The organism is Arthrobacter sp. CAN_A2 (assembly GCF_015752045.1).
Lineage (GTDB): Bacteria > Actinomycetota > Actinomycetes > Actinomycetales > Micrococcaceae > Arthrobacter_D.
On the sequence record NZ_JADOUS010000006.1, the window covers coordinates 166,146 to 222,480 of the forward strand.

Here is a 56,335-nt window from a genome sequence, read left to right on the forward strand (position 1 = left end):
TCCACCTGCTCGCCTGCAGGCGGTGGTTGCCGGCCAGCGCCTGGCCGGTGCCGATGATGAGCCCGGCGATCGCGCCGCCGATGAGCGCCGAGGCGGTGTCGTCGACGCGGCCGACGATGAAGCTGCCGATGAGGCCGGCGACGGGGAATGCGATGAATCCAGCGATCCACCTGAGCCAGTTATGCAGGAAAGGGGAGCGGGACGAGGAGGAGTGTGCCATGAGGATCAGTTCCTTGGTCCGGCCGGACTGGGCCGGTTGTCCGTCGGGGAATGGAGGAAGAACGCGGAATCCTCTGGGTTGGTAGAGCGTGGATGGACAGGAGCAGAGCGGATCAGGAGGGCGATGCCGAGGGCGGCTACCCAGAGTCCCCAGGCGGTGCTGCCGAGGAGTCCGGCCAGGTCCCAGACGGGGAAACCGGGCACGGCTGTGGAGAGGATGTCCCCCTGGTTGAGGAGGTAGATCGCGCTGGCAGCGATGCCTGCGACGCCGAGCCGGCGCGGGAGGACCCTGGTGCGCAGGATGACCACGCTCAGGGTGACAGACCAGCCGATGACGAGCAGCTGGCCCAGGTGTTCTCCCAGCAGCGCTCCCCCGAACTGGTGCTGTGCGGTCCAGGCGGCTGCCACTGCGGCTTGAGTCTGCGCGTCACCGGTGACGTAGGAGTCGGCGAGTGGTGGCACGACGAACACCCAGCGGAGGAACCCGATGAGGGAGACCAGGACCGAAGCGGCTCCCACCGAGGTCGCTACCCGCAGTGCAGGGCTCGACCGTAGCCCGAGGGCCGCGGGGAGGAGGAGAACGGGTACTGCAAGGAGGCCGTAGGTCCAGGCCGTCGCAAACCATAGCCAGACCAGGCCGGGTCCGCCGTCGGCGAAGGCGGGCAAGACCACGCCGGGTGGTTCCCGCAGGATGTCCGGCCAGTCGAAGGTGGCGGAAAGGAGCGTCGCCGCAGCGGCGAAGGTGATGGCGCTGGTGAGGAAGAGGATGCTGGTGACGCGCCGCAGGGTCCTGGTGCTGTCGTTGGTTGTCATGATCGAGCCGTGCTTTCTCGGAATTTGATCTGTACGGTGTACAAATGGTGTACTCTGTACAGGAAAGTGTCAAGGGTAGGAGTCCATAGGTGACAGAGCAGGGCAAAAGCTTCCGCCGCGGTCCCCGGAGGGCCTCGACCGAGGAGGAGGTCGTCGAGGCCGCTCTCGGCCTGCTGGACGAGGGCGGTGTCAGCGCCGCCTCCATCCGGGGGATCGCCGCCCGGATCGGCGTAGCTCCGAATGCGGTCTACACGTATTTCCCCGATAAGGCTGCCGTCATCAAGGCGATCGTCGAGCATCTGCTCGGCCAGGTCGACCATGCGGTGTTCGCGGATCCCGACGTGCCCTGGCGTCGGCGGATCGAACTCCTCGCCCTTGAATTGAGGGAATCACTCACGGCCCACCCGGGCGCGGTCGGACTGATGATCGGCGGCCCCATGGACGGACCCCGGGCCCTCGCCCTGAATGAACGACTGATGGAAGTCCTCTCCGGTGCAGGGTTCTCTCCCACGGATGCGGCACAAGCCTCCTACCTGCTGATCGTCTATGTCTTCGGGTCGATCGCCCTGGACGTGGCGGAACTCGGCGACGTTCGCCGGGCGCCGCCCGAGGCTGAACGCATCGCGGCACGGTACGCGGGGTTTTCCTCGATACCGGCCGAGACCTACCCGCTCTCAGCGGCTGCTGCTCACGTCATGGCCCGCTATGTGTCCACCGACCAGTACCTCTGGGGGCTCCGCCGGGTACTCGACGGCCTCGGCCATTCGCCCACCCGAGCGGTTGCCTCGGCGATGCCCGCCCCCGTCGGCTGACCGGGACCTCCGGGGTGACCCGGTGACCAGTCTGCTGACCTACGCTCCGCTCCCGGGCGGGAGTAAAGGGGGACGGTCATTCGGCTATTGACTATAGCTAAGCAGGGATACACACTAGCCGCATGACAATTCCCGCTCCCGCTCCTCCGACCCGGTACATCGCCCGTCCCGAGGGGCGCGTCGCGTACGACCTTCGGGGCTCCGGCCCGCTCCTCGTCCTCGTGCCCGGGATGGGGGAGCTACGCTCCTCCTACCGCTTCCTCGTGCCGGCGCTCGTCGCGGCCGGCTATTCGGTCGCCAGCACCGACCTCCGGGGCCACGGCGACAGCGACACCACCTTCTCCTCCTACGGCGATGTGGAGACGGCCGGCGATGTCCATGCGCTGATCGCGCAGCTCGGCGGGTCGGCGGTCATCGTCGGCAACTCCTTGGCCGCCGGCTCCGCTGTCATCGTCGCGGCCGAACATCCCGGTCAGGTCGACGGTCTGGTGCTGATCGGTCCGTTCGTGCGCAACCCTCCGTCGAATGCGTTCACGCGGGCCATGTTCCGCACCATGATGGCCCCGCCCTGGGTCGCCACAGTGTGGAAGGGCTACCTGCCCACCCTTTACGCCGGCCGCAAACCGGAGGATTTCGAGGAGTACCGCGCGGCGGTCGTGGCGAGCCTCAAGCGCAAGCCCTACGGCAAGGCCTTCTCGCTCACCACCCGGCAGACCGACCATGATCCTGCCGAGGCGAAGCTCGGTTCGGTGACTGCCCCGACGATGGTGATCATGGGCGAGAAGGACCCCGACTTCAAGGACCCCGCCTCCGAAGCCCGCTTCATCGGCGATGCGCTCCAAGCGGAGGTCGTCATGGTCGCCGAGGCCGGTCACTACCCCCAGGCCCAGCAGCCCGCGGTGACCTCCGACGCCGTCCTCCGTTTCCTCACGACGGTGCAGCATGCCTAGGGTCGGTCTGTCCCGCGATCGTGTGGTGGAGGAGGCGGCACTGATGATCGACGACGTCGGTCTCCATCGGCTGACGCTCGCCGCCCTGGCCGGACGGCTCGGGATCCGTCAGCCGTCGCTGTACAAGCACATCGACTCGATGGCGGGACTGCATCGCGACATCTCGGTCCGCGCGAAGCGCGAACTCGGCGAGGTGCTTGCCCGCGCCGCCGTCGGCCGGTCGGGCGCCGCCGCCATCCACGCCATGTCCCATGCCTACCGCGACTGGGCGCGCGAGCACCCCGCCCGCTACGAATCCTCGCAGCGGATGCCCTCTCCCGGCGACACCGAGGACGAGGCCGTGTCATTGGCGGGCATCCAGGTCATCGCCGATGTGCTCGCCGCCTATGACCTGGCGGGCGACGACGCCGTCGACGCGATCCGTGCCCTCCGATCCGCCCTGCACGGCTTCGTCTCGTTCGAGACCACGGGGTCCTTCGCCATGAGTGCGAACGTCGACCGCAGTTTCGAGCGCCTCGTCCACGGCTTCACCGTCGCTCTCACGCAGTGGACCGATCCGACCATCCTGGCGACCACCCCGTCCCTCGATGACCGGCGGACTGAAGCATCATGAGCATCGTGCTGCCGGCCTCCACCGACGCCACCGTCACCCCGGGCGGAACCGGTGGGTCAGGACATCCCTGATCCGCCGACCCTTCTCATCTTGGTCTCACAAAGCGGCGGGATACTGGAGCCATGCGATCAGCGGCGCTTCAGATGTGGCTCTTGGGTGTGGTCCTGGCTGCGCTCATAGCGACAGGCGTGCTCACACTCATCAATATCGTGCGTGATCCTCCCGATCAGCAGCTCGGACCCGCGGTCATCATGATCGACGACGCGTCCGCGCCGGGACCGTCGTCGCTCCCGCCGGTGAACCCCGCGCCGGAGTCTCCGCGCCCGGCGCCTCCCGTGAGCGATTCCCCGACGCCGCCGGCACCTGCTCCCGCTCCCGTCCCCGCTCCCATTCCTGCTCCCGCTCCCGTCCCTGTGCCTGCTCCTGACCCGCGGCCGGAGGTCGTCCCGGCGCCGCCGCCGATCATCGACGACGACGACGACGATGTCGGTGACGTCGAAGAGGGCGCCGGGGATGACGACGATGACGACTGAGAAGACGCGGCCTCTCCGCCCGGTGCCTGTCCTCAGCCGCACGGTGCGCCGCCCGCCTCCGCCCCGGCACACCCCGACGGCGGAGGCCGCCGGCAGGCTGGACCGGGTCAGCCGTGTCTTCAGCCGTGCGACCCGTCGGTGGTCGGTCCGTTCGCGTGTACTGAGCGCACTTCTCGCCCTATCCGCCCTGGGCCTGCTGTTCGCGGGGACCACGGCGTACGGACTGCAACGGGCAACGCTCAACGCCGACATCGACAATTCACTGGAACGAAGTTTCGGGGAGTTCGAGACCCTCCTGGCGACCGGCATCGATCCCGCCACCCGATCGCGGTTCGTCACCGCCGAGACCCTCGTCTACCTCGTCATGCAGCGCACACTCCCCTCCCCGAACGAAGGCATGATGGGCGTTCGCGACAGCAGCGCGGTTCTCATCGCCAACGGCGCCGTGTCCCTGCGCCTCGAGGACGACCCCGAGCTGGTGGCGGCCGCTGCGGGACGCTCGGTGGCCGACGATGTCGCGATCACGACGATCGAAACCGCCAGAGCCACCTACCGCACCATCGTGGTGCCGGTCATGCTGAGCGCGGATACGGAGCCGACCACATTCGTCCTCGCGTACGACATCGATGCGGAACGGGCGGAACTGAATCGGACGTTCACGACGTTCGCCCTGATCAGCCTCGGCGCACTGCTGCTCATCGGCGCCGTCGGCTGGCTTCTCATCGGCAACCTGTTGCACCCGGTGCGGCGCCTGCGGGAGACCGCACAGACCATCAATGACAGTGACCTCTCGCAACGCATCCTCGTCACCGGGAACGACGATCTGTCCGATCTGACGCGGACCTTCAACGCAATGCTCGATCGCCTCGAGAAGTCCTTCACCTCGCAGCGACAACTGCTCGACGACGTCGGTCATGAGCTCCGCACACCGATCACCATCATCCAGGGGCACCTCGAGTTGCAGGACGCCACTGATCGGCAGGATGTCGACGCAGTACGGACCGTCGCCCTCGACGAACTGGAACGCATGCGTTTCCTCGTCGATGACCTGGTCACCCTGGCCGGGAGCGCCCGCCCCGACTTCGTGCGACCCAAACCGACCAGTGTCGATCGCCTGACGGACGACATCCTCGACAAGGCGCGCGGACTGGGTGACCGGCGATGGCTCGTCGACTCCCGCGCCGAGGGGACTGTTCCACTTGATGCCCGGCGGGTCACGCAGGCGCTCCTGCAGCTCGCCGCGAATGCCGTGAAGTTCTCCGCCGACGGTTCGACGATCGCCGTCGGCTCCCGGCTGGACCATGGTCACCTCAGCATCTGGGTGCGTGATGAAGGCATCGGCATCAGTGCCGCCGACCAGCAGCGCATCTTCGGCCGCTTCGAACGCGGCTCCGAAGGCAAACGAGCGGAGGGCGCGGGCCTCGGGTTGTCCATCGTCGAAGCGATCGCCAAGGCCCACGGTGGTGGAGTCGGTGTCCTGTCGGCACCGGGTCGCGGCTCCACCTTCACCCTCGAACTTCCGGTGGCGACCCGCCATGACCCGTCCGACTCCATCTCCCGCGAGTACTCCGCCCCAGCCCCGAAAGAGGAACCGTGACGCAGATCCTGATCGTCGAGGACGAGGAACGTATCAGCGCCTTCATCGCGAAGGGGCTCCGATCGGCGGGGTATGTGCCGACCAGCGCGGTCAACGGACGGGACGGCTACCATCTGGCCCAGAGCGGGGACTTCGAACTCGTCATCCTCGACCTCGGCCTGCCGGACCAGGACGGTTTCACCGTGCTTCGGAGACTCCGGGAGGCCCGCAACGACACCCCCGTCATCATTCTCTCCGCGCGTAACACCACCGACGACACCGTGGCCGGGCTCGAGGGCGGCGCTGACGACTATATGACCAAGCCGTTCCGCTTCGAAGAGCTGCTGGCCCGCGTCCGTCTACGCCTGCGCCCGGACCCGTCCCGGACGGAGAGTTCCGTCCTCTCGCACGACGGCCTCCAGCTGGATCTGCGCACGCGCCGCGCCCTGATCGACGGTAGGGAGGTGGATCTGTCTGCCCGGGAATTCGCTTTGACCGAGGCGTTCCTGCGCAATCCCGGCCAGGTCCTCAGCCGCGAGCAGTTGCTCTCCCGCGTCTGGGGGTACGATTTCGACCCGGGTTCCAACGTGGTCGACGTCTATGTCAGGTATCTCCGCAACAAGCTCGGACCCGAGCGGTTCGCGACGGTCCGCGGCATGGGGTACCGGTTGGTCTCCGATCGTGCCCAGCCCTAGCTGTACTGCCGACCGGCCACTCCGGCCCCGCGGTGGGTTCGTCGGCCGGCATCAGACGGCCTCGTGGAACCAGTCCTTCGTGAGGGTCCGCCAGCGCGGGCGGAAGGCGTAGATGCATGCGAGTCGCAGCTTCGTCGACAGCGCGTAGGCGCTGAGTCGGTCGCCGGATACTGATAGCTCCTCCGCCAGCGCGAGAATCGCACGTTCCCCGGCGGCACGCCGTCGAGCGCTGAGGAGGCCCTGCGCCTCACGGAACGATAGATGCACCAGGAGATTCGCCAGATCGAGTGCGGGCTCAGCGAGGGCCAGCGTGTCGCAGTCGATCAGGCCGAGAGTCCCGTTGCCGGTATCTCCACCGGAGATGAGCACCTGCTTGTCATGGAGGTCGCGGTGGGAGAGGACGGGAGTCTGCGGCGTACCGTCGAGCAGCCGGCCGGCAGCCTCCCGTACTGCTGACCGCAGGGTGTCGTCCGGAACCGGCAGGGCACCGAAATCGAGGCAGCGGACCATCCACGTGGTGAGGGTCTCGACTTCGTCCTCCGGCCGGTAGGAGGGCAGGGCGGCAGCGTCGCCACGCGGGGCGGTGATGAAGCTCGGCCACTGATCCGCCCAGCCGGACCACGCGCGTTCGAGTGTCGTCAGGGTGCCGCTGTCAGCCCCGCCACGTGAGAGGCCGAGATCGTACAGACTGGCCCCCGGCACCGTGGACAGGGTGAGCGTCCCCCCGTCGACGGAGGTGACGCGGGGCGTGGCGATACCTGCGGCTGCGATGAGTTCGGCAGCCGTGGCGTGAGCGGTGACGACCCGGGTGACCTTTCGGGGTGGAAGCAGTTTGAGGTACGCGCTGTCCGTCCTCACGACGGCCCTCCTGTCGAAGCGGTGGACCAGGAGCTCGCCGGCGTCGACGGCCGCGGGGAGGCCCGCCAAGGCTGGATCCTCCCCGAAGGGCGTCACCGTCACCGTGCCCCCCGCATCGAGGTGTCCCGCCCGTAGGCGCCCTGTGTCCTCCTCGACGGCTTCGATGATGAGCCGACCGTTGTCCTGCGGCCATGCGCGTCGGATGGTGAGCCGGGTGCCCTCGCCATCCAGGACGTCGTCGGGGATGAGCATCACGCGACCAGGGCTGCAAGCATCTCGAGCCGCTCCTCGGTTTCGTCACGCCAGGATGGTGAACAGGATCGGAACGGCTCGTTGAGGCGATCCAGGAGATGCACGGCGGTCCAGGCGAGCACGGTCCCGTTGTCGATACGTCCACCTCCTGCCGCGTAACCCTCGAGGAAGTGCCCCCGGAGCTTCCGACCGGACGCGCGTTCCTGCAACAGGTCGACGGCGATGAACGAGCCGATGTCCGTGCCGGCTGGAGCCGTGGTCGACCGGTCGAAATCGGCGAGCAGCACGTGGGAGGCGTCCACGAGCACCTGATCAGCGGAGAGGTCACCATGGACGATGACGGTGCGGTCGTCGTCGCCCAGGCGCCGGACGAGCCCGGCGTGGATGCTGCTCAATCGTGCCTGGCTTCCCGGCATCAGGTGCAGGTTCCGCTGGTCGAGGGAGCGCAGTTTGTCGAGCGGGTCCTTTCCTGGTCCTGGGGCGAGGTGGGTGGGTTGTGCATGCAGCAGGGCGAGGGCGGCGCCGGCCGCGTGCGCGGAGCGGGCGACGTCGGGATCATCCCTCCGGGCCGCTTCCTGGAGATCTCCCTGTCCGAACCAGGGGTAGTAGCGCAGGGCGCCGGCCTGTGGCGCGTCAGGGGGGATGATCCGCTGCAGGACCGGGACACCTCGTGCGGCGAGGTCGGCGAGGAACGCTGCTTCTGCGGGATCGGTCCGGCCTGCCTTGCAGACGATGGCCCCGGCGGACGTCTCGATCCGGAAGACCACGCGGCGGTGCGGGTTGTAGTTGAGCACCCCGCCAGGTTCGAGGATCAGGCGGTCGTGCCCGTCGAAGGCCCGGAGGGTGTCATGCAGCTTCATGTCCAGGCCGATGGGACCGGCGACGAGCGTCCGGTGTCCCGGTAATGCGATCACTTCGATGTCATGTCCGTGTTGCGCGGCCCGCGCGAGTGTCTTGCCCAGCTTGGGGGCGTGGTGCGGGGCGTAGGTGGCCACCCATCGTGGGGCAGCACCTGCTCCGGGGCGCGCCGTGGTGTCGGCCGCTGGATCCCGGCGTGTGTCGAGGGGCAGGAGGCGCGCGACGGCGGAAACGCCCTGTTTGTGGCGCAGCCGGTCGGCGTGCACCGGACGTGAGAACGCGGCGGACAATTCGACCGGATCGAAGATGGTCGGCAGTGCCGGCAGCGCCGGGTCGATGACGGCGGCGGTCATGCCTGCCTCCGCCCGTTGGCTGACAGGTCCTTGATGTCGTCCGCTTCCTCAGCCCATTCACCATAGACAGGGTGCTCCCTGATCTCTGCGGGCGACCCTTCGAAGCGGACGGTCCCGTCCTCGAGCCAGATGATCCAGTCGTGCGTCAGCGCCAGAGCAGGTTCGTGGGTGATGGTGATCGTCGTGCGATGCCGTGAGAGCAGGTCCAGTCCTTTCAGCACCTCCAGGCGCGCGTCCTTGTCCAGGCCCGTGGTGACCTCGTCGAGAATCACGAGTGGTGCATCGCGCAGCAGTGCCCGCGCAATCGCTATCCGCTGGCGTTGACCGCCGGAGAGCGTCCCACCCCGTTCGCCCACCGTCGTGTCATATCCTTCGGGAAACTGCGTGACGAAGCCGTGCACGTCGGCGAGCTTCGCCGCGTACTCCACGTCCTCGTCCGAGGCGTCGATGCGGCCGTAACGGATGTTCTCCCTGATGGTGCCGGTGAAGAGGACGGCGTCCTGCAACACCAGGCTGACCCGGGAGCGGAGGGACTCGAGGGTCACGTGCCGGAGGTCCTTGCCGTCCAGGTGGACGCTGCCGGCCAGCGGGTCCATCATCCGTACCGCGAGCGAGGCGAGTGTCGACTTCCCCGACCCCGACGGGCCGACGACGGCGGTGCGGCGCCGACCCATGAATGTCAGGTCGATGTCCCGGAGCACCGGTTTGCCGGGCGTGTACCCGGCCGTGACGCCTCGCAGCTCGAGGTCGCCCCACACCGTGGACAGGGGGACTGCGCCGGGGGTGTCCTTGATGTCGACGGACTCATCGAGCAGATCTGCGACGCGCTCACCCGAGGCGGTCGCGCGGGCGATGCGGCCGGTGTATTTCGCCAGGTCGCGCAGGGGCTTCATCGCCGTCTTGAGGTACATCAGGAACAGCACGAGGTCACCGGGTGTCATGGCGCCCTGCACCACGCGCCAGCCGCCTCCTGCGAGCACGAGTGCGGTCGCGATGCCCACGATGACATCGGTGCGACGTTCCAGCGCAGCGGCGAGACGTCGGGCCAGGACACCTTCCCGCAGCGTCTTCTCGTTGTTGTTCCCGAACTGGCGTGCCAGCGTCCGTTCGAGACCGTACGTCTGGACCACGCGGATGGCGCCCAGGCTCTCCTGTGCGGTGTTCGCCAGGGCACCCTCGCCTTTCCGGGTACGGCGCGCGGCGACGGTGATCTTCCCCGTGCTCACCCTCGACAGCAGGAGGAACGCCGCGGAGGCGACGACGACGACGAGGGCGAGAAGGGGGTCCAGCCAGAACATCACGCCGGCCATGGCCACGAGGGTGATGCAGTTCGCGATCAGTGGCAGGCCGGCGCTGACGGCGACCTCCTGGAGCTTGCCCACATCACCGATGAGGCGCTGCACCATGTCTCCCGTGCGGGACGAGGCGTGGTAGGAGAGCGACAGGGACTGGACGTGGGCGAACACACGGGCTCGCAGGTCGGTGGCCACACGTGAACCGGTGAGCGCGAACGCGATGGTGGCGAGGAAGTTGAACAGGGCGCGGAACCCGATGATCGCAATGAGCGCAGCCCCGCAGAGGATCAGCAGGGCGGGGGAGGCCGCGGGCCCGCCGCCGGAGAAATCGGCGCCGAGGCTCCGGGTCACGGCGTCGATCACGAATTTCACGGGCCAGGGTTCCAGGACGCGGAACGCGACCTCGAGCAGGAGGGCCGTGACGCCACCGGCCATGAGCTTCCTGTGCCGGCCGAGGTGAGGACGCACCATGCGCAGCGTCCTTCGTAGAGGCTTCGCCGGTGGTACGGAGGGCGCCGGGCCCGGGGTGGTCGACCTGGTCTGCCTGGTCACAGAGTGCTCCCTTCCAGGATGGCATCGAGGACAGCGTCCCAGCTGTGGTCCTCCGCGAAGCGGCGGGCCGCTACCGACATGCTGCGGCGTGCGAGCGGCGTTCCCGCCAGCTCGTCCAGGGCGGCTGCCAGGGCCGCGGGATGGGAGGGTTCGACGAGCAGACCCGTCACCCCGTGGTCGATGATGTCCGGCACCTGCCCGACGGCCGATGCCACGACCGGCAATCCGGCGGCGCAGTACTCATAGATCTTCAACGGGGAGAAGTACTGTTCCTCCTCCCGTTCGGTCCGGGGGTAGGGTGCCACGGCGATCGCGCAGCCGGTGAGCATCGCGGGCACCTCCGCGGGGGTCAGCGCTCCCGTGAAGTCGACGTCCACACCCTTCGCACCGGCCAGTGCGCGTAGGCTCGCGGCCTCGGGGCCGTCTCCGACGATCCGCAGCTTCCAGGAACCGTCGGACAGCGCTTTGGCCTCGATGAGGTCGCTGACCCCGTGCCATGGTTTGAGGGTGCCGACGAAGACGACGGTCGGGGCACCGTCGGCTTCCGCGGAGGGCACGATGCGCTCCACGTTGACCCCATTCGGTGCCGTGATGATCCTGGGCCGGGAGCCGGGCGATGCGTGTCCGGCGATCCAGGCAGCAACGGGATCGGACACGCAGGCGATCACCGTCGCCGCGGAGAGCTGGATCCTGAGTGCACGCAGTGCTGTTCCCTCGTCGTGCAGTGCACGGTGGGTCCGCTGTTCATCGATGAGTGGCGCGTTCACCTCGAGGATGCCCGGAACCGACAGGGCGGTCGTGATCCGCGCAAGTGCATCGCTGAAGAGCGAATACCGTTCGTAGACCGCAGTGACGCCGTCCTTCACGGCCTGTGCAGCCAGTGCAGCCGCGGCGTCCCGTTGGGACCGTTCACGCTCCGGCCCGCTGCCGCGGGGGACGGGATGGGTCACCACCCGTACCCCGGCAAGGTCGCCGGGAACGGAATCGCCGATCCTGGTGCAGTACACGGTGACGTCGGCGCCGCGTGCCAGCCAGCTCCGGATGATCTCCTGCACGTGGACAGAAGCCCCCTTCGAGCCGAACACAGGGATGCCTGGGTCGATACACACGTAGGCGACACGCGTCATGATGCCCTGGAGGAGCTGAGGGCGCACCGGGTGCTCTCTTCGTCCTGGAGTTCGCGCAGCCGACGCGCCTGCTCCACCGAGTCGAAGGAGGACTCGATCAGCTGACGCGCCGCGCGTGCCATCCAGGTCAGGTCGGCGGAGGCACAGTAGGCGAGGGCCCGCACGAGATCGGCGGTGGACCCGGCCCGGGTCAGGATGCCGGTGGCGACGCCGTCACCGGAGTCGAAGACCTCCGAGATCCCTGTGACGTCGCTCGCGATGCACGGGACGCCGGTGGCCATGGCTTCGAGCAGGACGGTCGGCAGGCCGTCCATGTTGCCGTCCTCGGCCACGACGCACGGGGCCACGAAGACGTCGGCCCACCGCAGGAGGGCGACGACCTCCTCCTGCGTCTTCGGGCCGAGCAGCGTGACATCGTCCGCGAGATCGAGCGCACCTACCCGCTCGAGGAGGTCCCCGTACTGCGGCCCTCCCCCCGCGATGCGGACTTCCAGGGCGAAGCCGTCGGCTTTCAGTCGGGCGACTGCTTCGAGCAGGTAGGGGAACCCCTTCTTCTCGACCAGCCTGCCCACGGCGCAGACACGCAACACCGTTCCTCGTGGTGCCGGGTCCCGGTAGGGGAACCGCCTGAGTTCCAGGCCGTTGTAGACGCGGTGTACGGAGGTGTCCTCGCCGGCCGAGACACGGTCGAGGAAACGGTGGTTGAAGTCGCTGACCGTCACCACGTGATGAGCCCGGCGCATGAGATCCGCGAGGACTGCCGGGTCCACCTCCTCGTGGAAGATGTCCTTCGCGTGGGCAGTGAAGGAGAAGGGGATGTCGACGAGTTCTGCGGCGATCGCAGTGGCACGGGTGGCCATGGACCCGAAGTGCGCGTGCGCATGGGTGATGCCCTGGCGGACGAACTCGGCGGCCAGTCCGACACCCTGGTGGGCTTCGATCGGGTCCATCGCCAGGAGTCCGGGCAGCATGCGTGCGAAGCGGTCCCCGAACCCCGGAACGATCGCCAGGCCCTCCCCGAGCAGGCCCCAGGCCTCGAGGATCTTCGAGGGCTTCGCGATATACGTCACGCCGGCTTGGACGCGTGCGAGCTCCGGGTGGAACCGGGGGTCGACCGGTGGACGCAAGGAGAAGAGGCGCAGGTCCTCGCCCTGCGCCTCCCGGGCAAGGATCTCGGTCACGATGAAGGTCTCGGAGAACCGCGGATACATCTTCACGACATAGGCGGTGCGCGAGGGTCCGGGCCGGTCAGACAGCAGCATGTGCCCGCCTCCGCTCCTGTGTGCCCGCCTCGGCGACGAGGAGGTCGGCGGCCAGAGGCACGAGTGCGGCGACACCGGTCAGGTCGACCTGGGAACGGCCCACCCGGGTGCCCGCGGCGCGCATGAACCAGGCGGTGATGAACTCCGGGGAGAGGTCGTCGGGGTGGCACATGTCGACGATGCCGTGCCGGGCCAGTGCGGAGGCCCGGATGAGTTGCTCCAGTCGGGGCTCGGTCCGCGGGACGATGAGCGCGGGAGTGGAGGTGCTCATGATCTCGCTGACAGAGTTGTACCCGCCCATCGAGACGATCGCCGAGGCCCCCTCGATCTCGGAGAGGGCGTCGCGCACCTTGACGACGACCGACGTCCCGGGCCTCGCAGCCCGCTCGACCAGGCGGCGGTGCTCCTTCGGCATCTGAGGTCCGGTGATGACGAGATGCTCGTAGCCCTCGGGAACCTCGGCGCCGGCAGCTGCGAGCATCAGCGCAAGGCCGTCCGACCCGCCGCCGGCCATGGTCAGCAGGTAGGGCTGGCTCAGAGGGGTCGATCGTCCGCGGGAAACCCTGCCCGCGGCGAGATAGCCCGTGTAGCGGACAAGGGGGCTGAGAGTCTCCGGGATCTCGCCTGTGCCCAGAGGGTCGTGGATCGCCGGATCTCCATAGACCCAGATCTGGTCGAAGACCGACCTGAGCGGGTCGGTTCCACCCATCCTGGCCCACTCCTGCGTCATGACGTGAGGGCTGTCGAGCACCTCACGCAGTCCGAGGACCACCTTGCACGCCGGACGCTTGAGGCGGAGGTCGGTCAGGGCCTGCCGCAGTTCCCCGTCCACTCCGAACGCATGGCGGTCGACGATCACCAGGTGGGGGCGGAACCGGTCGAACACGGCGTCGATCATGTGCATGCGTAGCTGGATGAGGGCGTCCTGCCCGATGGACAGGTGGCGCGGGCGGTAACCATCGTTGCTCTTGCGTATCCCGGGCAGGACCACCCAATCCCATCCCGACGGGACATCGAAGCGCGTTGCGGAGGATTCTCCCGTGACGAGGAGGCCGGTCACCCGTCGGTTCGCGTAGCCGGGCAGCCCGGCCGACAGGGCGTGGGCGATAGCGAGGTTGCGGCGTGTGTGCCCGAGCCCCTGAGAGTCATGAGAGTAAAGGACGACCCTGAGCTCCTGGGGCTGCGAATCTGCCATCGTGGATTGCCGACTTTCTTGATGCGGTGATGAGTTGCTGGGGATATCAGTCAGCCAGCCCTGCATGAGCAGCGCATGATGGGGGCATGAGGGACTTCTCATGTTTCGTAGGGCTGCTCCCCGGTCCGGCGCGTGCAGACAGTGCCGGGACGCTGCCTGAGCGGTCGTCCCGGTGGTGGGCTATGGTCTGCCGATTCCTTTGTAGTTCCAGCCCGCGCGGCGCCACCTGGCGGGCTCCAGCACGTTGCGGCCGTCCAGGATGTTCCTGGCGCGCACCGAGGCCGCGGCCACTTCCGGGGTGAGGGAACGGTACTCCTCCCACTCGGTGAGCAGCAGCAGGGCGTCGGCGTCGTCCATGGCCTGCGTCAGGTCCTCCTCGTACATGAGCTCCGGGAAGCGGCGACGTGCACCGTCGATCGCCTCGGGGTCGGTGACGGTGACCTCTGCGCCCTGCAACTGCAGCTGCGCGGCGATGCTGAGGGCGGGGGAGTCGCGTACGTCGTCGCTGTCGGGTTTGAACGCCGCTCCCAGCACGGTGATGCGCCTACCGAGGAGCGAACCTCCTACCAGGGTTCGGGTGAGCTCGACGGTGCGGATGCGACGCCGGACATTGATGTCGTCCACTTCACGCAGGAAGGTGAGCGCCTGGTCGGCGCCCAGCTCGCCGGCGCGTGCCATGAACGCCCTGATGTCCTTCGGGAGACAGCCACCGCCGAAGCCCACACCTGCGTTGAGGAACTTCCGGCCGATTCGATCGTCCATCCCGATCGCGTCGGCGAGGAGTGTGATGTCCGCGCCTGTGACCTCGCAGACCTCGGCCATGGCGTTGATGAAGGAGATCTTCGTTGCGAGGAACGAGTTCGCTGCGGCTTTGACCAACTCCGCGGTGGCGTAGTCGGAGCACAGTCGCGGGGTGCCCGTCGACAGGGGGGCGGCATAGACGGCGTCGAGCATCTGCGTGGCACGGAGGCCGGCCTCGCCCTCGGGGAGGCCGTACACGAGACGGTCGGGGGAGAGCGTGTCGTCGATGGCGAGTCCTTCACGGAGGAACTCCGGATTCCAGGCGAGGATACCGTCGGGATGCCGCCGCGAGAGATCATCGGCCAGGCGGGCCGCGGTGCCCACGGGGACGGTGGACTTGCCGACAACGAGATTGCCTGGTTCGAGGGCATCGAGCAGCGACGCGAAGGCGCTGTCGACATGGCGCAGGTCCGCCGCGTATTCGCCCTTACGCTGCGGTGTGCCGATGCAGAGGAAGTGCACCTCCGCTCCCTTGGCGTCGGCCATGCTGGAACTGAATTTCAGCCGCCCGGTCGTCAGGACCTCGTCCAGCAGTTCGGGCAGGCCGGGTTCGAAGAACGGGGCACGCCCTGCTTGAAGGTCGTCGATCCTGCGGGGGTCGACATCGATACCCACGACGTCATGGCCGAGCTTGGCCATGCAGACCGCATGGACGGCCCCCAGGTATCCGCAACCGATGACAGATATGCGCATGCTTGTCCTCTTCACGTACGTGCAGGAGTCTGCGGATGAGGGGCAGCACCGGCGGGGTCTTCCGAGGTGGAATCGCGTGACCGCGTGCTGATCCTCCGGAAGTCCCCATTCAGTCACCCGGACGTTAGTCCTCCATGAGCCGGCGATGAGAAGGTTCTCATCCTCATCACGGTGATCGCCCGAGTCCAGATGCTGGGGGGAGCCGCTGAGGACCCGGACCTCGCAGGTGCCACAGATCCCTTCGCCACACGAAGCGGCGATGGGGACCGCCTGGTCCTGCAGCGCGGTGAGGACGGACACGCCCGCAGGGACATGGATCTCCTTGCCACTCCTTCCGCAGATGATGTCCACCGGGCGGGCCGGCGGGCGGGCCGGCGCAGTGGTGTCCGTCGGAACCGGCGAGAACCGTTCGAGATGCAGCCTGCCGGCGGGTACGAGGTCGATCACCTCCTGGAGCAGCGGTTCGGGTCCGCAGGCGTACACCTCGGTCTCGAAGGGTCGGGCGTTGATCGTGGCGGCGAGGTCGAGACGCCCGGGGTGCTCATCGCGTGCACGGATCTCCACCTGGTCGGGGTAGGTGGAGGCCAGGGCGTGCCGGTCAGGACTCCAGGTAGCGGTTGAGCTCCACTTCGGCTTCACCGGCCAGGGCGAGGAGCTTCTGCCGATCAGCACGGGAGAAGTCCCGTGCGTCCTGATCGAGGATGCAGAAGCTGCCGGCGAACCATCCACCCGGTCCCCGCAGGGGCACCCCGGCGTAGAACCGGACGAACGGGGCGGCGACCACCAAGGGACTGGCCTCGAATCGGGGATCGGAGAGAGTGTCGGGGATGATCAACGGTTCCTCGTGCTGGATGGTCACATTGCAGAAGGCGATGCTCCGGTCCAGATGCCGGTGCAGCGGACCGACGAATGACTTGAGGTACTGCTGATCGTCCGTGATCAGGGAAAGGGTCGCCGAGCTCACGCCGAAGTAGTCCCGTGCCCTCCGGGTGATCCGGTCGAACCGTTCCTCGTCGCCCGAATCGGTCGGCCCTAAGCGTCGGACGTCACGACGCCGCTGATCCTCGGCAAGGGCCGCAGCCCGGGTTGTGGGGCCTTCGGTGACGGGCAGGTACGAGTCCCGTACCGGTGCGGGCGCCGGCCACGTGTCGGCGTGATCCGGTCGCTCTCCTACTGTTCGCGGTCCGCGATCGGTCATGCTGTTCCTCACCCGGAAAGTGCCCCAGCGACACATCCTCTTCCGAGTATGACAAACGAACAGCAAGGGCACTGATCAGGTTTCGCTGCACGCAGCTGGCGATCGGAGCGCAGTGGGCCACCATTGAGTACCGCCGCCACCCGGGCTACCATCGCCCTACGAAAGAAGAACGGCGTGTTCGATTATCGAACACGCGAGCCACGGCACATCCACGATGAAGTGAGGCCAGCCCGTGCAATTCCACCACCACGGCTACGTGTCGGGTGACCCCCGCGTCCAGCCGGCCGCCGGCGTCGGACTCGATCGCCCGCAGGAACTCCCCGACGAGGTGGACGTCCTCATCATCGGCACCGGACCCGCCGGGATGATCGCCGCCGCGCAGCTCTCCCAGTTCCCGGGCATCAGCACGCGGATCGTCGAGCGCCGCGCGGGCAGGCTCGCGATCGGCCAGGCCGACGGCATCCAGGCCCGCAGCGTCGAGACCTTCCAGGCCTTCGGGTTCGCCCACCGGATCATCGACGAGGCGTACCGGATCGTCGAGATGGCGTTCTGGAAGCCGGACCCCGCGGACTCCTCGCGGATCATCCGCACGGCCCGCCCCGAGGACGATCCGACCGCCATCAGCGAGTTCCCGCACCTGATCGTCAACCAGGCCCGCGTCCTCGACTACTTCGCCGAGTTCATGAAGAACGCACCCGCACGCATGGAACCCGACTACGGCTTCGAATTCGCGGGCCTGGAGGTCGATGACGAGCAGGAGTACCCGGTGCGGGTCACCCTCGTGCGCGCGGCGGGAGAGCACGCGGGCACGGAGCGCACGGTGCGGGCGAAGTACGTGGTGGGGGCCGACGGCGCGCGCAGCCCCGTGCGCCAGGCGATCGGCTGCACCCTGGCCGGGGACCAGGCCAACCACGCGTGGGGCGTGATGGACGCCCTCGCGGTCACCGATTTCCCCGACATCCGCCGCAAGTGCGCCATCCAGTCCGGATCCGGCGGCAGCATCCTGCTGATCCCGCGCGAGGGCGGGCACCTCTTCCGCATGTACGTGGACCTCGGCGAGGTGGACCCGGCGGACAACGGTGCAGTACGGGCCACCACTCTCGAGCAGATCATCGCCAAGGCCAACACGATCCTCAGCCCCTACACCCTCGACGTGCGGAACGTCGCCTGGCACAGCGTCTACGAGGTGGGCCACCGCCTCACCGACAGGTTCGACGACGTCCTGCCGGAGGACGTGGGCACCCGCACCCCGCGCGTCTTCATCACCGGCGACGCCTGCCACACGCACAGCGCCAAGGCGGGCCAGGGGATGAACGTGTCCATGCAGGACGGCTTCAACCTCGGCTGGAAACTCGGGCACGTCCTCGAGGGCCGCAGCCCGGAGGCCCTCCTGGCCACGTACTCGGCCGAACGGCAGGTGGTCGCCAGGGACCTCATCGCGTTCGACAAGGAATGGTCGACGCTCATGGCGCGGAAACCGGAGGACTTCGCCGATCCGTCCGAACTCGAGGACTTCTACGTGCGGACCATCGAGTTCCCCGCGGGCTTCATGACGCAGTACGCGCCGTCGATGCTCGTCGCCGAGGGCGTGCACCAGGACCTCGCCGCCGGCTTCCCCATCGGCAAGCGCTTCAAGTCCGCGCCCGTGGTCCGGGTGTGCGACGGCGTCCCGATGCAGCTCGGTCATCATGCGACGGCGGATGGCCGGTGGCGCATCTACGTGTTCGCGGACGGCGCGGCGCCGGGCACGGCCTCCGGTGTGGAGGCGTTCGCCGACTGGATCGGTACCCACCCCGACTCGCCGCTCGCCGCCACGCCCCCGGGGGCCGACCGGGACGCCTGGTTCGACGTGAAGGTGATCTACCAGCAGGACCACACGCAGGTGGACATCGGACGGGTCCCGACGGAGTTCACACCCGCGGTGGGGCCGTTCGGACTCACCGACTACGAGAAGGTGTACGCCGCCGATCCGGCCGCGGACATCTTCGACCTGCGCGGACTGGACCGCGCCGGCGTCGTCGTCGTGGTCCGGCCCGACCAGTACGTGGCGCACGTGATCCCGCTGAGCGGCACCGCGGGCCTGGCCGCGTTCTTCGCCCCGCTCCTGGCGTCCCGGGCGGACAGTCCCGGGACGCCGGGAGCCGGCCGGACCTTCGCCTGACATGCGGACCGCGCACACGGACCCGGCGATGACCACACCGCCGGCAACCACGACGCCGTCGGCCCCCGCCTCCCAGACCCTGTCACGGGGCATCCGGGCCCTGGAGATCCTCGCGGACACCCCGGACGGGCTGACGACGGCGGAGATCGCGGGCGCGCTCGACGTGCACCGCTCCATCGCCTACCGGATCCTGCGCACCCTCGAGGAGCACTCGCTCGTCGTCCGGGATGCCGCCGGCCGGTTCCAGGCCGGACCGGGACTGGCGAACCTCGCCCGGGGCGTGGCGGCCCGGCTGCAGACGGCCGCCCTGCCCGAACTCACTGCGGTGGCGTCGGAACTGCAGATGACGGCCTTCATCGCGGTCTGGGACCGGCACCACTGCGTCACCCTCGTCGCCGTCGAACCCCCGCACGGCGAGGGCACCCTCGTCCAGCGGCCTGGCTCGCGCCACCCGTTCGACGCCGGGGCGCCCGGCATCGCCATCCAGTCCGCCCTCACCGAGTCCCACTGGCAGCGCCTGGCACCCGGCTCGCCCTACCGCGAGGCATCGAAAATTGCGGCGGCCACCGGGTACGCCACGAGCCAGGACGAGGTGATCCCCGGCGTCAGTTCCGTCGCCGCCCCCGTGCACGTCCGCGGCCGGCTCCCCGCAGCGCTCGCCGTCGTCTACCTCCACAGCGACCGATCGGTCGAGGCCATCGGCGCCCGCGTCGCCGCAGCCGCCCGCGCCGTCGGATCCGTCCTGTGACGCGGCCCCATCCCCTCACCCTCCGTGCGAAGGATCAGCTATGACCACCATCCCCCTCCGTGCGTCCGCCGCGGATCCCGCCACCCTCGACGTCGAGGAGACGTGGTCCCGCGACCACCTCGAGTCCGTCCAGCTGGAACGCCTGCAGGCCACGCTCGCCCACGCCTATACGCAGGTGCCCCTGTACCGGCGGAAGTTCGACGACGCCGGCGTCCACCCCGACGACGTGCGTGAGCTCGCCGACCTCGCGAAGTTCCCCTTCACCACCAAGGAGGACCTGCGCAGCACCTACCCGTTCGGCATGTTCGCCGTCCCGCAGGAGCGCGTGGCGCGCATCCACGCGTCCTCCGGCACGACGGGCCAGCCCACCGTCGTCGGCTACACGGCCGGAGACCTCGACCGGTGGGCGTCCCTCGTGGCGCGCTCGCTGCGCGCCTCCGGCGTGAAGCCCGGCTGGAAGGTCCACAACGCCTACGGGTACGGGCTGTTCACGGGCGGCCTCGGCGCGCATGCGGGCGCGGAGCGGCTCGGCTGCACCGTCATCCCCATCTCGGGCGGCCAGACCGAGCGGCAGGTGCAGCTCATCCGGGACTTCGAACCCGATGCCATCCTCGCCACGCCCACCTACCTGCTCACCATCCTCGACACCATGGTCGCGGCAGGGATCGATCCGTCGTCCACGTCCCTGAAGACCGGCGTCCTCGGCGCCGAGCCGTGGACGGAGGGCATGCGGCAGGAGCTCGAGGGGCGCGCGGGCTTCGACGCGTGCGACATCTACGGCCTGTCCGAGGTCATGGGCCCCGGCGTCGCCGGTGAATGCGTGGAGTCCAAGGACGGCTCGCACATCTGGGAGGACCACTTCCGGCCGGAGATCATCGACCCGTTCACGGAGCAGGTGCTCGACGACGGCCAGGCGGGCGAACTCGTCTTCACGTCCCTGACCAAGGAGGCACTGCCGATCATCCGCTACCGCACCCACGACCTCACCCGCCTGCAGCCCGGCACCGCGAGGCCCGGCATGCGTCGCATGGAGCGCATCACCGGGCGCAGCGATGACATGGTGATCGTGCGCGGCGTGAACCTGTTCCCCACCCAGGTCGAGGAGCTCACGCTGCGCATCCCCGCCCTGAGCCCGCACTTCCAGCTCGAGCTGACGCGCCCCGAGGGTCAGCGGATGGACCAGCTGACCATCAAGGTGGAACCCAGGGAGGGGGTCACGGCCGCCGACGCGGCCGCGGCCGCCGTCGAACTCCGGCACCAGGTCAAGACGCACATCGGCTCCACGTGCGCCGTCACCGTCGTGGAACAGGGCTCGCTCGTGCGCTCCAGCGGGAAGCTCCGGCGGATCTACGACCTCCGGCCCCGCGGTTGACAGCGGCCGGCGTACAGGACACCGGCGGGACCCGCGGCGGAGGTTCGCGTCCGCGGCGCCACTCCACCAGACTGTCCTGATGGAACGGACGCGCGTCAGGGACTGGCTGATCGGTGCTCTCGGGATGCTCCTCGTCCTGGGGATCGCCGTCGTGGTCCTCTGGTGGTCAGCGAGCAGCCCGGCCGGTGCGGGCGCCTCCGCGCCGCCGGCCGAGTCCGGCCCCCCGCCTTCGACAGGCCCCCAGGCAGGGCCGCCCGCCGGTCTGGGCGAGGACGAGGTGTGGCTCGCCGACCTGGAGCTGGACGCCGGGACCGTGATGGCCGCGGGCTCGACGCTGCGGGACGTGCGGGCGGTCGGGCAGGGCGTGGTCACCGGACCGGGCGGGCTGGTGGCCGACCGGCTCGCCGTGGACGCGACGGTGCCGTTCGACGCCGTCGCCGCGGAGCTCGGCGGTGGCACCGTGGTCCGACCGGCCGACGACGGGCAGGCGACCGTGGTGCGCACGGTCGAGGCCCTGGGCCGGGAACTGCCCGTCACCGCCACCGGCACCGTCGAGGTCGAGGGCGGCAGGCTCGTCATGGAGCCGCGCTCGATCGACGTCGGCGGCCCGGACTTCCTCTCCGAGGGGATCGCCGCCGTCGTCCGCCGCTTCGTCACGATCGAGCACGAGATCGAAGGCCTGCCCGAGGGGCTCGTGCTCAGGGACGTCACCGTCCAGGAGGACGGGTTCCGCGCCGCACTCACCGGCGAGGACATCGCGCTCGCCCCCTGATGCCGCGCTGACCCGCGGGAGTGGCCGACGGGGGACCGAGGACCCTCCCCAGTCGTGGATCCAGGGCCGATACTGGGACCCGTGCCCCGAGGGTCGGAGAAGGTCATGGTCCTTGCTCGTCGAACCGGGCCGGCGGAGACGACGAGTCCGGAAGCAACCGTGGCAGCCCCCTGTCAGGGGCCCCGTCCATGACCACCACCGTCGCAGGCCTCAGCACCGGGGACGCTGCCCGGCTCCTGGCCGAGGACGGCCCCAACCTCCTGCCGCAGACGCACATCGTTCCACGCTGGCGTACGTTCGCCGCCCAGTTCACCCACTTCTTCGCTGTGATGCTGTGGGTGGCAGCGGCCCTGGCCTTCATCGCGGGCATGCCGCAGCTCGGCGTCGCCGTGACGATCGTGGTCATCATCAACGGGGTCTTCTCCTATGTGCAGGAAGCCCGGGCCGAACGCGCGGCGTCGCAGCTGCGGGCCATGCTCCCGGCCCAGGTCCTCGTGCGGCGCGACGGCCGGGCGGTGAGCATCCCCGCCGCGGAGATCGTGCACGGGGACGTGGTGCTCCTCTCCGCGGGGGACCGGATCCCGGGTGACATCGAGTTCACCGTGACGGAGTCCTGCACCGTGGATGAGTCGATGCTCTCGGGGGAGAGCGACCCCGTGCCCAAGAGGCCCGGTGATGCGGGGTTCGGCGGGACCTTCCTCGTCAACGGGGACGCCGAGGCGGAGGTCACCGCCACCGGGGCGCAGACGAGGCTCGCGGCCATCGCGACCCTGACCGCCACCGCCCAGCCGCCCCAGAGCCCCCTCAACGTCGAGTTGCGCCGGGTGGTCCGCATCATCTCGGTGGTCGCCCTGACCTTCGGCGGCGTGTTCTTCGCGGTCTCCCTGCTGTCCGGGACGTCGTGGCGTAATGCCTTCCTGTTCGCCATCGGTGTGTCCGTGGCCCTGATCCCCGAGGGACTCCTACCTACGGTCACGCTGTCCCTGGCCATGGGCGCGCAGCGCATGGCCGGCCGGAACGCCCTGGTGCGGCACTTGCAGGCCGTGGAGACGCTCGGGTCCACGACCTTCATCTGCACCGACAAGACCGGCACCCTCACACAGAACAGGATGAGCGCCGTCGACGTCTGGACGCCGCTCGGCGTCGTGACACTGAGCGGTACCGGGTACGCCCCGAGCGCGAGCATCACCGGCGCCCCGGACGCCGTGGTGCAGGCCGGCCGCCTGGCGCGCGCAGCGCAGGCGGCGTCCCGCGGGCGGGCCGTGCTGCACGGGGACCAGTGGTTGGCCGAGGGGGACCCGATGGAGGCTGCCCTGGACGCGCTGGCCCGCCGGTTGGACCACGGCGCCGGGACGAGCGCCGGCGGGAACGCGGAAGTGCCCGTCGATGCCCGCTGGCCGTTCGATCCGGCCCGGAAGCGCGAGTCCGTGGCCGTCGCCGGGCGCCTCCTGCTCAAGGGCGCCCCCGAATTCGTGCTGCCGCTGTGCGTGGCGCCCGCCGATCTCTCGGCGTGCGAGGCCGCCCTCGACGAGATGGCAGGGCGCGGCCTGCGCGTCCTCGCGGTGGCCGAGCGGGTGCTGCCCGGGATGCCCGGGTCCGACGCGACGTGGCCCGAGGACCCGGGCGAGCTCGAACGGGAGCTGACCCTGCTCGGGCTCGTGGGCCTGCACGACCCGCCGCGGGACTCGGTGGCGGAAGCGCTGCGTGCCACGCGGACGGCCGGCATCAAGGTCGCCATGCTGACCGGGGACCACCCGACGACGGCGGCGGCGATCGCCGCGGAGATCGGGCTGCTCGGCCCCGACCGGACCGTCCTCGAGGGCAAGGACCTGCCGGAGGACCCGCACCTGCTCGGGGCACTCCTGGACCGGGACGGGGTGGTGGTCAGCAGGGTGTCCCCGGAGCAGAAGCTCAAGGTGGCCAAGGCCCTGCAGCTGCGCGGGCACGTCCTGGCGATGACGGGGGACGGCGTCAATGACGGCCCTGCCCTGCAGGAAGCGGACATCGGCGTGGCCATGGGCGCCAGCGGCACGGACGTGGCGCGGGAGGCGGCGGACCTGGTGCTGCTGGACGACGACTTCGCGACCATCATCGCCGCCGTCGAGCAGGGCCGCGCCACCTACGCGAACATCCGCCGGTTCCTCACCTACCACCTGACCGACAACGTCGCGGAGCTCACCCCCTTCGTGGTCTGGGCGCTGTCCGGCGGGAGTTTCCCGCTGGCGCTCGGGGTGCTGCAGATCCTGTTCCTCGACATCGGGACGGATCTCCTCCCGGCCCTGGCCCTGGGCAGCGAGAAAGCCAACAAGCGGATCATGCATCGCCCGCCGGAACGCCGGCACCTGATGGACACCCGGCTGATGGTGCGCGTCTTCGCTGTCCTCGGCCCGGTGGAGGCCGTCTTCGAGATGACGGCGTTCACGCTCACCCTCTGGCTGGCCGGGTGGCGCCCCGGGACCGAGTTCCCCGCCGTGGGGGTCCTCGCGGCGGCGTCCGGGGCGGCGTTCACCACGGTGGTGCTGGCCCAGCTCGCCAACGCCTTCGCCTGCCGCAGCGAGTCCGTTCCCCCCTGGCGATTGGGTTGGCGCACCAACCCGCTGATGCTGAAGGCCGTGGGCGTGGAACTCCTGGCACTGCTCGGATTCCTGTTCATCGTCCCGGTTGCCGCCATGCTCGGGCACGCGCCTCCCACGGTGGCAGGGCTGCTCGTGGCGCTGCTCTCCATGCCGGCCCTGCTGGCGGCGGACTACTGGCACAAGCGGCTCACCCACCGGAGGGCGGTCGGCCCGTCCGCAGGCTGATTTGCAGGGTGCTGCCGGGCTCCACGACCGCCAGGTGCCGTCCCACGCGGACGCGGACCGCGTCGGCGGTGCTCTCGGCAGCGACCACCGTCAGCGTGTCCTTCTCGAGGGTGATCTCCAGCGGCAGTCCCCGGTACCGGATCCGGAAGGAGACCTGCCGCAGCTCCGTGGGCAGGCGCGGCGTGAACACGAGCGCATCGGCGTGCATCCGCAGGCCCGCGAAGCTCCGCTGGACCACGTCGACGCTGCCGGCCATCGCCCCGAGGTGGATCCCCGTGCGCGTGGTGCCGTCCTGGGTGTCGTCGAGGTCGGCGTCGAGAGCCTCGCGGAAGGTGGCCCACGCCCGTTCCGGGTGCGACGCCGCGAGCACCGAGGCGTGGGCCACCCGGCTGAGGGTGGAACCGTGGGCCACCCGGGCGAGGTAGTACTCGACGGTCCGAGCCATCTGGTCCTCCGTCGGCGTGTACCCCATGTGTCGGAGCCGGCGCATCAGCTGGTCCTGGCCCAGCACATAGAACAGCATGAGGACGTCCGCCTGCTTGGAGAGCCTGTACCGGTTGGTGCTGTCCCCCTCGGCGCCGAGGAGGAGGTCCAGCCGCTCGATGTTGCCGTACGTGCGCCGGTAGCGGTCCCAGTCCAGTTCCTCCAGCCGCTCGTAGCCTGCGAACTGGCTGATGACGCCGTCGTGGAAGGGCACGTGGAACAGGCGTGCCAGGCGGGTCCACTGGTCCATCTCACCTCCCGTGATGCGGAGCCGGCGGCGCAGGTCCCGGCGATCCCGGCCGCGGACGGCCTTCATGATCCTCGCCGGGCGTGAGCACACCCACGAGGCCATGACGTTGGTGTAGGCATTGTCGTCGATGCCCTCTCCGGCACGGTCCGGGTAGCCGTCGTGGTACTCGTCCGGCCCCACGACACCGCGCAGGTGGAACCTGCCGTCCGCGGCGTCGAACTCGGCGGCCGCGGCGAAGGACCGGGCGACCTCCACGATCAGGTCCGCTCCGTGGCCCAGGATCCAGTCCCGGTCCGCGGTCGCCTCGTAGTACTGCCAGGCGTTGTACGCCACGGCGAGGCTGCCGTGGCGCTGCAGGCGGGAGTGATCCGGTGTCCACTGCCCGGAGAAACGGTTGTAGAGCCATGGCGGGGTGTCCTCCGTGCCGTCGCTGCCGCTGCGCCACGGGAACATGGCGCCGTCGAGTCCGGCCGCGCGGGCCCGGTCCCGGGCCGCGTCCAGCCGGCGCCATCGGTAGTCCAGCAGCGAGCGGGTCACCGACGGCAGGCGGGACGTGACCAGCGGCAGCACGAACAGGTCGTCCCAGAAGATGTGCCCCCGATAGCCCTCGCCGTGGAGCCCGCGCGCCGGGACGCCGGCGTCGAGCTCGGCAGTGTGCTCCGAGAGGGTCTGCAGCAGGTGGAACACATGGAGGTTCAGGATGAACTGGGTCTGCCGGTCGGCGTGAAGGTCGACGCTGAACAGGTCCAGCAGGGGCCGCCACGCGTCCTCGTGGGCGGCGAGCGCCGGCTTCAGGCCACCGCCGGCGCGGGCCAGGACGGCGAGGGCCGCGGACAGCGGCGAGGACACCGCGCGGTCCCGCGAACTGACGACGGCGACCGTCTTGCAGACGGTCAGCGGCACCCCGTCCGCCAGGGTGGCGACATGGTGCTGCAGCCAGCGGGACGGTCCGGCCCCGCCGTCCGACCCCGCGTCGGGCACCGGGGTGCTGCCCACCGCGGAGGAGGCGCCGTCCGGGCCGCTGAACGTGACCTCGGCGGCGACGGCGACGCGGAGGCAGCTCTGCAGGGTCAGGACCTCCACCGTCTCGACCCCGGAGTCCACCCGGCCGTCGAGGACTCGGAGGTGCCGGCCACCCAGTGCCGCGTCTTCGGGGACGTTTCCGTTCGCCACGTCCGCATCGATCCCCGTGCGGACCTCCACGGTGCCGCCCCATCCGCGGGCGGTCAGCGTGGTCTCCAGCAGCGCAAGGCCGGGCTGCGCCATGGAGACGATCCGCCGCTGGTGGACGTCCAGCCGCCTGCCCTGCGCATCCTCGAGCACAGCCCGCCGGAACAGCACGGCCCGCTTCAGGTCCAGCTCCCGGTGCTGCCCCACCAGAATCAGTCCGCCCTCGGACCACCACCCGCCGGGCGGCAGCCGCAGGTCGAGGGGGAGCCAGTTGGGGAGGTTGACCAGGTGCTCGCCCTCCGTCTCCTCCCCGTGCACCAGCTCGGGGCGCCGGTTGTAGATGCCCGCCAGGTACGTGCCGGGGTAGTGGGCGGCGTCGGCGGAGGCTTCCGGGGCGGCGCCGCGGGTGGCCATGCGACCGTTGCCCAGGGTGGTCAGCGCCTCGCGGTGGCCTTCGTGCCAGGGATCGAAGCCGTCGTAGATCAGGTGCCACCGGTGTGTGAGGACCAGGCCCATGTCCAGCTGCCGGGCGTCCTCGAGCACCATGTCGGCTCCCGCACGTTCGAGTGCCGCCCGCTGCTCGGCCCGGTCGATCCCCACGATCAGCCCGAACCCGCCGGCGCGCGCGGCGGCCACCCCGCTCGTGGCGTCCTCGATGACCACGGTGCGGGCGGGGCGCGCCTTCAGCCTGCGTGCTGCTTCGAGGAAGGTGGCGGGATCGGGTTTGCCGGGCAGGCCCAGCTCCGCAGCCGCGGTCCCGTCGACGACGACGTCGAACGCCCCCTCCAGCCCCGTGACGGCGAGCACCGAGGCGGCGTTGCGGCTGGCCGTCACCAGGGCGCACGGGACGCGGCTGTCCTGCAGCCGGTGGATCAGTTCGACCGTGCCCGGGAAGGCCCTCACCCCGTTCCGGCGCAGCTCGTCGAGGAAGAGCGCGTTCTTGGCCGCACCCAGGCCCTGCTCGGTCCAGGCCTCCGGCGGGTCCGACGGCGTGCCGGGCGGCAGGTCGATCCCGCGGGAATGCAGGAACACGGCGACGCCCTGTTCCCGGGGGCGGCCGTCCACGAAGGCGTAGTAGTCGCCGTCGTCGAAGGGACGCACCTCCGCGGCGGTGGGCACCCGGGGATCCCTGAGCACGGCGTCGAACAGCTGTTTCCAGGCGGCCCGGTGCACCGACGCCGTGTCCGTGACCACGCCGTCGAGGTCGAAGATCACCGCGTCGAAGGGGGAGGCTGTGGCTGCGACGGTCGGGGAGCCGGTCCCGCGCTGCCATGGTCGGACGGCGGGGCCCGGACCGTAGTCCGGGGCGTCCTCAGGCCCCACCGGGACCGCCGGTCAGGTACAGGACCGCGGCGCCGTCGACGCGGTCGGCCGCAAGGTCCGCCAGGGCGCGATCCGCGGCGGTGAACGGGTACCGCTGGATGGTGGGGCGCAGCGGGATGCGTGCGGCGAGCGCCAGCAGTTCACGGCCGTCGGACCGGGTGTTCGCCGTGACGCTGCAGAGGCGGCGTTCCTGGAAGAGGTCGTCGGCGTAGTGCAGTACCGGGATGTCGCTGAGGTAGATGCCCGCGATGGCCAGGGTGCCGCCGCGGTCCAGGGCGCGCAGGGCAGCGGGGACCAGTCCGCCGGCGGGTGCGAAGAGGATGGCGGCGTCCAGCGGGTGGGGCGGTTCCGCAGTGGCGTCCCCCACGAAGACGGCGCCCAGCTCCGCGGCAAGGCGGCGCGCGCTCGCCGAACGCGTCATCACGGACACCTCCACGCCCTCGAACATCGCCACCTGCGCGGCCAGGTGGGCGGACGCCCCGAAACCGTAGATGCCTAGCCGGCCGCCGGGCCGCACCCCGGACCGGCGCAGCGCCCGGTACCCGATGATCCCGGCGCAGAGCAGCGGGGCCGCCTCCTCGTCGGCGAAGCCCTCCGGCACTGCGTACGCGAAGGCCTCGGGCACGGTCACGAGCTCGGCGTAGCCGCCGTCGTCGTCCCAACCGGTGAACCGCGGAGACAGGCACAGGTTCTCGTCGCCGCGACGGCAGAAACGGCAGGCTCCGCACGTCGAGCGGAGCCACGCGATGCCCACCCTGTCGCCCGCGTGGAAGAGCCGGCAGCCGGGCCCGGTGTCCACCACCGCGCCGATGATCTCGTGGCCCGGCACGGTGCGCGGATGCTTCGCCGGCAGGTCGCCCTCGACCAGATGCAGGTCGGTCCGGCACACCCCGCACGCCCGGACGCTGACCAGGAGCTCGCCGGGGCCCGGGACGGGGTCCGGCCGGGTGCCGAAGACCAGCGCGGACGTGCTCCTCGCGCCGGACCCGGGATCGCCGGCGTCGAGTGCGGCGTCGAGTGCGGCATCCTCAATCCACCACGCGCGCACGGCTCACCCGCCCAGCCGGGGTGGCAAAGGTGCCGCCCGTCCGATGCCACACCGGGTCGCGGACCTGTCCATCGTCCTCGAGCGACATGGGACCCCCTGGGTAGAGGCCCCATCGTACGCTTCGGCAGGCCGCTGATCCGCTCCCCGTGAGGCACCTCGCCCGGGCCGGGTGGTACCCGCCGGGAGGCCTCCCTCGACGACGGCGCACGGGTGCGAGAATGACCGCATGCCGCACCAGGGAACACCCGTCGGCCGGGTCCTCGCGCTCTACCGCTATCCGGTGAAGTCGACGTCGGGCCAGGCGCTGGGAACTGCCGCCGTCACCCCGTCAGGGCTCGAGCACGACCGCCGCTGGGCGGTCTACACGCACGACGGCGGGATCACCAGCGGCAAGCGCACGCGCCGCTTCCGGCCCGTCCCCGGGCTGCTCGACTGGACGTCGGAGCTGGACGGGCGCGACCGCGTCCCCCTCCTCCGCAGCCCCGCGGGTGTCCCGTACCGGGTGGACGACCCCGCGACCGCCGATGCGCTGACCACGGCGTTCGGCCAGGAACTCACGCTGCGGCAGGGGACCACTCTCCAGCACCACGACGAGTCGCCGCTCCACCTGGTGACGACGTCGTCCCTCGCCGCGCTCGCGGAGCTGCTGGGCGGCGAGGTCGAGGAGCGCCGCTTCCGCCCGAATCTCGTCCTGGACACGGGGTCCGACCCGCTGTTCCTCGAACGTGACTGGGCGGGCGTGGAGCTGGCGATCGGGGACGAGGTGGTCATCACGGTCGACGCCGGTATGCCCCGCTGCGCGATGATCGACCAGCCCCAGGCCGGCGTGGTCGCCGGCACGAAGGCGCTGAAGGCACTTTCGGTCCACAATGGGTTGGAGTTCGGGGTGCAGGCCCGCGTGGACCGCATAGGCGCGATCGGCGTGGGAGACCTGGTGACCCTGCGAGGTACGGGGTCGTGACACATCACGGAGGAGAGAGCAGATGCGCAATGTGACCTACTCGATGGGGGTCTCCCTGGACGGCTACATCGTCGGCCCGGATGGCGGCTTCGACTTCACCACGCCCGAGGAGGAGGTCTTCCGGTCCGCCATCGACGAGCTCCGTACGGTCGGCGTCCACCTGCTGGGGCGCCGGCTCTACGAGACGATGCTCTACTGGGAGACAGACGACCCGGACGCATCGACCGACGACCCGGACGCATCGGCCGACGAGCCGGACCGCGAGTGGACCGCGCTCTGGAAGCGGCTTCCGAAGGTCGTGTTCTCCCACTCGCTGTCCGCGGTCCAGGGGAGCAACACCCGCCTGGCGTCCGTCAGCCTGGCCGACGAGATCGAGCGGCTGCGCGCCGACCCTGCCGAGGGGGACATCGCGATCGGAGGGGCCACCCTCGCGGAGGAGGCGGCGGCGCTGGATCTCATCGACGAGTACCAGGTGCGGGTCCATCCGGTGCTGGTCGGGGGCGGGCGCCCGTTCTTCCCGCCCCACCACCGCCGGACGGACCTCGAGCTCGTCGGCAGCCGCGTCTTCGGCACGGGCGTCGTGATCTCCCGCTACCGCGTGAAGCGCTGACCTCAGCGGGAGCCCACCCGGGCGGCGACGGCGACGATTTCCTGCATGTAGGGGGCCACGACCTGCCGGGAGATCTTGCAGTCCAGCAGGAGGACGCCGTCGTCGTCGGAGGCGAGCCAGCCCGCCACCCCGGCGAGGTCCCCGAGCGAGGCGATGGTCGCTGACCGCGCCCCGAAGGCCGCTGCGACGGCGGCGAAATCCACCTCGTCGATGAGCATCGGCCCCGAATGGATGCCGCGAACGGCATATTGGTGGATCTCGGCCCCATAGGCGGCGTCGTTGAAGACCACGACGACCGCGCGGCGTGCGGTCCGGATGAACGTCTCGAGATCGGCGAGGGCCATGAGCGCGCCGCCGTCCCCCGTGCACAGGACGACGGTGGAGCCCGGCAGCGCGCGGGCCGCGCCCACGGCGCTGGGGAAGCCGAGGCCGATGGTCTGGTACGCCGTGCCCACCATGATCATGCGATTCGGCGCGGGGACGTGCAGGTAGCCGGGCGCCCATCCGATGAAGTGGCCGCCGTCCTGCACGATCGTCCGGTCCGTGGGCAGCATCCGGTCCAGTGCCCGGCACAGGCTCCGCGGGTCGAGGCGGCCGTCGGGCGCCGTCGGCTCGCCGTCGTCGCGCGCGTCGTGGGCGCGCAGGGCCTCCCCGGCGGCGCGTGTGCTCCACCGACGCCCGCCCTCGCGGCGTTCGACGGCGGCGGCGAGCGCCTCGGCGGTGAGGCGTGCGTCGGCGTGCACGAAGTCGGTGACGGCCGCTGAGGTGGGACCGGCAGCAAGATCCACCTGGACGACCCGGGCGTCGACGCCGAAGGAGTGGCCGAAGCGCATCGTGAACTGGTTGAGTCGCGCACCGAGGACCAGGACGACGTCGGCCTGCTCGATGAGGCCGGCTGTGCGGTCCGACGCCCAGCCGCCCGCGATGCCGAGGGCGGCGGTGTCGTCCCCGAAGAGCCCCGCCCCGAGGCCGGAGGTGGCGGTGAGGGCGCCGAGACGCTCCGCGAGAGCTCCCGCCGCCGCGGCGGCCCCGCTCACCCAGGCGCCGCGGCCGGCCAGGACCAGGGGCCGCTCGGCGGACGAGAGCAGGGCCGCGATGCGTTCGAGGTCCGCTGAGGCCGGTGCCGGGCGGGGCCCGGGAGCCGGCGCCCCGGGGGTTTCCTCGTCCGCTGCCTCGGTGGACGCCAGGTCGTACGGGATGGCCAGGACCACGGCCTCGCGCTGACGGAGTGCGTGCTCGACCGCAGCCGTCGTGACCGCCAGGGGATCCGTGGCGGACACCGTGAAGGTCGTGGCGCCGAGCCCCTTGGCCACGAGGGACTGGTCGATGTCCCACGCGCGTGCACCGGTCGTGGGCGCGTCGCCGACCACGAGGACGAGCGGGATACCCGCCTGCACGGCTTCGGCCAGCGGGGTCGAAGCGTTCGTGAATCCGGCGCCGTACGTGGTGGTGGCGACGGCGAGGCCCCCGCTGGCGCGGTGGTAGGCGTCGGCGGCGGCGACCGCCCCGGCCTCGTGCCGCACCGCGGTGAAGTGCAGCGACGGCGCCGCCATGACGGCGTCGAGGAAGTGCGCGTTCCCGTTGCCCATGACGCCGAAGACCTCGGTGGTGGCGGGCAGGAGGGCGGAGACGATGCGGGCGGACACGGTGGCCATGGTCGGATCCTTGCAGGCGAAGTCCCCGGGGCGCTGGTGCGGGCACACGGTCACCCGGGGACTTGGTGGGTGAATTCCGTATGTGCCTCGGGCGGCGGCCCTTATTGCCTCTTTTTCAGGCACGGCGCCCCTGGCACCCGACGGTTGCAACTATAGCGGGGACGGCTTCGGTGCGAGGCTCCCGGCGTCGGACCGTGGCGTCGTCCCTGCCCACCCGTCGTCCCTGCCTACCCGCCGGTCCTGCCTACCCGCCTGCCCTGCCTACCCGCCTGCCCTGCCTACCCGCCTGCCCTGCCCACCCGTCGGCCCTGCTCGGTGGGCAGCCGTGAAGATGCCCACCGACCCGGTGCGGTCAGTGGGCATCTTCACGAGGATGCGGCGGGCCAGGCCCGACGACGTCCGCCGGTCAGGAGCGGTGCCCCGCGCCGGCGTCGTCCTTCTCCGCCTCCAGCGGTGCCCCCTTGGTCTCCTTGACCAGCGTCACGCCGATGAAGGAGATGGCGCAGAGCCCCATGATGTAGAGGCCGATCGAGCCCGACCACCCGGTGCTCTTGAGCAGGGCCTCGGCGATGAGCGGGGCGAAGGCGCCGCCCAGGATCGCGCCGAGGGCGTAGCCGATGCCGATGCCCGAGTAGCGGACGTTCGCCGGGAACATCTCGGCGTACATCGCGGACATGGGCCCGTAGGAGAGGCCGAGGCCGATGGTCAGCACGAAGATCGCGATGCCGTAGGCCCAGACGTTCCGGGTGTCGATCATCATGAACATCGGGATCATCCACACGAAGATCAGTCCGTAGCCGATCTGGAAGGTCCGCACCCGCCCGATGCGATCCGAGAGGATGCCGCCGTAGAGGGTGAAGATGAGCCAGCCGAAGGACGCCAGGAGCGTGGCGAGGAGGACCGGTGCGGCGGGCATGCCCAGGATCCTCTGGGCGTAGGAGGAGAGGAACGCGATCACGAGGTAGCCGGCCGCGTTGTTGCCGATGAAGATGACGGCGGCGAGGATGACCGGCCGCTTGTGCGTCCGCATCAGGTCGCGCAGCGGAGTGGCGGTGTCCCTCTTGCGCTCGATCATGCGCTTGAACACGGGGCTCTCGGCGACGGCGGCCCGGATGAAGTAGCCGACGACGATCAGGACGACGGAAAGCAGGAACGGGATGCGCCACCCCCAGGCGAGGAAGTCCTCGGGAGACAGGGTGCTGCGGAGCAGGAACAGCACGAGGGTCGCGAGGATCATGCCCACGGGGACACCGATCTGGGGATAGGCGCCCCAGAAGCCGCGCTTGTTCGTCGGTGCGTGCTCCACCGCCATGAGTGCGGCGCCGCCCCACTCCCCGCCCGCCGAGAAGCCCTGCAGGATGCGCAGGAGCATCAGGAGGATCGGCGCCCAGATGCCGATCTGCGCGTAGGTGGGCAGCAGGCCGATCAGCGCGGTGGCGGAGCCCATCATGACGAGCGTGAAGACGAGCATCGCCTTCCTGCCGATGCGGTCACCGAGGCGCCCGGCGATGACGGCGCCGAGCGGCCGGAAGAAGAAGCTGATGCCGATCGTGGCCCAGGCGACGAGCTGCGCGAGGCCGGGGCTCTCGCCCTCGAGGGGGCCGAAGTAGAGGGATGCGAAGACCAGGCCGGCGGCCTGGGCGAAGATGAAGAAGTCGTACCATTCGATCGTGGTGCCGACCATGGTCCCCGCGAGGACCTTGCGGTCAGCCGCGCTCATGCCGTCCCGGGACTGTGCGTCCGGACGCTCTGACGCTAGTGCCATGAAAAACTCCCTTGTTTTTGCAGTGCGTGACCACTCGTGTGCCGTGATCCGGGCGGGACGCCGTCGTCCCTGCCATCGGCACGAAATCGTATACGAATGCTAGGCCGCGCTTCGGTGGGGGTCAAGGGTGGCGGCGCCCGTCATGCGGTCGGGCGGGACCGCCGCCCGACCGCATCATCTCCGGGCATCGTGGCGCCCTATGCAGGAAATCGTGGTGGCGGCGACCACAGGCCGGTGATGCGGGAGCCCTTGCACGAGGAACGCGGACCGGGCAAGAGTTGATGGGGTGCACCCGATGGTTCAGAAGTAGACGGTCATGAGACGATTCCGCCTCGAACACTGGCTCAAGACGAGTCTGTGGGTCGTCCCCGTGCTGTTCATCCTCGCGGGGATCGCACTGTCGCTGATCACCACGTCGATCGATGACGGAGGCATGATCCCCCAGAGCGTCACCGGCGACACGACGGCAGCGATGCAGATCCTCTATCTCATCGCGTTCTCGATGCTGACCCTGACCGGGCTGGTGCTCTCGCTGCTGGTGCTGGTCGTGCAGCTCGCGATGGGCAGCTTCTCACCGCGGATCGTCCGGCAGATCCTGCAGGACCGCCCCAGCCAGATAGCGCTCGGTCTCTTCGCGGGTACGTTCAGCCACGCCCTGCTGTCCATACGGGCGATCAAGACGACTCCCGACGGCGGGACCGTCCCCGGCCTTGCGGTCCTCATCGCCATCGTGCTGGTGCTCACGTGCATCGCAACACTCGTCTGGTACCTGAACCACATCGGTCAGTCACTGCGCGCCGCAGCGCTCGTCGGCTGGGTGGCCCGCGACACGATGAAGACCCTCGATCGCGTCTACCCGGGATCGGGGACGACGGCGGACGCCGACCCCGGCCTCGTCTCCTCGCCGAACGGTGGGGTCATCTTCACCATCGACCACGACCGCCTGACCCTCCTGGCCACGAAAGCGGATTGTCAGTTCGAATTGCTGTGGGCGGTGGGGGATTTCGTGCCGAGGGGCGCCCCGCTCGTTCGGATCGTCGGAGATCCGTCCGGCATCTCCCACGGCGCCGTGAGCAGGGCCGTCGCCACCGGCCCGGAACGGACCATGAACCAGGACGTGGCCTACGGCGTGAGGATGCTGGTGGACATCGCCGAGCGCTCCCTGTCGGCCGGGCCTTTCGACGACCCCACCACCGCTCTGCAGTCCATCGATCGTCTTCACGACATCCTGCGCCAGATCGCCCGGCGCCCGCTGCACTCCGGACGCTACGAGGACAGGGACGGGACGCTGCGGCTGACCGTGCCGACGATGCACTGGGACGGCTACGTGCGCATCGCGTTCGACGAGATCCGGCAAGCCGGCGCGGGATCACCCCAGGTCATCAGGCGCCTCCGGGCGGCGCTGGAGGATCTGCTGACCGTCGCGCCCCCCGAGCGGCGGGCAGCGCTCGATCGCCAGCTGGCCCTGCTGACCCGGACCGCCGCCGCTGCGACGGGCACCGAGGAGGACCGCAGGGCGATGCTCGTGGCAGACCCCTCCGGGATCGGTTCTGCGGACGAGCTCACGATGTCGCATCCCACGCGCGACGAACCGGGGCCCGCTGGACGGTGAGCCGAGGCCTTCACGGCAGGTTCCCGTACGCAGATCAGGCTCGTCCGGACGTTTTTGGTCGTAGTGTTCACGTGATGCCGTGATATCCATTGGGTAACCCGGAGCGATCCTCAGTAGTGTTTGAGCATGGCCACCTTCCTCAGAAACAGCCGCGCCGCCGCGCTTCCCGCCAAGCTCTCACGATCCTGGCTACTGGCCTCCGCGGCTTCCGAGGACACCTTCATCCCCGCCCTCACTTCGGAAGCCGACTCCGTGGTGTTCGACATGGAGGACGCCGTCCCCGCCGCGGGGAAGGCCGAGGCGCGCGAGCGCGTGGTCGAGGCCCTGTCCACCGGCATGACGGCGTGGGTGCGGGTCAACGGCATCGAGACGGAGTACTGGGCCGACGACCTGGCCGCCCTGTCCAGGGCGCCCGGCCTGCGCGGGGTGATGCTCGCCATGACCGAGAAGCCCGAACAGGTCACGCACACGGCCATGCGCCTCCAGGCCGGCACGCCGGTGCTCGCGCTCATCGAATCGGCGCTCGGTATCGAGAACGCGACGGCGATCGCCAGCGCCCCCGGCACCTTCCGCCTCGCATTCGGCGTCGGCGATTTCCGGCGCGACACCGGAGCCTCCGACGACCCGATGGCGCTCGCCTATGCCCGCTCCAAGCTCGTGGTCGCCTCGCGCGTGGGGCAGCTGCCCGGACCGATCGACGGGCCTACCGTCGGCGCCCTGGGGGATGAGCTGCTCGCGGCCTGCAAGGTCACGGCCTCCATGGGGATGACCGGCAAGCTGTGCCTGCTGACCGACGCGACCGACACCATCAACCGCGGGCTGTCGCCCAGCGAGTCCGAGATCAGCTGGGCCTCCGAGCTCCTCCGCGAGCATGCCGCCGGGGCCGTGGTGGGCGACGGATCCTACCTGCCGCGCCTGGCCCGGGCGCAGAAGATCTCCTCGCTCGCGGACTCCTACGGGCTCTGGAACGCCTGACCGCAAAAAAATACTTCGCGCTCCTTGCATCCAAATCGCCTCGCAGCCGGGTAGTACCGGGTGTCAGCGAAAGAGCCCCGTCACGGGGCCACACCAAGGAGTAGCAATGCAACGAAGCCTGTACGCCATTGGAGCCGTCGCAGCCCTGGGAGCAGCGTCCATCGCCGCCCCGGCAACCGCCGCCGAAGCGCCTGCGGACGCGTCCCTGTCCGTCCTTCACGGCGTCCCCGACCTCACGGTCGACGTCTACGTCAACGGCGCCCTCACGCTGGACAACTTCGCGCCGGGTACGCTGGCCGGTCCGCTCGCCCTGCCGGCAGGGGACTACCAGCTGGCCATCACGGCGGCCGACGCCGCGGACGCCAGCGCGCCGGTGATCGGCCCCGTCGACGTGAAGCTCGAGGCCGGTGGAAACTACACCGCGACGGCGAATCTCGATGCGGCGGGACAGCCGACGGCGAACTTCTACACCAATGACGTCTCGACCATCGAGGCCGGCAAGACACGGCTGACGGTCCGGCACGTCGCGGCCGCGCCGGCCGTCGACGTCCTGGCGGGAGGCACGCCGATCGTCCAGAACCTCAGCAATCCGGGCGAGGCCTCGCTGACCACCGATCCCGGGATGGTATCGGCGACGGTTGCGGCCACGGGTACCACCGCCCCGGTGATCGGCCCCGCCGACCTGAACCTCCCTGAAGGCACGTCGACGATCGTCTACGCGTGGGGCAGCCTCGAGGCCGGCAACCTCGCGCTCGCCACGCAGACCATCGAGGGGCTCCACTCCTCACCCGGCGCCGTCCCCGGAGGCCAGTCCGGCCTCGCAGCCCAGGACGACAACGGAGCGGCCATCGGGATGGGGGCATTCCTCCTGGTCCTGCTGGGCGGTGCGGCGGCCGTCGCCCGTCGTCGGACCGCGCGGATCTGACGCCGGCAGTTCCGAGGCCAGTCGTGCCCGGCGGGGAGGCCTTTCCCTCCTCCCCGCCCGGCACGTCACCCTAGGCAGGAGAGTTACCGACAGTGCGTTCCAGACGATCAGCGATCCCCGCGGCGGTCCTCGCCTCCATCCTCCTCGTGGGATGCGCGCAGGCCGATGACCCGGCGCCGGCGGACCCGGCACCTGCCATCACCGCGCCCGCCTCGGCGCGGCCCGCCCCCGCGGACGGCGCCCGGGACGCTGCGGCGGACGGCGCCGCCCCGAGCAACCCAGGCGCGCCACCGACGGCGGTCGCCGAGGTGCCCGTCCAGCCGGCGGACGGCGCGCTCCAGCCACGGGACCCGGCCCCGGTATCGCTCGCCATCGACGGCACCGACATCTCGGTGAAGGTCGTGGACGTCGGTATCGAGGAGAACAACGCGATGGTCATCCCGGACAGCTTCTACGAGGCGGGGTGGTACCGGTACGGCCCCGCGCCCGGTGCGGAGGCCGGCAACGCGGTGATCGCCGCCCACGTCGACAGCCTCACGGAGGTGATGCCCTTCGCCCAGCTGAAGGACGTGCCGATCGGAACCATCGTCACGGTGGGGCTCGAGGACGGCCGGTCCCTGGCCTACGCGGTCTCGGACGTGCGGAACGTCCCGAAGGCCACGCTGAACGGATCGGAGATCTTCAAGCGCGACGGCGACCACGAGCTCAAGATCATCACCTGCGGGGGTGAATGGCTGCCCGATGAAGGAGACTATGAGGATAATGTAGTGCTCACAGCCTTACCGCTCTGAGTCTGATGGGGTAAGAGCCTAGGATCGCAGGACGCCGCACCGGTGCGGCACCGGCCCCGGCTTGAGGAGTGACACGTGGCATCTCCGAGCCCCGAGTGGACGAGGCAGCTCGACCTGGATTTCTTCGCAGGGGACGAGCGCGCAATGACCGCTGCATACGAGAGTTTCTCCCCGCTCGTGTACACGATCGCCCTGCGATCGCTGAGGGATCGTGCGGCCGCCGCCGACGTCACCCAGGACGTGTTCGTCAGGGCCTGGCGGTCCCGGGACCGCTTCGACCCGGAATCGGGGGTGGTGCCGGCCTGGATCATGGGGATCTGCCGGAATGTCATACTCGACTCGCTGTCGGCCAGGAGCCGGCAGGAACACCTGGTGGTGCGGGCCGGCGTCGCCCCGGAAGCCGGGGCCATCCTCGACCACGGTGTCGACACCATCACCGACCGCGTGGTCCTCGGGGCGGAGCTCGAACGGCTCGGAGAGCCCCAGGGTTCAATCCTCAAGCTGGCCTTCTACGAAGACCTCACACATCAACAGATCTCCGCGCGGATGAATCTCCCCCTGGGAACCGTCAAGAGCCACATCCGAAGGAGTCTCGTGCACCTACGTCATCGATTGGGGGAGTGGAATGCAGCATCTTGACCCGGACGCCGTCGGTCTCGCTGCGCTGGGTGAACCACTCGAGCCCTTGTCGGCGGAGCACCTCGGGCAGTGCGGCACGTGTGCGGCCGAGGTGGACGGACTCCACAGCGTGGTAGCCATCGCGAAGGCCGACGGCTCGGTGAGCGTCCTGGAGCGGCCGGACCCGGCGGTCTGGGAGGCGATCAAGGCCGAGCTCGGCCTGCCCGCCGGACTGCGTGCGGACGGCGCCGAATCCCGCTCCGGGTCATCGACGAACGTGCGGTCCCTCGCTGCGGCCAGGGAGCTGCCGGGACGCAGGAGTCGGCAGTTCTCCACCCGATGGCTGGCGGTCGCCGCCGGCGTGGGCGTCCTCGTGGGTGGAGGCGCGCTCTGGGGGTGGGAGTCCCTGCGCCCGGGCGAGAACGTCGTCATCCTGGCGCAGGCCGAACTGGACCCGCTGCCCGGCTTCTCGGGATCCGGGGAGGCGACGATCTCGCGCGCCGACAACGGGATCCGCAGCCTCGACGTCGACCTCACCGGGGCGACGCCCGAGGGGTTCCGGCAGGTGTGGCTGATCGCCCCCGACCTGCAGGAGATGTACAGCGTCGGGCTGCTGGAGGCCGACCATGGCAGCTTCACCGTGCCGGCCGATATCGACCTGGCGCAGTACCCCATCGTGGACATCTCCGACGAGCCCTTCGACGGGGACCCCGCCCACTCGAGCGTCAGCATGGTCAGGGGCACCATCGGTGCGGTCGGCAGCTGAGGACCGTGGTCCTGCTCAGTGAGCTAGGGCGCGTTCTTCCAGGCCGCTGATCCGCGAGGTCGCGCCGCAGTTCGTGCAGACCTGCATGCATGTCTTCTTCACGGTGAGGAGCGGGATGAAGAACACGGAGATCTTCGTCCTGCGCTGGATCACCTGCTGCTGAGCGAACATCCCGCAGTAGCGGCAGGAGGCGGAGCGGGTGGACTGGAGGTGCTCACGTGTGGTGAGGCCGAAGAGGAAGAACATCTCTCCACGGTAACGGCGTGGGGGAAAAGAAGAAAGCTCCCTTAGTATCCTCTCCTCCGGTGCCCCGCGTGGTACTCAGGGCCCATGTAGAGGCCGAACACGGCCAGTTGCACGCCGAGGAACGCGAGGGCCATGCCGGGGGGGGGCAGGAACCAGAAGAGGATACCGAGGTAGGCGCCGAAGCGGGTGGCCAGGAGGGTGAGTTCGATCCAGCGGCCGGTGATGGTGCGGGCGTGGAGGTTGATGCCTTCGAGGGTGAGCAGGGGGAAGAAGAGGTAGCCCTGGCGGCGGGTGATCCAGGCGTGGAGTCCGCGGGCCTGGGCAGCCCTTCCTCGCGGACAATGCCCGCATCAGGGGGTGGTGTGCATCCCCCGGTAGTGCCCGGGCCAGTCCGCCACTGGGATGCGGGAGATCCCCCGGATGGTCCCCACGGACCCCCACTCGTTCTTCCCCAGCCGCGAGAGCGGCCTGAGCGCGGTGATCGAGGGGAGGTCGCCGTCAAGCACGTCCTCCGACACCACGGCATGCAGCACCTCACCGAAGACGAGGGTGCAGTCGCCCATCTCCTGGATCAGGTGGAGCCGGCACTCGAGCGCCACGGGGGACTCCCCGACCCGGGGTGGCCGCACCGTCGCGCTCGGTTCCCGGGTGAGGCCGACGGCGTCGAACTCGCTGACGTCCGGCGGGAAGTCGGTGCCGGTGGCGTTGACGGTCTCGAAGAGCTCCTCCGGCGTGAAGCAGACCACGAATTCGCCCGTGGCCTCGATGTTGCGCACGGAGTCCTTGCGGCCCACGGACGTGAACTGGACGATCGGCGGGTTGACCGACGCGATCGTGAAGAACGAGTGCGGCGCGAGGTTGTCCACGCCGTCGGCCGACGTCGACGAGACCCACGCGATGGGGCGTGGCACGACCACGGAGGTCAGGAACTTGTAGAACGCGCGGCTGTTCGCGGGGTCCGGGACGACGTCCTTGCGCATCCGGGACCCTAGCCCTGCGCCGAGAGGAGGTCGCGGAGGCCGAGCGGGCGCTGTCCGGTGAGGTGCTCGACGTCGGGGGACACCCCGGCCATCTCGCCCCGCGCGATGGCCGTGTACGTGCTCACCCAGGCCTCGACCTGCCAGCGGGGCGCGCCGTGGTGGGCCCTGGAGGCGATCGCCTCGTCGTAGGTCTGGTCCTCGAACCGCACGGTCGCCGGTGCCAGCTCCGTCAGGAGGGCAGCGGCCTCGGCCAGGGTGAAGGCCTCGGGGCCGGTCAGCCTGTACGCCGTCCCCTCGTGGTCCGCAGGCGTCCGCAGCACCGCGGCGGCGGACCGCGCGACGTCGGACTGGGCGACGGCGGAGAGCCGCCCGTCCCCGGCCGGACCGCGGATCACGCCGTCCTCCGCGAGGGCGGGCACGACGTCGAGGTACAGGTTGTCACGCAGGAAGGTCCAGGCCATGCCGGACCGGCGCAGGTACTCCTCCGTGGCCCAGTGATCCCGGCCGAGGAGGAAGGTGGCGTCGGGGGCCGCGCCGAGGAACGAGGTGTAGACGACGTGGCGCACACCCGCCGCCTTCGCCGCGTCGATGAAGGTGCGGTGGGTCGCCACGCGGTCTGCCTCCTCCGCGGCGGAGACCATGAACAGGACATCGACGCCGGCGAGCGCCTCTACGGACGCGTCGGCGTCGTCGTAGGTGCACTGCCGGACGACGGCCTCGGGGAGGTGCTGCGCCCGGTCCGGTGACCTGACCGGGAGGATCAGCGGCACCCCCTCCGCGGCGAGCTCCCGGGCGACACGTCCGCCCACGGTGCCGGTGGACCCTGTGACTGCGATGCGCTGTTCCATGTCCGGAACAGCCACCGCGGGGCAGGAATTATTTCCTCCCGGCTTCACCGTCCGTTCGCCGCCCGATGGTCCGGCGGTCGCCCGGCGGGGCTAGGCTCAATCGAATGGCTGGACGGTTCGTGGCGATCGGAGACTCCTTCACCGAGGGGGTCGGTGACTGGAACGCCTCGTTCCCCAACGGGGTGCGGGGCTGGGCGGACCGCGTGGCCAAGCAGCTGGCACGCCAGGACCCCGCTTGGGAGTACGCGAACCTCGCGATCCGCAGCAAGCGGCTGCACCATGTGCGGGACGAGCAGGTGGACCGCGCGCTGGCGCTTGAGCCGACCCTCGTCAGCCTCTACGCCGGGGGCAACGACATCCTCGAGCTGCGCACCGACATGGGGGCGCTCATGCGGGAGTACGAGTCCATGGTGGAGCGCATCGCCGCGTCGGGCGCCCGCCCGCTCCTGTTCACCGGGTTCGACATCCCCCTGAGCCCCGTCTTCGAGCCGATGAAGCGCCGCAACTGGCTCTACAACGACCACGTGCGGCGCATCGCGCGCACGTACGACGCCGTCCTCGTGGACTACTGGTGCTTCGACGAGTACTCGGATCCGGGACTGTGGGATGCCGACCGGCTGCACATGTCGCCCGCGGGGCACCGGAACCTGGCGGCGCACGTGCTGCGGGTCCTCGGCGTCGACCATTCCCTCACGCCCCGCCTGCCCGAACGGGAGGGGTATGCGGGGCTGGTGGCCGGACTGCGCCGTGAGACGGTCTGGCTCGGGGAATGGGTGGTCCCGATGTTCGGGCGGCGCCTGCGGAAGGTCACGCTCGGCGACGACCTGCAGCCGCGGTGGCCGGAGCCCGTCCACCCGGCCGACGGATTGAAGCGCCTGGCCCGTGCCCGTCCGGTGGCCCCAGGCTAGGTGTGGCATTCCGTTCGGGGTCGATGCATCGTGGCCGACGGGTGGCGACTAGACTCGGCGCCTATGAATCTCATGCGCAGGCTCCGCACCCCGATCGTCTGGCTCCTCGTCGCCGCCCTGGTCCTCAGTATCGGGGCGGGTCTGTTCTCCGTCATCTTCTAGCGCGTCGCCGGCGTCCTCGTTCCGCCGGGCCGGCCTTCCTGCCACCGGTAGCGCCCGAGCCCGCTCCCCGCCAGAGCGGACCGGCGCCATCGGTCGACTTGTCTGTGTCCACCCCGCGCCCCTAAGGTCATAAGTAGGCTTAGCTTTACCGGCTGGCCGACCTTCGTCCCTGCGTCCGCCGCGACGCAGGACACGCACTTACCCCAGGGAGAACACATGACCTCCGAGAGCACTGCAGGATCGACCGACAAGTACACCTTCCAGAACCCCGTCACGAGGTTCGAGAGCATTACCCCGCCTGCCGAGCACACGGCGGAGCCGGGGCTCGAGTCCGAGATGAAGATCGCGGCCGACCGCGGCGAGACCTCGTACCGCGGCACGGGCCGGCTCACGGGTCGCAAGGCCCTCATCACCGGGGCGGACTCCGGGATCGGCGCCGCGGTCGCCATCGCGTTCGCCCGCGAAGGGGCCGACGTCGCCCTGGCCTACCTCCCCGAGGAGGAGGAGGACGCGCAGGTCGTCAAGGCCCTCATCGAGGCGGAGGGCCGCACGGCCGTCTGCATCCCCGGAGACCTGAAGGATCCCGCGTACTGCATCTCCCTCGTGCAGCAGGCCGTGGACGGCCTCGGCGGACTGGACACCCTCGTCAACAACGCGGGCAAGCAGGTGGCCGTCGAGTCGCTCGAGGAGCTGAGCGACGAGCAGCTCGACCACACGTACAAGACGAACATCTATTCGTTCTTCCGGGTAACGAAGGAGGCGCTCAAGCACCTCAAGCCCGGGTCGGCGATCATCAACTCCACGTCGATCCAGGCCTACGAGCCCTCGCCCACCCTCGTGGACTACGCGAGCACCAAGGCCGCGATCAACAACTTCACCAAGGGACTCGCGCAGCAGCTCGCACCCAAGGGCATCCGGGTCAACGCCGTGGCGCCCGGTCCCATCTGGACGCCCCTGCAGCCCTCGGGTGGACAGCCGAAGGAGGCGCTGCCCGAATTCGGGAAGGACACCCCGCTGGGCCGCGCGGGCCAGCCGACCGAACTCGCACCCGCGTATGTCTTCCTGGCGTCCTCCGAGTCGAGCTACGTGCTCGGCGAGACGCTGAACGTCAACGGCGGCATGCCCACGCCGTAGCCCACGACCGCAGACCACGGCAGCCCCGGACTCCTTCGAGTCCGGGGCTGCTGTGGTTGTACGGTGTCGTGCGCCGAGCCGGACGGCTACGGGGTCTCGTCCAGTGTGTCGAAGTCCGTGCGGTCGATCCGGCGGTGGTACCGCATGCCGGCGAGCCCGCCGAGGATGGCCCCGACGAGTGCGATGGCGGCCACCACGAGCAGGCCGAGGAGCCCGGGTCCGGTGAAGTCCTGCGAGGCCGGGAGGCCGAGGCCCTGGATCCGCTCGGTGATGTTCGCCTGGTTGCCGGCGATGAGCCCGATGATGGCGAGCACGAGGGTCACGATCACGGCCCAGAGCCAGACGGCGACACCCTGCTTGGCGCCGCTGAAGCGCGCCATGCGTCCCGCGACGTAGCCGCCGGTGTAGTAGGCGACGAGCAGCATGACGCCGAGGACGACGGCGGCCGTGATGGCCGCGGTCTGCGCCTCGCCCGAGCCGCCCGTGATGTCCTCGATCGAGAGGTTGGCGCCGACTCCGAACAGTGCGGCCAGGCCACCCACGAGCGCGGAGAGCAGCACGAACATGCCGGTGGCGGTGAGCCAGCCGAAGAACGCGGAGCCGAACTTCATGCCTCCGAAGTACTCCTTCTCGCGCTGGTGCAGGAGCTTGCGGTCGGACGGGCTGGGGACGCCCGACCCGGTCGCGGCGCCGCGCGGGAGGGGCCGGTCGGTAGCGCTGCGCTCGTCGCGCTTGCTGACGGGTGTCACGGGGACGGCCTGCGTGTGGGCCTGCGTCCTGGTGTCCTCGGCGGGGCGCGGCTCATCCCGCGATGCGGAGATCGGCGCCGCCTGCCGGCGCGTCGGTGAGCTGTCCCCGGTCCCGGCGGCGCGTCCGCCGTCGGTCGAGCCGCCGGAGTACATGCCCGGGACGTAATCGCCGCTCGAGTCGTCGTCCGCGGAGGAACCGGCGTCGTAGCCGTTCCCGCCGTCATTCCCTCCGCTCCGCGCGGCCGACGGCGACGCGGCCGACGCGCCGCCGTCACCGGGTCCCGTGCGGTGGGTGTCCATCAGTTCGGTGGGGTTGTCCTGGGTTTCGGCGTGCTGGGGATGGTCGGCGCCGCGGCGCTCGCTATCCGTGTTCCCTGTTCCCGGTGTGCTCATCGGTCCTCCTGATCTCAGGGCCCGCAGGCTCGCTAAGGTGGCTTAGTATCCCTAGAAGTATCCCATGACGGCGGCTCGAAAGACCGGTGGCGCCGCGCCGCACCGCGGGATGGAAGACTGTGATCATGGATGTCGAGCTGCTCATGACCGTGGTGTGCGGGGCGCTGATCGCCGTCGGGATCGCGGGTGTCGTGGTGCCGGTCCTGCCGGGCAGCATCCTGATCATCGCGTCACTGCTCGTGTGGGCCCTCACGGTGGGGAGCACCGCGGGCTGGACGGTCTTCGCGATCGGTACCGCCCTCGCAGGTGCCGGACTCGCCGCCGGACTCGTCCTCACCGGCAGGACGCTCCGGCAGCGTCAGATCCCGGGCAGGTCCGTCACCGTCGGGGTGCTCGCGGGGATCGTCGGCATGTTCGTGATCCCCGTCGTCGGCCTGTTCGTCGGGTTCGCTCTCGGACTGTTCCTGAGTGAGTTCGCCCGGCAGCGGAACGCGCGCGAAGCGGTGGCGTCCAGCCTCCACGCCCTGAAGGCGACGGGCTTCGGGATCCTCGCCGAGCTGGCGCTCGCCTGCCTGGCAGGGGCCACCTGGGTCATCGGGGTCTGGGTCCACTTCGCCGGCCAGTAGGCGTCAGGACTCTCCCGAGAGGGTCAGCGCCGCGACGATCAGCGCGAGGTGGCTCAGCCCCTGCGGCAGGTTGCCCATGAAGGCATGGTCCGATGGTTCGATCATCTCCGCCATGATGCCGACGTCGTTGGCCAGCGGCACGAGCTCCTCCATCAGCCGGACGGCCTCGTCACGGCGGCCGACGGCGGCCAGCGCCGACACCATCCAGTAGGCACACGCCACGAACGTCGCCTCTTCCTCCTGCATCCCGCTGTAACGGTAGAGCAGGGGGCCGGCACCGAGTTCCGCGCGGAGGGCGTCGATCGTCGAGGACATGCGCGGTCCCGTATCGAAACCGCTGATCGCGTGCAGGAGGATCGAGGCGTCGAGCTCGGTGGACCCCGGGTACCAGATGTAGCTCTGGCGTTCCTCGGACCAGCCATGCTCGTGCACCCAGTCGCGGATGCGGTCGCGCTCCGCCGCCCATCGCTCCACCGGCCCCTGGAGCTGCCCGCGGTCGGCGAGCAGCACGGCGCACCGCAGCGCGTTCCAGCACCCGAGCTTCGAGGTCACGTAATGCCGTTCCTCCGGGAGCTCCCAGATGCCGGCGTCGCGGCGCTGCCAGATGTCGCATGTGAGGTCCGCGAGGTCTGCGAGCTGGCGCATCGTCGCCGGATCGAGCGCGTGGCCTGCCTGCACGTACTGCCACACGATGTCGAACACGTCCCCGAACACGCCGAGCTGGAGCTGGCCCGCGGCGGGATTGCCGTCGACGACGGGCCCCATCCGGCGCCAGCCGGTCAGGTCCGGGCGCTGCGTACCCTCGGGGATGTCGCCGTTCAGCCGGGTGAAGACCTCCAGGTCGGCGCCCTGCGAGCGCAGGTTCTTCAGCATCCAGGACACGGCGGCGTGGACCTCCTCACGGAGCCCCGCGCGCGTGAGGGCATGGAGCGTGTACGCGGTGTCCCGCACCCACGCATAGCGGTAGTCCCAGTTCTTGCCGCCCCCGGCGCTCTCGGGAAGGGAGGTCGTCGCTGCGGCGGCGATCGATCCGGAGGGGCTGTGCAGCAGCAGCTTCAGGGTGAGGGCGCTCCGCAGGACGGCATGGCGGTACTCGCCGTCGTAGGCGAAGCTGTCCGACCACGCCTGCCAGTTGGTGATGGTGCGGTCCACGCCGTCGTCGATGGTCCGCGGGTCCGGGAGCGGGAGCGGCTCGTCATGCGTGGAGACGACGGCGACCAGGTGCCTGGACCCCGCCGACGTCGTGAAGGCGCCGGCGACGGACCGCCCCTCGGGAGGCAGGAGGCCGTGGTCGAGGCCTAGGACGCCGAGCGCGACGCCGTCGATGCGCAGGATCGGCTGGCCGGCGCCGACATCGACCCACGGTGAGGCCGTGCCGAAACAGGTGCCGGGCGCGACGGCCCACGCCATCTCCACGAAGCCCGTCAGCCCGTCGACGCGCCGGGCGAGCTCGCCCCACGGAAGCCGGCCGGCCACGCCCGTGTTGAGCGAGTCCGTGACCCGCACGGTGCCGCCGGCCGTGGTGTAGGTGGTCTCCAGGACATTCGAACCGTCCGCGTAGCGACGCTCCACGGAGAAGTCCTCCGTGGGGGCGAGGGACAGGAAGCCCTCGTCGGCGTCCAGCAGCCGGGCGAAGGCCGGCGTCGAATCGAGATCGGGGGTCGGGTACCAGTCGATGGATCCGTCGAGGGCCACCAGCGCGACGGTCCGGCCGTCGCCGATCGCTGCGTAGGAACGCAGATCGACGAAACCCGCCTCATCCCGGAGTACGATACCGGCCTCTTCCTGGTCCGCCGTGCCCGGGTGCTGCTACCGGCGGGACGTGCCGTTGTAGCGCGTCTTGCCGGCGCGGGATTGCTGTCCCGCACGCCGGTTGTTCATCAGGCGTGAGGCGATGACGGGTACGAGGGCCCAGAGGATTCTCTTCAGCAGCATGGTGTGTCCTTACGGTGAGGACCGCCCGCGAAGAATACGGCCGGTCGATAATCATCATCCTACTGATGATTATCGGGTGTCCCGGTCCTCCGTGACGAACGCCGTCAGTGCGCGAAGTTGGGCTTCGCGTGCTACCGGGTTGAGGTACATCATGTGACCGGACTCGTGATAGTGGTGCGTGAAGCGGGCCCGGGCGGCGTCGTCGAGGTTCATGTGGGCCCAGACGTATTCGGCCGCGAAGTGGGGCGTGGCGCCGTCGTGGTAGCCGTAGTCGACGTGCACGCGCAGCGCGGGATTGTGCACGAGGAGCCGCTCGAGGACGCCGGAGACGTCGACGGGAGCGCCTTCGAACGTCCGGTAGCTCCACGGCTGGACGCGGGCGGTGAGGATCTCGTAGGGCAGGTCGTTCTCGTAGCCGAGTTCCGCCCGGACGTAGTGGTTCATCGCCGCAGAGTACGGTCCGGTGATCGCCCGCATGCTCGGGTCGTCGAACGAGTCCGAGGCCTGCTGGTTCTCGGGGCGTGCGGCGAACCGGCCGTCGATACGTCCGACCGCGAGGCCCTGCCCGCGGAGGAGCTCGGCCGCGAACTCGTGGTAGGCCCAGCGGAGATTCGTGCGGCGGATGAAGCCCTCGTCGAGCGTCGTGATGGCGTGCAGCCGCGCGACGACGTCGTCGTACTCCGACGGGCTCAACCGGCTGCCCTGCGTCAGCGCGTAGCCGAAGTCGCGTGCCGCGAACTCCTCGGCCTCACGGAGCACGTCGGAGAGCTGCCGGTCGCCGTGCCGCCCGTGGTAGTGCGCGATGGCGGCATAGGTGGGCAGGTGGAGCGCGTAGGGCAGGTCGCTGCCGGGGAAGAAGCGCAGGGTGGACATGTTGAGCACGGTGGAGATCAGGCCGAGTCCGTTGACCGCCATGCCGTAGGCGTCGAACAGGCGCCCGGCCACCGCGACGGCGCGCAGCGTGCCATAGGACTCCCCGACGAGGTACTTGGGGGAGAGCCAGCGGTTGTTGCGCGTCGTCCAGAGGCGGATGACCTCGGCCACGAGGTCCCGGTCCTGGACGAAGGCGTGGAACTCATCGGCCGCCTCGCCGTCGACCACGCGGGAGAAGCCGGTGTTCACGGGGTCGATCATCACGAGGTCGCTCGACTCGAGCAGGCTGCCCGGGTTGTCGACGAGCCCGAACGGGGCGGGGGTCATGGTGCCGACATCCCCCGAGTCGACCAGGCGCGGACCCAGGAGTCCCAGATGGAGCCACACGGAGGCGGAGCCGGGGCCGCCGTTGAAGGCGAACGTGACGGGCCGGCCCGGCTCGGCGTCCTGCTTGGTGTAGGCCACGATGAAGATCTCGGCCTTCGGCTTGAAGCCGTCCACCTTTCCGTCCTTCGTCTCCTCGCGCCGCAGCACGAGGCGCCCGGTCGTCGTCGTGTACTTCAGGCCCGAGGCCGAGGTGTGCTCCCGGACGGCGAAGTCGTCCGACACCTCCTTGGCCCGGGTGTCCGGGTCCTTCGCGGCGGTATCCGGCGTGTCCTTCGTCTCATCAGCCATGCCAGAAGACTACCGGTAGTTCTCCGAGGCAACGGCTCAGGGTTCGGCGGGTGTCGTCTCCCGGGGGCCTGCCGCCGGACGCGATCCCTCGGCACCCTTCGCGGAGCCCGCTGCCCCGGTGTCCCGCGACCACTGGTTGTTCTGCTGCGGCCTGGCGAAGAACAGTGCGGCGAGGAAGCCGATGATGATGACGAAGGCCGGCAGGTAGAGGGACTGGCCCATCGAGAGGGCGTATCCCGCCTTCGCCTCGTCGGGGAGGGCGGCGCCCGGAGTGGCACTCATGCCCCCGCCGTCGAGGTTCGCCATCAGGCGTGACTGCATGATCGCCGCGATCGCGGCACTGCCGAGCACGGCGCCCATCTGGCGGGTGGTGTTGTAGACGCCGGATCCTGCTCCCGCGAGGGACGGGGCGAGGTTCCGGGTGGCGGTGAGGGACACCGGCGCCCAGATCCCGGCGCTGGAGAGACCCAGCAGGGAGATCGGCAGCAGGAGCTGCCAGATCGGGATGTCCGGCGTGAGGATGGAACCCATCCAGAAGAGGGACACGGACATGCCGGCGAAACCGGCGATCGCCATGTATTTGGGGTTGCCCCGCTGGACGAACTTGCCGACGAAGGGGGCGAGGGCGCCGGAGATGACCGCCATCGGGGTCAGGAGCAGCGCGGCCTGCGTGGGCGAGAGGCCGCGGACTGTCTGCGCGTACAGCATGAGGGGCAGCGTCATGGTGGTGATGGCGAAGCCCATGGCGCTGATGGAGGTGTTCGCGAGGGAGAAGTTGCGGTCCCGGAACAGCCGCAGCGGGACGAGGGGCTCGCCGCGGTTGATCTTCTGCCAGACCACGAAGGCGACGAGCAGCACGATGCCCGTGATGATCAGCGACCAGACCGAGAGGGGCCCGGCGATGGTCCCCCAGTCGTAGGTCTCGCCCTCCTGGATGCCGAAGACGAGGCAGAACAGGCCTGCGGCGCTGAGGAACACGCCGAGCATGTCGAAGCGGTGGGAGGTGGTGGGCAGGGTCGGGACGAGACGGGAGGCGAGGATGAAGCCGACGATGCCGACCGGGACGTTGATGAAGAAGATCCACTCCCACCCGGCGGAGTCGACGAGGATGCCTCCGAGCACGGGCCCCACGAGCGTGGCGATACCGGCGACCGAACCCCAGAGCCCCATGGCGGCGCCGCGCCGCTCGGGCGGGAAGATCCGGGTGATGACGGACATGGTCTGCGGCGTCATGAGCGCGGCGCCCAACCCCTGCAGGACCCGGGCGAGGATGAGCGCCTCCACCGTGCCGGAGAGCCCGCACCAGGCGCTCGAGAGGGTGAAGACCACGAGCCCTACGAGATAGATGCGCTTCGGCCCGAAGCGGTCGCCCAGCCGGCCCGTGACGAGCAGCGGCACGGCGTAGGCCAGCAGGTAGGCGCTCGTCACCCAGATGACGCTGTCGATACCGGCGCCGAGCCCCTCCATGATGGCGGGGGTGGCGACCGAGACGATGGTCGAATCCACGAGGATCATGAAGAAACCGATGACGAGCGACCACAGGGCCGGCCAGGCCCTGATGCCGTCATGGTGCGAGGGGTCGATGGCGGCCGGTGTGGGGGTGCTGGACATGGGAAGAAGACTACGCCCGCCCGCTGACAGCCGTGCCGCGGCAGGGCATCCCTCGCGCTTTGGGTGTAGCGGGAACTCTTGGGTACAGTGTTGGTGTCCGGAAGTAGTACCCGGGGCTTTAGCTCAGTTGGTAGAGCGTTTCGTTCGCAATGAAAAGGTCAGGGGTTCGATTCCCCTAAGCTCCACAGTTTCCGCACGGATGAAGCGAGGCCCCTGTCACCAGGGGCCTCGCTTTTGTCGTAGGTCGGGGAGGCCCGGGGATCCGGGCCGGCAGGTCAGGACTGGTACTGGCCGGTCTTGTAGGAGCCGACGGCGTCGTGGCCCTGCTGGGGGGCCTGGCCGAGCGGGTGGCGGGCCGCCTCGCGGCCGAGGTAGCGGGCCGACCCGTAGGACAGGACGAAGAACATGATCGTGAAGAAGAAGACCATCAGGATGACCGTGCCGATGCCCTTGCCGAAGACCTTGGCGACGTTGATGGCGAGGAGCACCCCCACCACGATCTGCACGACGGGGATGAACGTCAGGAGGACGAGCCACGGCGACAGCCCCGAGATACGCAGCAGGACGATGATGTTGTAGACAGGGACGAACGCGGCCCAGGCGGGCTCGCCGGCCTTCTTGAACATCCCCATCAGTGCGAAGCCGAGGATCACGATGCCGATCACGATGCCGATGAAGCCTCCGATGGCGGCGGCCCCGGCAGCAGCGGGATCAGTCGTGGTGGTCGTGGTGGTCATCGCCGGGATCATGCCTGAGGCAAGGGCGGAGGTCAATGTCATAAAGCGAACAGTATCGCGGTTTTAATGAATTCGTGACAACCCGCCCGAACCTGTCTCCCGCGTCCCCTACTCCGCCTCGGGGGGCTTCCTGGTCCAGGGCCTCGCCGCGACGATCCGGCTGAGCGGCCCGAGCCAGGACATCACCACGAGGAGGGTGAAGGTGCTGCTCAGGGAGGAGCCCAAACTCGTGGACGGGAAGAGCTGATGGACGCCCACGAGGACTGCAGCTACGAGGAGTACCTTCTTGACGGCGCTGAGCACATGCCACGGGACGGGACGCGGCCAGGGCGTGAAATCGGCCGTATCGGTGCTTCCGGGCTGCGCGTCCCAGCTCATCTGACCCTCCCTGCAGCATGGCGTGTGACTCCATTATCCACATGCGCGCGCCGATGTCGGCCTATGCGGGACGTGCCTCAGCCGAGGACGGCCCAGCCCCGCGGCGGCACGAGCGCAGAGTCCGAGCCTGCGTCGACCGCGGCCTGTCCGGCGAGGACGGAGGATGCCCCGGCGGCCCCTATCCGCTGCGCCTCGTGCGTGAGGTTCAGCATCACGACGAGCGCGTCGGAGCCGTGCTCGCTGCGGTATGCGAGCACCTCGTTGGACAGGAGGAGCACGCGGGTCGTCGCCCGGTGCAGCCAGGCGTGCCGGCGGCGCAGCCCGATGAGTTCATGGTGCAGGGCGAAGACGGGTCGGCCGATCGGGGAGAGGTCCTCCGGCGAGGGCGGGAAGAGCGGGCGGACGTCGTCGTCGCCTCCCGCGCGATCCGCCTTGATGCCGCGGTAGCCCTGTTCGTCCCCGTAGTACACCGAAGGTGTCCCGCCGACCGTGAAGAGGATGACCGCGGCGTGCTGCACGAGGGCCGGGTCCTCGAGCCTGCTCGCGATGCGGGTGACGTCGTGGTTCCCGATGAAGGTCAGCGGAGCGAACGTGGTGAGGAGCGCGTCATGGCGCTCGAGGGCTGCGGCGAGTTCGTAGAAGTTCGCATCGTTCAGCGAGCTCCAGATAGCCTTCCACAGCTCGTACTGCGTGGTGGAATCGATCCCGCCGGTCCGGACTGCCGCCGCGTAGTCCCCGTGGATGTATTCACCGACGAAGTAGGCGTTCGGATAGGACGACCGTACGCGCCGGGTCACACCGGCCCAGAAGGACGACGGCGCGGCGTAGGCGGCGTCGAGCCTCCAGCCGTCCGCGCCGCGCTCGAGCCAGTACTCCATGACCTCGACGACGAAGTCCGCGACGGCGGGCTCCTCGTGGTTCAGCGCCACCAGGTGGTGGTGGCCCTCGAAATCGCGGTATCCGGGTTCGGCACCGGGCCCGGAGCCGTCGGGCCACTCGAGGGAGAACCAGGCGGCGGTCGGGGCGTCCGGCCCCTGTGCGAGAACCTGCTGGAACGGTGCGAAGGAGCGGCCGGTGTGGTTGAAGACGCCGTCGAGGATGATGCGCAGTCCGCGCGTGCGCGCTTCCGTGACCAGGGTGTCGAAGTCCCCGAGCGTGCCCAGCCGGGGATCGATCGCGAGGTAGTCGGTGGTGTCGTAGCCGTGTGTCTCGGAGCAGAAGACGGGGCCGAGGGCCAGTCCCGATGCACCCAGCTCCACGGCGTAGTCGAGCCAGGGGATCAGGTCGAGCAGGCGGTGCGCCGCGGCGGGGTGGGGGGTGGCGGACTTCTCTGCGCCCACGAAGCCGAGGGGGTACACCTGCCACCAGATCGCGTGCTGGACCCATCCGGGTTCGTTCATGGAGCCGGCCTTCCCGTCTGCTTGCGCCCTCTGGTGGGGCAGCGCCCCGGCTGAAGCCGGTGCGTTGACCAGCCTACGTCGACCGGTTCACGGGTAGTGCGGGAAGCCGCCTCCACGGCGATCCCTGCTACTGGACTCGGGTGCTGCACCCGCCCTATCGGGCACCGGATCCCTCCCGGGGCGTCGTTCCCCGTCCAGCGGGCGGTCCTCAGGAGGCCTTCTCCCCGTACCACCAGTGCTGGTCCTCGCGCGGTGCCTGCCCGGCGACGGGCAGGGCCACGACGACCGCGCCTCGGCGGGGGTGCGTGAGGAGCATCCGTATCACCGCGAGCAGCGCGGCAGGGATGGACACGAGGATGACGACGGCGAGGGCGTACAGTGCGAGGGCCGCATGGACCGGCGAGTGGTGGAGGCCATCGAGGAGGGTTCCGCTGCCGAGCCACAGCCACAGCCAGAAGAGGCCGATCACATAGAGCAGGGACCGGGCACGCCTGTAACGCAACGGATGGTGCACCCGCCTACGTTCCATCTTCTTCTCCCCGGACCGACGCCTCGGGTCCGCCCAGGGCAGGACCACTGGAGCAAAGAATAGATCGGAATCCGGCCTCTCCCGGGATTCGATATCGAAATGAGATGTATCGGGGTCCGGGTGCCTGGAACGGGCCCGCGGCGGCAGCTACAGGGTCATCGAGGCCTTCGGCAGATCGGCGTCGGCGGGTGCCTCGCCGAGCAGCCGCACGTGGTCGGGGTTGAGGTCGGAGACCCTGTTCACGCCCAGGAGCTGCATGGTGCGTGCCGTCTGCGAGCCGAGGATCTCGATGGTGCGGTCCACGCCCTTGCGGCCGCCGGCCATGAGTCCGTAGAGGTAGGCCCGGCCGATCAGGGTGAAGTCGGCGCCGAGCGCCATCGCGGCGACGATGTCCCCGCCACTCATGATGCCCGTGTCGAGGATGATCGCCGTCTTGCCCTTCAGCTCGGCGGCGACGCGCGGCAGCAGGTGCAGCGGGATGGGCGCGCGGTCCAGCTGGCGCCCGCCGTGGTTGGACAGGATGATGCCGTCGGCGCCGTGGTCCACCGCCCTCTTGGCGTCGTCGAGCGTCTGGATGCCCTTGACCACCAGGTTGCCCTTCCACACGCTGCGCAGCCAGTCGAGGTCCTCGAACGTGAGCGTGGGGTCGAACATCGAGTTGATGAGGTCCGCCACCGTGCCGGAGTAGCGCGAGAGGGAGGCGAAGGACAGCGGCTCGTGGGTGAGGAAGTTGAACCACCAGGCGGGTCGGTAGGAGGCGTCGACGACGGTCTTCAGGGTCAGCGCCGGCGGGATGGTCATCCCGTTCCGGACGTCCCGGAGCCGGGCCCCGGCGACGGCGGTGTCCACCGTGACCATGAGGGTGTCGTTGCCCGCGGCGGCGGCGCGGGCGATGAGCTCCATGGAACGGTCCCGATCCGTCCAGAGGTACAGCTGGAACCAGTTGCGTCCGTCCGGTGCCGCCTGCGCCACGTCCTCGATGGAGGCCGTGCCCATGGTCGAGAGGGTATAGGGGATGCCGGCTGCCGCGGCCGCCCGGGAGCCGGCGTACTCGCCCTCGGACTGCATCATGCGGGTGAAGCCGGTCGGGGCGATGCCGAACGGCAGTGCGGAGTCCCGGCCGAGGATCGGCGTGACCGTGCTGACCGTCTCCACGTTCCGCAGGATGCCCGGCCGGAACTCGACGCCGAGGAACGCCTGGCGTGCGCGCCCCAGGGAGATCTCGGCCTCCGCCGCGCCGTCCGTGTAGTCGAAGGGCGCGGTGGGGGTGCGCCGCTTGGCCAGGTCGCGGAGATCCCAGACGGTGTTGGCCCGCTGGAGGCGCCCTGCGGCACCGAACTCCGGCTTCTTGAACTGCATGAGTGGTGCGAGGTCCGCGACCTTGGGGATCCGGCGCCTCAGGGCGGGGGGAACGGATGCATTCGGGGGTGTCTGCATGGTCTGCCTTTGCTCGTCGTCGGGCCGCGGCTCACCCACGGTCCGCGACCGCCGGGTGAGGTCAGACCACAGATCCTACGGTCTGTGGTCTGACCACACAAGCTATGCTGGCGGCATGCGCAATCACCAGGTGGTCTCGGCGTGGCTCGAACAGGAACTCGCGGCGGGCCGGCTGGCCATCGGGTCACGCCTGCCGGGGGAGCGCGCGATGGCGGAGCAGCTCAACATCTCCCGCGCCTCCGTGCGCGAGGGCACCCGCGTCCTGGAGGCGCTCGGCGTCGTCCGCGCCGGGGTGGGCTCCGGTCCGCAGGCCGGGACCGTCATCACCGGCAATCCCGCGCTGGCCCTGGACTCCGCGCTGCGGCTCCACGTCGCGAGCACGCACCTGCCCGTCAAGGACGTCGTCGAGACGCGGCTGCTGCTCGAGACGTGGGCGGCGTCCCACGCCTCCCCGGAGTCGCCCGCCCTGACGCGCGCGGCGCTCCTCCTCGACGAGATGGACCGGCACGACGACGGCCCCGACGGTTTCCTGGAGCGCGACTCGCTCTTCCACGTGGCGCTCGCGGAAGCGGCCGGCAATGTGCTGATCGGCGCCATGATGGGATCGCTCCGCGGATCGATCGCCGCGTACACGCAGCGGCTCACCGCCGGCCTCCCGGACTGGGGCACCACCTCGGACCGCCTCCGGACGGAGCACCGCGCCATCCTGGCGGCGGTGATGGCCGGACGCGGCGGGACGGCCGCGGACCTGGTCCGCGATCATATCGAGGGCTTCTACCGGGAGGCGGGCATCCACCACGATGCAAGCGGTTCCTCCCGGCACGAGTTGCTTTCCATCACGATGCCGGACACCTAGACTTCAGGGAACTGGTCGAGCAGCGGGCCATGGACCCACGGACGTGGAGCAGGCCATGGAATATTTCCCGCACATCCTCGAACACCCCATCACGTATCCGGACGGACCGGCACCTGTCCGGGCGAAGCGGCGCGCCCATCTCCCCGGCCTCCTCCTCGGCGCGGATCCCGACGTCCCGGATGATCTCCGGGCGGTGTCGACCCGCCAGCTGCGATTCCTCTGCAACCACACGTACCAGCTCCTCGACCTGGACCGTCCGTCCCCCGAGGCCCGGGAGCGCTATGACGCCGTCGTCGAGGAGCTCGAGCGGCGTGAAGCCCACGCGGAGCTGTCGGCGGACGCGGAGGATCCGCGGGCGAGGTTCCGCGACGCCGCGCTGGTCCTGCCGCTCATACCG

General features: G+C 69.8%; 51 protein-coding genes, 1 tRNA gene and 1 pseudogene (2 of these 53 only partly in view). 25 read left to right on the forward strand and 28 right to left on the reverse strand.

Going from position 1 to position 56,335, the window contains the following annotated elements; genetic code table 11:
* Nucleotides 1-220: the 5' end (the start) of a hypothetical protein gene (locus IWX63_RS09755; RefSeq protein WP_199277973.1), read on the reverse strand. Its footprint begins 377 nt before the window's first position; 220 of the gene's 597 nt are visible here — the first part of the coding sequence; it begins with the start codon at nt 218-220; its stop codon lies beyond the left edge, outside the window.
* A gap of 5 nt (nt 221-225) precedes the next feature.
* The gene (locus IWX63_RS09760) at nt 226-1,032 is read right to left on the reverse strand and encodes a DUF4386 domain-containing protein (protein ID WP_199277974.1); all 807 of its coding nucleotides are present in this window, start codon (nt 1,030-1,032) and stop codon (nt 226-228) included.
* Between the two features lie 89 nt (nt 1,033-1,121).
* On the opposite strand from IWX63_RS09760, the gene IWX63_RS09765 reads away from it, so the two are divergent.
* The 6 genes from IWX63_RS09765 (at nt 1,122) to IWX63_RS09790 (ending at nt 6,211) form a co-directional block, all read left to right on the forward strand.
* Nucleotides 1,122-1,844 carry a TetR/AcrR family transcriptional regulator gene (locus tag IWX63_RS09765; protein WP_199277975.1) on the forward strand — a complete coding sequence of 241 codons (723 nt, stop codon included), beginning with the start codon at nt 1,122-1,124 and terminating at the stop codon, nt 1,842-1,844.
* A gap of 122 nt (nt 1,845-1,966) precedes the next feature.
* On the forward strand, nt 1,967-2,794 hold the full coding sequence (locus tag IWX63_RS09770; protein WP_199277976.1) for an alpha/beta fold hydrolase: 828 nt from the start codon (nt 1,967-1,969) through the stop codon (nt 2,792-2,794).
* Nucleotides 2,787-3,407: a TetR/AcrR family transcriptional regulator gene (locus tag IWX63_RS09775; RefSeq protein WP_199277977.1), complete on the forward strand. Its 621-nt coding sequence runs from the start codon at nt 2,787-2,789 to the stop codon at nt 3,405-3,407. Before IWX63_RS09770 ends, IWX63_RS09775 begins: the two co-directional genes overlap by 8 nt.
* 188 nt (nt 3,408-3,595) lie before the next feature.
* Nucleotides 3,596-3,940 carry a hypothetical protein gene (locus IWX63_RS09780; RefSeq protein ID WP_199277978.1) on the forward strand — a complete coding sequence of 115 codons (345 nt, stop codon included), beginning with the start codon at nt 3,596-3,598 and terminating at the stop codon, nt 3,938-3,940.
* Complete coding sequence (locus IWX63_RS09785) at nt 3,930-5,537, forward strand: sensor histidine kinase (protein WP_199277979.1); 1,608 nt, start codon at nt 3,930-3,932, stop codon at nt 5,535-5,537. Before IWX63_RS09780 ends, IWX63_RS09785 begins: the two co-directional genes overlap by 11 nt.
* On the forward strand, nt 5,534-6,211 hold the full coding sequence (locus tag IWX63_RS09790; RefSeq protein ID WP_199277980.1) for a response regulator transcription factor: 678 nt from the start codon (nt 5,534-5,536) through the stop codon (nt 6,209-6,211). Before IWX63_RS09785 ends, IWX63_RS09790 begins: the two co-directional genes overlap by 4 nt.
* Nucleotides 6,212-6,262: 51 nt before the next feature.
* Here the strand turns inward: IWX63_RS09790 and IWX63_RS09795 are convergent, their stop codons facing one another.
* The 9 genes and pseudogenes from IWX63_RS09795 to IWX63_RS09830 all read right to left on the reverse strand — a co-directional run bounded on the left by IWX63_RS09795 (nt 6,263) and on the right by IWX63_RS09830 (nt 16,655).
* The gene (locus IWX63_RS09795) at nt 6,263-7,321 is read right to left on the reverse strand and encodes a phosphotransferase family protein (RefSeq protein ID WP_199277981.1); all 1,059 of its coding nucleotides are present in this window, start codon (nt 7,319-7,321) and stop codon (nt 6,263-6,265) included.
* Nucleotides 7,321-8,532, reverse strand: coding sequence for a phosphotransferase (locus tag IWX63_RS09800; RefSeq protein WP_199277982.1), 1,212 nt, complete (start codon nt 8,530-8,532; stop codon nt 7,321-7,323). Before IWX63_RS09800 ends, IWX63_RS09795 begins: the two co-directional genes overlap by 1 nt.
* Nucleotides 8,529-10,298 carry an ABC transporter ATP-binding protein gene (locus IWX63_RS09805; protein WP_199277983.1) on the reverse strand — a complete coding sequence of 590 codons (1,770 nt, stop codon included), beginning with the start codon at nt 10,296-10,298 and terminating at the stop codon, nt 8,529-8,531. The genes IWX63_RS09800 and IWX63_RS09805 overlap by 4 nt, the downstream gene beginning before the upstream one ends.
* A gap of 77 nt (nt 10,299-10,375) precedes the next feature.
* Nucleotides 10,376-11,533 carry a glycosyltransferase family 4 protein gene (locus IWX63_RS09810; RefSeq protein ID WP_334685770.1) on the reverse strand — a complete coding sequence of 386 codons (1,158 nt, stop codon included), beginning with the start codon at nt 11,531-11,533 and terminating at the stop codon, nt 10,376-10,378.
* Nucleotides 11,503-12,768: a glycosyltransferase gene (locus tag IWX63_RS09815; protein WP_199277984.1), complete on the reverse strand. Its 1,266-nt coding sequence runs from the start codon at nt 12,766-12,768 to the stop codon at nt 11,503-11,505. Before IWX63_RS09815 ends, IWX63_RS09810 begins: the two co-directional genes overlap by 31 nt.
* A complete protein-coding gene (locus tag IWX63_RS09820) occupies nt 12,755-13,963 on the reverse strand; it encodes a glycosyltransferase family protein (protein WP_199277985.1) in 1,209 nt (402 codons plus the stop codon). The genes IWX63_RS09815 and IWX63_RS09820 overlap by 14 nt, the downstream gene beginning before the upstream one ends.
* A gap of 180 nt (nt 13,964-14,143) precedes the next feature.
* Entirely contained in the window at nt 14,144-15,457 is a 1,314-nt protein-coding gene (locus IWX63_RS09825) for a UDP-glucose dehydrogenase family protein (protein ID WP_334685771.1), read from the reverse strand.
* Between the two features lie 174 nt (nt 15,458-15,631).
* Nucleotides 15,632-16,129, reverse strand: a pseudogene (locus tag IWX63_RS16930) (flavin reductase family protein); the annotation flags it as partial.
* Nucleotides 16,056-16,655 carry a GAF domain-containing protein gene (locus IWX63_RS09830; RefSeq protein ID WP_199277987.1) on the reverse strand — a complete coding sequence of 200 codons (600 nt, stop codon included), beginning with the start codon at nt 16,653-16,655 and terminating at the stop codon, nt 16,056-16,058. The pseudogene IWX63_RS16930 and the gene IWX63_RS09830, both read right to left, overlap by 74 nt.
* Before the next feature lie 232 nt (nt 16,656-16,887).
* On the opposite strand from IWX63_RS09830, the gene IWX63_RS09835 reads away from it, so the two are divergent.
* The 5 genes from IWX63_RS09835 to IWX63_RS09855 all read left to right on the forward strand — a co-directional run bounded on the left by IWX63_RS09835 (nt 16,888) and on the right by IWX63_RS09855 (nt 24,509).
* On the forward strand, nt 16,888-18,816 hold the full coding sequence (locus IWX63_RS09835) for an FAD-binding monooxygenase (protein WP_199277988.1): 1,929 nt from the start codon (nt 16,888-16,890) through the stop codon (nt 18,814-18,816).
* Nucleotides 18,817-18,844: 28 nt separating this feature from the next.
* Complete coding sequence (locus IWX63_RS09840; RefSeq protein ID WP_199277989.1) at nt 18,845-19,564, forward strand: IclR family transcriptional regulator; 720 nt, start codon at nt 18,845-18,847, stop codon at nt 19,562-19,564.
* 40 nt (nt 19,565-19,604) lie between these two features.
* Complete coding sequence (gene paaK, locus IWX63_RS09845; RefSeq protein ID WP_199277990.1) at nt 19,605-20,936, forward strand: phenylacetate--CoA ligase PaaK; 1,332 nt, start codon at nt 19,605-19,607, stop codon at nt 20,934-20,936.
* A gap of 79 nt (nt 20,937-21,015) precedes the next feature.
* A complete protein-coding gene (locus IWX63_RS09850; protein WP_199277991.1) occupies nt 21,016-21,708 on the forward strand; it encodes an LmeA family phospholipid-binding protein in 693 nt (230 codons plus the stop codon).
* Nucleotides 21,709-21,896: 188 nt separating this feature from the next.
* Entirely contained in the window at nt 21,897-24,509 is a 2,613-nt protein-coding gene (locus IWX63_RS09855) for a cation-translocating P-type ATPase (RefSeq protein ID WP_199277992.1), read from the forward strand.
* Here IWX63_RS09855 and IWX63_RS09860 read toward each other — a convergent pair.
* Nucleotides 24,472-27,735, reverse strand: a complete 3,264-nt coding sequence (locus IWX63_RS09860; protein ID WP_199277993.1) for a beta-phosphoglucomutase family hydrolase — start codon at nt 27,733-27,735, stop codon at nt 24,472-24,474. The two genes, IWX63_RS09855 and IWX63_RS09860, sit on opposite strands and share 38 nt — an antisense overlap.
* On the reverse strand, nt 27,725-28,783 hold the full coding sequence (locus tag IWX63_RS09865; protein WP_334685772.1) for a zinc-dependent alcohol dehydrogenase family protein: 1,059 nt from the start codon (nt 28,781-28,783) through the stop codon (nt 27,725-27,727). Before IWX63_RS09865 ends, IWX63_RS09860 begins: the two co-directional genes overlap by 11 nt.
* Nucleotides 28,784-29,009: 226 nt before the next feature.
* Here IWX63_RS09865 and IWX63_RS09870 point away from each other — a divergent pair, with 226 nt between their 5' ends.
* Both IWX63_RS09870 and IWX63_RS09875 read left to right on the forward strand, forming a co-directional pair.
* On the forward strand, nt 29,010-29,744 hold the full coding sequence (locus IWX63_RS09870; RefSeq protein WP_199277994.1) for an MOSC domain-containing protein: 735 nt from the start codon (nt 29,010-29,012) through the stop codon (nt 29,742-29,744).
* Nucleotides 29,745-29,766: 22 nt separating this feature from the next.
* Nucleotides 29,767-30,354: a dihydrofolate reductase family protein gene (locus tag IWX63_RS09875; protein ID WP_199277995.1), complete on the forward strand. Its 588-nt coding sequence runs from the start codon at nt 29,767-29,769 to the stop codon at nt 30,352-30,354.
* Between the two features lie 2 nt (nt 30,355-30,356).
* On the opposite strand, the gene IWX63_RS09880 is transcribed toward IWX63_RS09875, so the two are convergent.
* Complete coding sequence (locus IWX63_RS09880; protein ID WP_199277996.1) at nt 30,357-32,009, reverse strand: thiamine pyrophosphate-binding protein; 1,653 nt, start codon at nt 32,007-32,009, stop codon at nt 30,357-30,359.
* A gap of 406 nt (nt 32,010-32,415) precedes the next feature.
* Nucleotides 32,416-33,774 (reverse strand): MFS transporter, encoded by a 1,359-nt coding sequence (locus tag IWX63_RS09885; RefSeq protein WP_334685773.1) that lies wholly within the window; start codon nt 33,772-33,774, stop codon nt 32,416-32,418.
* Between the two features lie 316 nt (nt 33,775-34,090).
* Here IWX63_RS09885 and IWX63_RS09890 point away from each other — a divergent pair, with 316 nt between their 5' ends.
* The 6 genes from IWX63_RS09890 to IWX63_RS09915 all read left to right on the forward strand — a co-directional run bounded on the left by IWX63_RS09890 (nt 34,091) and on the right by IWX63_RS09915 (nt 39,461).
* Nucleotides 34,091-35,386, forward strand: a complete 1,296-nt coding sequence (locus IWX63_RS09890) for a DUF2254 domain-containing protein (protein ID WP_199277997.1) — start codon at nt 34,091-34,093, stop codon at nt 35,384-35,386.
* 126 nt (nt 35,387-35,512) lie between these two features.
* A complete protein-coding gene (locus IWX63_RS09895; RefSeq protein ID WP_199277998.1) occupies nt 35,513-36,361 on the forward strand; it encodes an HpcH/HpaI aldolase/citrate lyase family protein in 849 nt (282 codons plus the stop codon).
* Nucleotides 36,362-36,467: 106 nt separating this feature from the next.
* Nucleotides 36,468-37,286: a DUF4397 domain-containing protein gene (locus IWX63_RS09900; protein ID WP_199277999.1), complete on the forward strand. Its 819-nt coding sequence runs from the start codon at nt 36,468-36,470 to the stop codon at nt 37,284-37,286.
* 92 nt (nt 37,287-37,378) lie between these two features.
* Nucleotides 37,379-38,077 carry a class F sortase gene (locus IWX63_RS09905; protein ID WP_334685774.1) on the forward strand — a complete coding sequence of 233 codons (699 nt, stop codon included), beginning with the start codon at nt 37,379-37,381 and terminating at the stop codon, nt 38,075-38,077.
* A 75-nt stretch (nt 38,078-38,152) separates the two neighbouring features.
* Complete coding sequence (locus IWX63_RS09910) at nt 38,153-38,716, forward strand: RNA polymerase sigma factor (protein WP_334685775.1); 564 nt, start codon at nt 38,153-38,155, stop codon at nt 38,714-38,716.
* Nucleotides 38,703-39,461, forward strand: coding sequence for an anti-sigma factor domain-containing protein (locus IWX63_RS09915; protein WP_199278000.1), 759 nt, complete (start codon nt 38,703-38,705; stop codon nt 39,459-39,461). The genes IWX63_RS09910 and IWX63_RS09915 overlap by 14 nt, the downstream gene beginning before the upstream one ends.
* Before the next feature lie 15 nt (nt 39,462-39,476).
* Here IWX63_RS09915 and IWX63_RS09920 read toward each other — a convergent pair whose 3' ends face one another.
* The 3 genes from IWX63_RS09920 to IWX63_RS09930 all read right to left on the reverse strand — a co-directional run bounded on the left by IWX63_RS09920 (nt 39,477) and on the right by IWX63_RS09930 (nt 41,535).
* Nucleotides 39,477-39,707, reverse strand: coding sequence for a zinc-ribbon domain-containing protein (locus IWX63_RS09920; protein ID WP_199278001.1), 231 nt, complete (start codon nt 39,705-39,707; stop codon nt 39,477-39,479).
* Nucleotides 39,708-40,057: 350 nt separating this feature from the next.
* On the reverse strand, nt 40,058-40,687 hold the full coding sequence (locus tag IWX63_RS09925; protein WP_199278002.1) for a flavin reductase family protein: 630 nt from the start codon (nt 40,685-40,687) through the stop codon (nt 40,058-40,060).
* An 8-nt stretch (nt 40,688-40,695) separates the two neighbouring features.
* A complete protein-coding gene (locus IWX63_RS09930) occupies nt 40,696-41,535 on the reverse strand; it encodes an SDR family oxidoreductase (RefSeq protein ID WP_199278003.1) in 840 nt (279 codons plus the stop codon).
* 104 nt (nt 41,536-41,639) lie between these two features.
* On the opposite strand from IWX63_RS09930, the gene IWX63_RS09935 reads away from it, so the two are divergent.
* Together IWX63_RS09935 and IWX63_RS09940 are read left to right on the forward strand one after the other, a co-directional pair.
* Nucleotides 41,640-42,443, forward strand: a complete 804-nt coding sequence (locus IWX63_RS09935) for an SGNH/GDSL hydrolase family protein (protein WP_334685776.1) — start codon at nt 41,640-41,642, stop codon at nt 42,441-42,443.
* A 378-nt stretch (nt 42,444-42,821) separates the two neighbouring features.
* Entirely contained in the window at nt 42,822-43,739 is a 918-nt protein-coding gene (locus IWX63_RS09940) for an SDR family oxidoreductase (protein WP_199278005.1), read from the forward strand.
* A gap of 86 nt (nt 43,740-43,825) precedes the next feature.
* On the opposite strand, the gene IWX63_RS16810 is transcribed toward IWX63_RS09940, so the two are convergent.
* Nucleotides 43,826-44,881 (reverse strand): YrzE family protein, encoded by a 1,056-nt coding sequence (locus IWX63_RS16810; RefSeq protein WP_334685777.1) that lies wholly within the window; start codon nt 44,879-44,881, stop codon nt 43,826-43,828.
* 125 nt (nt 44,882-45,006) lie between these two features.
* Here IWX63_RS16810 and IWX63_RS09950 point away from each other — a divergent pair, with 125 nt between their 5' ends.
* On the forward strand, nt 45,007-45,507 hold the full coding sequence (locus IWX63_RS09950) for a DUF456 domain-containing protein (RefSeq protein WP_199278006.1): 501 nt from the start codon (nt 45,007-45,009) through the stop codon (nt 45,505-45,507).
* A 3-nt stretch (nt 45,508-45,510) separates the two neighbouring features.
* On the opposite strand, the gene IWX63_RS09955 is transcribed toward IWX63_RS09950, so the two are convergent.
* From IWX63_RS09955 to IWX63_RS09965, 4 genes are all read right to left on the reverse strand, one after another.
* Nucleotides 45,511-47,280: a glycoside hydrolase family 15 protein gene (locus IWX63_RS09955; RefSeq protein ID WP_199278100.1), complete on the reverse strand. Its 1,770-nt coding sequence runs from the start codon at nt 47,278-47,280 to the stop codon at nt 45,511-45,513.
* 36 nt (nt 47,281-47,316) lie between these two features.
* Entirely contained in the window at nt 47,317-47,442 is a 126-nt protein-coding gene (locus IWX63_RS16815) for a hypothetical protein (RefSeq protein WP_334685778.1), read from the reverse strand.
* A 69-nt stretch (nt 47,443-47,511) separates the two neighbouring features.
* Nucleotides 47,512-48,990 (reverse strand): S10 family peptidase, encoded by a 1,479-nt coding sequence (locus IWX63_RS09960; protein ID WP_199278007.1) that lies wholly within the window; start codon nt 48,988-48,990, stop codon nt 47,512-47,514.
* A 36-nt stretch (nt 48,991-49,026) separates the two neighbouring features.
* A complete protein-coding gene (locus tag IWX63_RS09965; protein ID WP_199278008.1) occupies nt 49,027-50,601 on the reverse strand; it encodes a DHA2 family efflux MFS transporter permease subunit in 1,575 nt (524 codons plus the stop codon).
* A 112-nt stretch (nt 50,602-50,713) separates the two neighbouring features.
* Between IWX63_RS09965 and IWX63_RS09970 the strand changes: the two genes are divergently transcribed.
* Nucleotides 50,714-50,786, forward strand: a tRNA-Ala gene (locus IWX63_RS09970).
* A 90-nt stretch (nt 50,787-50,876) separates the two neighbouring features.
* On the opposite strand, the gene IWX63_RS09975 is transcribed toward IWX63_RS09970, so the two are convergent.
* The 5 genes from IWX63_RS09975 to IWX63_RS09995 all read right to left on the reverse strand — a co-directional run bounded on the left by IWX63_RS09975 (nt 50,877) and on the right by IWX63_RS09995 (nt 55,082).
* Nucleotides 50,877-51,338, reverse strand: coding sequence for a DUF5684 domain-containing protein (locus IWX63_RS09975; protein WP_199278009.1), 462 nt, complete (start codon nt 51,336-51,338; stop codon nt 50,877-50,879).
* A gap of 108 nt (nt 51,339-51,446) precedes the next feature.
* On the reverse strand, nt 51,447-51,716 hold the full coding sequence (locus IWX63_RS09980; RefSeq protein WP_199278010.1) for a hypothetical protein: 270 nt from the start codon (nt 51,714-51,716) through the stop codon (nt 51,447-51,449).
* 77 nt (nt 51,717-51,793) lie between these two features.
* Nucleotides 51,794-53,116 (reverse strand): alpha-amylase family glycosyl hydrolase, encoded by a 1,323-nt coding sequence (locus IWX63_RS09985; RefSeq protein ID WP_199278011.1) that lies wholly within the window; start codon nt 53,114-53,116, stop codon nt 51,794-51,796.
* Between the two features lie 208 nt (nt 53,117-53,324).
* Nucleotides 53,325-53,645, reverse strand: coding sequence for a hypothetical protein (locus IWX63_RS09990; RefSeq protein ID WP_199278012.1), 321 nt, complete (start codon nt 53,643-53,645; stop codon nt 53,325-53,327).
* A gap of 147 nt (nt 53,646-53,792) precedes the next feature.
* Nucleotides 53,793-55,082, reverse strand: coding sequence for an alpha-hydroxy acid oxidase (locus IWX63_RS09995; protein WP_199278013.1), 1,290 nt, complete (start codon nt 55,080-55,082; stop codon nt 53,793-53,795).
* A 115-nt stretch (nt 55,083-55,197) separates the two neighbouring features.
* Here IWX63_RS09995 and IWX63_RS10000 point away from each other — a divergent pair, with 115 nt between their 5' ends.
* Together IWX63_RS10000 and IWX63_RS10005 are read left to right on the forward strand one after the other, a co-directional pair.
* Complete coding sequence (locus tag IWX63_RS10000) at nt 55,198-55,938, forward strand: FadR/GntR family transcriptional regulator (protein WP_199278014.1); 741 nt, start codon at nt 55,198-55,200, stop codon at nt 55,936-55,938.
* Nucleotides 55,939-55,993: 55 nt separating this feature from the next.
* A protein-coding gene (locus IWX63_RS10005) for a hypothetical protein (protein ID WP_199278015.1) crosses the window boundary here: on the forward strand, nt 55,994-56,335 show its 5' portion. It continues 66 nt past the right edge of the window; 342 of the gene's 408 nt are visible here — the first part of the coding sequence; its start codon is at nt 55,994-55,996; its stop codon lies beyond the right edge, outside the window.

Bases quoted from the DNA above. Each gene is read 5' to 3' on its own strand.
- IWX63_RS09885 (WP_334685773.1), bottom strand. From the start codon at position 33,774: ATGGCACTAGCGTCAGAGCGTCCGGACGCACAGTCCCGGGACGGCATG.
- IWX63_RS09985 (WP_199278011.1), bottom strand. From the start codon at position 53,116: ATGAACGAACCCGGATGGGTCCAGCACGCGATCTGGTGGCAGGTGTAC.
- paaK (WP_199277990.1), top strand. From the start codon at position 19,605: ATGACCACCATCCCCCTCCGTGCGTCCGCCGCGGATCCCGCCACCCTC.
- IWX63_RS16815 (WP_334685778.1), bottom strand. From the start codon at position 47,442: ATGCTGCTGAAGAGAATCCTCTGGGCCCTCGTACCCGTCATCGCCTCA.
- IWX63_RS09965 (WP_199278008.1), bottom strand. From the start codon at position 50,601: ATGTCCAGCACCCCCACACCGGCCGCCATCGACCCCTCGCACCATGAC.
- IWX63_RS16810 (WP_334685777.1), bottom strand. From the start codon at position 44,881: ATGAGCACACCGGGAACAGGGAACACGGATAGCGAGCGCCGCGGCGCC.
- IWX63_RS09785 (WP_199277979.1), top strand. From the start codon at position 3,930: ATGACGACTGAGAAGACGCGGCCTCTCCGCCCGGTGCCTGTCCTCAGC.
- IWX63_RS09815 (WP_199277984.1), bottom strand. From the start codon at position 12,768: ATGCTGCTGTCTGACCGGCCCGGACCCTCGCGCACCGCCTATGTCGTG.
- IWX63_RS09760 (WP_199277974.1), bottom strand. From the start codon at position 1,032: ATGACAACCAACGACAGCACCAGGACCCTGCGGCGCGTCACCAGCATC.
- IWX63_RS09850 (WP_199277991.1), top strand. From the start codon at position 21,016: ATGGAACGGACGCGCGTCAGGGACTGGCTGATCGGTGCTCTCGGGATG.
- IWX63_RS09875 (WP_199277995.1), top strand. From the start codon at position 29,767: ATGCGCAATGTGACCTACTCGATGGGGGTCTCCCTGGACGGCTACATC.
- IWX63_RS09900 (WP_199277999.1), top strand. From the start codon at position 36,468: ATGCAACGAAGCCTGTACGCCATTGGAGCCGTCGCAGCCCTGGGAGCA.
- IWX63_RS09800 (WP_199277982.1), bottom strand. From the start codon at position 8,532: ATGACCGCCGCCGTCATCGACCCGGCGCTGCCGGCACTGCCGACCATC.
- IWX63_RS09820 (WP_199277985.1), bottom strand. From the start codon at position 13,963: ATGGCAGATTCGCAGCCCCAGGAGCTCAGGGTCGTCCTTTACTCTCAT.
- IWX63_RS09940 (WP_199278005.1), top strand. From the start codon at position 42,822: ATGACCTCCGAGAGCACTGCAGGATCGACCGACAAGTACACCTTCCAG.
- IWX63_RS09990 (WP_199278012.1), bottom strand. From the start codon at position 53,645: ATGGAACGTAGGCGGGTGCACCATCCGTTGCGTTACAGGCGTGCCCGG.
- IWX63_RS09950 (WP_199278006.1), top strand. From the start codon at position 45,007: ATGGATGTCGAGCTGCTCATGACCGTGGTGTGCGGGGCGCTGATCGCC.
- IWX63_RS09930 (WP_199278003.1), bottom strand. From the start codon at position 41,535: ATGGAACAGCGCATCGCAGTCACAGGGTCCACCGGCACCGTGGGCGGA.
- IWX63_RS09805 (WP_199277983.1), bottom strand. From the start codon at position 10,298: ATGGTGCGTCCTCACCTCGGCCGGCACAGGAAGCTCATGGCCGGTGGC.
- IWX63_RS09915 (WP_199278000.1), top strand. From the start codon at position 38,703: ATGCAGCATCTTGACCCGGACGCCGTCGGTCTCGCTGCGCTGGGTGAA.
- IWX63_RS09830 (WP_199277987.1), bottom strand. From the start codon at position 16,655: ATGACCGATCGCGGACCGCGAACAGTAGGAGAGCGACCGGATCACGCC.
- IWX63_RS09795 (WP_199277981.1), bottom strand. From the start codon at position 7,321: ATGCTCATCCCCGACGACGTCCTGGATGGCGAGGGCACCCGGCTCACC.
- IWX63_RS09775 (WP_199277977.1), top strand. From the start codon at position 2,787: ATGCCTAGGGTCGGTCTGTCCCGCGATCGTGTGGTGGAGGAGGCGGCA.
- IWX63_RS09980 (WP_199278010.1), bottom strand. From the start codon at position 51,716: ATGAGCTGGGACGCGCAGCCCGGAAGCACCGATACGGCCGATTTCACG.
- IWX63_RS10000 (WP_199278014.1), top strand. From the start codon at position 55,198: ATGCGCAATCACCAGGTGGTCTCGGCGTGGCTCGAACAGGAACTCGCG.
- IWX63_RS09840 (WP_199277989.1), top strand. From the start codon at position 18,845: ATGACCACACCGCCGGCAACCACGACGCCGTCGGCCCCCGCCTCCCAG.
- IWX63_RS09880 (WP_199277996.1), bottom strand. From the start codon at position 32,009: ATGGCCACCGTGTCCGCCCGCATCGTCTCCGCCCTCCTGCCCGCCACC.
- IWX63_RS09975 (WP_199278009.1), bottom strand. From the start codon at position 51,338: ATGACCACCACGACCACCACGACTGATCCCGCTGCTGCCGGGGCCGCC.
- IWX63_RS09935 (WP_334685776.1), top strand. From the start codon at position 41,640: ATGGCTGGACGGTTCGTGGCGATCGGAGACTCCTTCACCGAGGGGGTC.
- IWX63_RS09960 (WP_199278007.1), bottom strand. From the start codon at position 48,990: ATGGCTGATGAGACGAAGGACACGCCGGATACCGCCGCGAAGGACCCG.
- IWX63_RS09890 (WP_199277997.1), top strand. From the start codon at position 34,091: ATGAGACGATTCCGCCTCGAACACTGGCTCAAGACGAGTCTGTGGGTC.
- IWX63_RS09770 (WP_199277976.1), top strand. From the start codon at position 1,967: ATGACAATTCCCGCTCCCGCTCCTCCGACCCGGTACATCGCCCGTCCC.
- IWX63_RS09995 (WP_199278013.1), bottom strand. From the start codon at position 55,082: ATGCAGACACCCCCGAATGCATCCGTTCCCCCCGCCCTGAGGCGCCGG.
- IWX63_RS09920 (WP_199278001.1), bottom strand. From the start codon at position 39,707: ATGTTCTTCCTCTTCGGCCTCACCACACGTGAGCACCTCCAGTCCACC.
- IWX63_RS09925 (WP_199278002.1), bottom strand. From the start codon at position 40,687: ATGCGCAAGGACGTCGTCCCGGACCCCGCGAACAGCCGCGCGTTCTAC.
- IWX63_RS09855 (WP_199277992.1), top strand. From the start codon at position 21,897: ATGACCACCACCGTCGCAGGCCTCAGCACCGGGGACGCTGCCCGGCTC.
- IWX63_RS09825 (WP_334685771.1), bottom strand. From the start codon at position 15,457: ATGCGCATATCTGTCATCGGTTGCGGATACCTGGGGGCCGTCCATGCG.
- IWX63_RS09870 (WP_199277994.1), top strand. From the start codon at position 29,010: ATGCCGCACCAGGGAACACCCGTCGGCCGGGTCCTCGCGCTCTACCGC.
- IWX63_RS09895 (WP_199277998.1), top strand. From the start codon at position 35,513: ATGGCCACCTTCCTCAGAAACAGCCGCGCCGCCGCGCTTCCCGCCAAG.